The sequence below is a fragment of the Pseudomonas sp. AS2.8 genome, from assembly GCF_014190935.1.
Classification (GTDB): Bacteria; Pseudomonadota; Gammaproteobacteria; order Pseudomonadales; family Pseudomonadaceae; genus Chryseomonas.
On record NZ_JACHVV010000002.1, the window covers coordinates 1 to 55,465 of the forward strand.

53 protein-coding genes, 1 tRNA gene and 1 pseudogene (1 of these 55 cut by a window edge) are annotated in these 55,465 nt (G+C 65.5%); 31 read left to right on the forward strand and 24 right to left on the reverse strand.

Annotation, left to right across the window (positions count from 1 at the left end; translation table 11 throughout):
* Window positions 1–488 precede the first annotated feature (488 nt).
* On the forward strand, window positions 489–2,429 hold the full coding sequence (locus tag FHR73_RS06925) for a UvrD-helicase domain-containing protein (RefSeq protein ID WP_183630216.1): 1,941 nt from the start codon (window positions 489–491) through the stop codon (window positions 2,427–2,429).
* An 86-nt stretch (window positions 2,430–2,515) separates the two neighbouring features.
* On the opposite strand, the gene FHR73_RS06930 is transcribed toward FHR73_RS06925, so the two are convergent.
* Window positions 2,516–3,400: a LysR family transcriptional regulator gene (locus FHR73_RS06930; protein WP_183630217.1), complete on the reverse strand. Its 885-nt coding sequence runs from the start codon at window positions 3,398–3,400 to the stop codon at window positions 2,516–2,518.
* Window positions 3,401–3,500: 100 nt separating this feature from the next.
* Here FHR73_RS06930 and FHR73_RS06935 point away from each other — a divergent pair, with 100 nt between their 5' ends.
* A complete protein-coding gene (locus FHR73_RS06935) occupies window positions 3,501–3,899 on the forward strand; it encodes a tautomerase family protein (protein WP_183630218.1) in 399 nt (132 codons plus the stop codon).
* A gap of 49 nt (window positions 3,900–3,948) precedes the next feature.
* On the opposite strand, the gene FHR73_RS06940 is transcribed toward FHR73_RS06935, so the two are convergent.
* The 4 genes from FHR73_RS06940 to FHR73_RS06955 form a co-directional block, all read right to left on the reverse strand.
* Window positions 3,949–5,124, reverse strand: a complete 1,176-nt coding sequence (locus tag FHR73_RS06940; RefSeq protein WP_183630219.1) for an L-rhamnonate dehydratase — start codon at window positions 5,122–5,124, stop codon at window positions 3,949–3,951.
* 92 nt (window positions 5,125–5,216) lie between these two features.
* The gene (locus FHR73_RS06945; RefSeq protein ID WP_183630220.1) at window positions 5,217–6,230 is read right to left on the reverse strand and encodes a 4-hydroxythreonine-4-phosphate dehydrogenase PdxA; all 1,014 of its coding nucleotides are present in this window, start codon (window positions 6,228–6,230) and stop codon (window positions 5,217–5,219) included.
* On the reverse strand, window positions 6,227–7,177 hold the full coding sequence (locus tag FHR73_RS06950; protein ID WP_183630221.1) for an amidohydrolase: 951 nt from the start codon (window positions 7,175–7,177) through the stop codon (window positions 6,227–6,229). The genes FHR73_RS06945 and FHR73_RS06950 overlap by 4 nt, the downstream gene beginning before the upstream one ends.
* A complete protein-coding gene (locus FHR73_RS06955) occupies window positions 7,170–8,489 on the reverse strand; it encodes an MFS transporter (RefSeq protein ID WP_183630222.1) in 1,320 nt (439 codons plus the stop codon). The genes FHR73_RS06950 and FHR73_RS06955 overlap by 8 nt, the downstream gene beginning before the upstream one ends.
* 292 nt (window positions 8,490–8,781) lie before the next feature.
* Here FHR73_RS06955 and FHR73_RS06960 point away from each other — a divergent pair, with 292 nt between their 5' ends.
* The 11 genes from FHR73_RS06960 to FHR73_RS07010 all read left to right on the forward strand — a co-directional run bounded on the left by FHR73_RS06960 (window position 8,782) and on the right by FHR73_RS07010 (window position 18,322).
* Window positions 8,782–9,780 (forward strand): tripartite tricarboxylate transporter substrate binding protein, encoded by a 999-nt coding sequence (locus tag FHR73_RS06960; protein ID WP_183630223.1) that lies wholly within the window; start codon window positions 8,782–8,784, stop codon window positions 9,778–9,780.
* A 28-nt stretch (window positions 9,781–9,808) separates the two neighbouring features.
* Entirely contained in the window at window positions 9,809–10,327 is a 519-nt protein-coding gene (locus FHR73_RS06965; RefSeq protein ID WP_027597824.1) for a tripartite tricarboxylate transporter TctB family protein, read from the forward strand.
* Window positions 10,324–11,844, forward strand: coding sequence for a tripartite tricarboxylate transporter permease (locus FHR73_RS06970; protein WP_183630224.1), 1,521 nt, complete (start codon window positions 10,324–10,326; stop codon window positions 11,842–11,844). The genes FHR73_RS06965 and FHR73_RS06970 overlap by 4 nt, the downstream gene beginning before the upstream one ends.
* A 92-nt stretch (window positions 11,845–11,936) precedes the next feature.
* Complete coding sequence (locus FHR73_RS06975) at window positions 11,937–12,908, forward strand: LysR family transcriptional regulator (protein ID WP_183630225.1); 972 nt, start codon at window positions 11,937–11,939, stop codon at window positions 12,906–12,908.
* Window positions 12,909–13,035: 127 nt separating this feature from the next.
* The gene (locus FHR73_RS06980; protein WP_183630226.1) at window positions 13,036–13,770 is read left to right on the forward strand and encodes an SDR family NAD(P)-dependent oxidoreductase; all 735 of its coding nucleotides are present in this window, start codon (window positions 13,036–13,038) and stop codon (window positions 13,768–13,770) included.
* 198 nt (window positions 13,771–13,968) lie between these two features.
* Entirely contained in the window at window positions 13,969–15,204 is a 1,236-nt protein-coding gene (gene zigA / locus FHR73_RS06985; protein ID WP_183631516.1) for a zinc metallochaperone GTPase ZigA, read from the forward strand.
* Between the two features lie 14 nt (window positions 15,205–15,218).
* Window positions 15,219–16,124: a GTP cyclohydrolase FolE2 gene (folE2, locus tag FHR73_RS06990; protein ID WP_183630227.1), complete on the forward strand. Its 906-nt coding sequence runs from the start codon at window positions 15,219–15,221 to the stop codon at window positions 16,122–16,124.
* A gap of 113 nt (window positions 16,125–16,237) precedes the next feature.
* The gene (locus FHR73_RS06995) at window positions 16,238–16,501 is read left to right on the forward strand and encodes a hypothetical protein (RefSeq protein ID WP_183630228.1); all 264 of its coding nucleotides are present in this window, start codon (window positions 16,238–16,240) and stop codon (window positions 16,499–16,501) included.
* A gap of 255 nt (window positions 16,502–16,756) precedes the next feature.
* Complete coding sequence (locus tag FHR73_RS07000) at window positions 16,757–17,338, forward strand: hypothetical protein (protein WP_183630229.1); 582 nt, start codon at window positions 16,757–16,759, stop codon at window positions 17,336–17,338.
* Between the two features lie 310 nt (window positions 17,339–17,648).
* The gene (locus FHR73_RS07005) at window positions 17,649–17,798 is read left to right on the forward strand and encodes a hypothetical protein (protein WP_183630230.1); all 150 of its coding nucleotides are present in this window, start codon (window positions 17,649–17,651) and stop codon (window positions 17,796–17,798) included.
* Window positions 17,799–18,100: 302 nt separating this feature from the next.
* Window positions 18,101–18,322, forward strand: a complete 222-nt coding sequence (locus FHR73_RS07010) for a hypothetical protein (protein WP_183630231.1) — start codon at window positions 18,101–18,103, stop codon at window positions 18,320–18,322.
* A gap of 446 nt (window positions 18,323–18,768) precedes the next feature.
* Here FHR73_RS07010 and FHR73_RS07015 read toward each other — a convergent pair.
* Window positions 18,769–18,856, reverse strand: a tRNA-Ser gene (locus FHR73_RS07015).
* Window positions 18,857–18,983: 127 nt separating this feature from the next.
* On the opposite strand from FHR73_RS07015, the gene FHR73_RS07020 reads away from it, so the two are divergent.
* The 7 genes from FHR73_RS07020 (at window position 18,984) to FHR73_RS07050 (ending at window position 23,115) form a co-directional block, all read left to right on the forward strand.
* Window positions 18,984–19,652 carry a Bax inhibitor-1/YccA family protein gene (locus FHR73_RS07020; RefSeq protein WP_183630232.1) on the forward strand — a complete coding sequence of 223 codons (669 nt, stop codon included), beginning with the start codon at window positions 18,984–18,986 and terminating at the stop codon, window positions 19,650–19,652.
* A 49-nt stretch (window positions 19,653–19,701) separates the two neighbouring features.
* The gene (tusD, locus tag FHR73_RS07025) at window positions 19,702–20,097 is read left to right on the forward strand and encodes a sulfurtransferase complex subunit TusD (protein ID WP_183630233.1); all 396 of its coding nucleotides are present in this window, start codon (window positions 19,702–19,704) and stop codon (window positions 20,095–20,097) included.
* Between the two features lies 1 nt (window position 20,098).
* Window positions 20,099–20,455: a DsrE family protein gene (locus FHR73_RS07030; RefSeq protein ID WP_183630234.1), complete on the forward strand. Its 357-nt coding sequence runs from the start codon at window positions 20,099–20,101 to the stop codon at window positions 20,453–20,455.
* Window positions 20,452–20,751: a sulfurtransferase complex subunit TusB gene (tusB, locus tag FHR73_RS07035; RefSeq protein WP_183630235.1), complete on the forward strand. Its 300-nt coding sequence runs from the start codon at window positions 20,452–20,454 to the stop codon at window positions 20,749–20,751. Before FHR73_RS07030 ends, tusB begins: the two co-directional genes overlap by 4 nt.
* 2 nt (window positions 20,752–20,753) lie before the next feature.
* Window positions 20,754–21,068 (forward strand): TusE/DsrC/DsvC family sulfur relay protein, encoded by a 315-nt coding sequence (locus FHR73_RS07040; protein ID WP_183630236.1) that lies wholly within the window; start codon window positions 20,754–20,756, stop codon window positions 21,066–21,068.
* A complete protein-coding gene (locus FHR73_RS07045; protein WP_183630237.1) occupies window positions 21,065–22,048 on the forward strand; it encodes a glycosyl transferase family protein in 984 nt (327 codons plus the stop codon). The genes FHR73_RS07040 and FHR73_RS07045 overlap by 4 nt, the downstream gene beginning before the upstream one ends.
* Before the next feature lie 65 nt (window positions 22,049–22,113).
* Complete coding sequence (locus FHR73_RS07050; RefSeq protein ID WP_183630238.1) at window positions 22,114–23,115, forward strand: glutathione S-transferase family protein; 1,002 nt, start codon at window positions 22,114–22,116, stop codon at window positions 23,113–23,115.
* Between the two features lie 2 nt (window positions 23,116–23,117).
* Here FHR73_RS07050 and cysG read toward each other — a convergent pair whose 3' ends face one another.
* The 5 genes from cysG to FHR73_RS07075 are packed head-to-tail and all read right to left on the reverse strand — an operon-like array spanning window position 23,118 to window position 30,300.
* The gene (gene cysG, locus FHR73_RS07055) at window positions 23,118–24,512 is read right to left on the reverse strand and encodes a siroheme synthase CysG (RefSeq protein ID WP_183630239.1); all 1,395 of its coding nucleotides are present in this window, start codon (window positions 24,510–24,512) and stop codon (window positions 23,118–23,120) included.
* Window positions 24,512–25,789, reverse strand: coding sequence for a serine--tRNA ligase (gene serS / locus FHR73_RS07060; RefSeq protein WP_183630240.1), 1,278 nt, complete (start codon window positions 25,787–25,789; stop codon window positions 24,512–24,514). Before serS ends, cysG begins: the two co-directional genes overlap by 1 nt.
* Window positions 25,790–25,834: 45 nt before the next feature.
* Window positions 25,835–27,163, reverse strand: coding sequence for a replication-associated recombination protein A (locus FHR73_RS07065; RefSeq protein WP_183630241.1), 1,329 nt, complete (start codon window positions 27,161–27,163; stop codon window positions 25,835–25,837).
* A gap of 9 nt (window positions 27,164–27,172) precedes the next feature.
* Window positions 27,173–27,796, reverse strand: a complete 624-nt coding sequence (gene lolA, locus FHR73_RS07070; protein ID WP_007162303.1) for an outer membrane lipoprotein chaperone LolA — start codon at window positions 27,794–27,796, stop codon at window positions 27,173–27,175.
* Between the two features lie 17 nt (window positions 27,797–27,813).
* Window positions 27,814–30,300, reverse strand: a complete 2,487-nt coding sequence (locus FHR73_RS07075; protein WP_183630242.1) for a DNA translocase FtsK — start codon at window positions 30,298–30,300, stop codon at window positions 27,814–27,816.
* Between the two features lie 256 nt (window positions 30,301–30,556).
* Here FHR73_RS07075 and aat point away from each other — a divergent pair, with 256 nt between their 5' ends.
* The 3 genes from aat (at window position 30,557) to infA (ending at window position 32,302) form a co-directional block, all read left to right on the forward strand.
* Window positions 30,557–31,246 (forward strand): leucyl/phenylalanyl-tRNA--protein transferase, encoded by a 690-nt coding sequence (gene aat, locus FHR73_RS07080; RefSeq protein ID WP_183630243.1) that lies wholly within the window; start codon window positions 30,557–30,559, stop codon window positions 31,244–31,246.
* Window positions 31,247–31,281: 35 nt separating this feature from the next.
* The gene (locus tag FHR73_RS07085; RefSeq protein WP_183630244.1) at window positions 31,282–31,989 is read left to right on the forward strand and encodes an arginyltransferase; all 708 of its coding nucleotides are present in this window, start codon (window positions 31,282–31,284) and stop codon (window positions 31,987–31,989) included.
* Window positions 31,990–32,083: 94 nt separating this feature from the next.
* Window positions 32,084–32,302, forward strand: a complete 219-nt coding sequence (gene infA, locus FHR73_RS07090) for a translation initiation factor IF-1 (protein WP_002553999.1) — start codon at window positions 32,084–32,086, stop codon at window positions 32,300–32,302.
* Between the two features lie 71 nt (window positions 32,303–32,373).
* Here the strand turns inward: infA and clpA are convergent, their stop codons facing one another.
* Entirely contained in the window at window positions 32,374–34,644 is a 2,271-nt protein-coding gene (gene clpA, locus FHR73_RS07095) for an ATP-dependent Clp protease ATP-binding subunit ClpA (RefSeq protein ID WP_133859226.1), read from the reverse strand.
* Between the two features lie 48 nt (window positions 34,645–34,692).
* A complete protein-coding gene (gene clpS / locus FHR73_RS07100) occupies window positions 34,693–35,049 on the reverse strand; it encodes an ATP-dependent Clp protease adapter ClpS (protein ID WP_183630245.1) in 357 nt (118 codons plus the stop codon).
* Between the two features lie 222 nt (window positions 35,050–35,271).
* Here clpS and cspD point away from each other — a divergent pair, with 222 nt between their 5' ends.
* Window positions 35,272–35,547 (forward strand): cold shock domain-containing protein CspD, encoded by a 276-nt coding sequence (gene cspD / locus FHR73_RS07105; RefSeq protein WP_183630246.1) that lies wholly within the window; start codon window positions 35,272–35,274, stop codon window positions 35,545–35,547.
* A gap of 2 nt (window positions 35,548–35,549) precedes the next feature.
* On the opposite strand, the gene FHR73_RS07110 is transcribed toward cspD, so the two are convergent.
* Window positions 35,550–35,870 carry a SelT/SelW/SelH family protein gene (locus tag FHR73_RS07110; RefSeq protein WP_183630247.1) on the reverse strand — a complete coding sequence of 107 codons (321 nt, stop codon included), beginning with the start codon at window positions 35,868–35,870 and terminating at the stop codon, window positions 35,550–35,552.
* A 71-nt stretch (window positions 35,871–35,941) separates the two neighbouring features.
* Between FHR73_RS07110 and FHR73_RS07115 the strand changes: the two genes are divergently transcribed.
* Window positions 35,942–38,140 (forward strand): patatin-like phospholipase family protein, encoded by a 2,199-nt coding sequence (locus FHR73_RS07115; protein ID WP_183630248.1) that lies wholly within the window; start codon window positions 35,942–35,944, stop codon window positions 38,138–38,140.
* On the opposite strand, the gene FHR73_RS07120 is transcribed toward FHR73_RS07115, so the two are convergent.
* From FHR73_RS07120 to recQ, 3 genes are all read right to left on the reverse strand, one after another.
* Window positions 38,141–40,342, reverse strand: a complete 2,202-nt coding sequence (locus tag FHR73_RS07120; RefSeq protein WP_183630249.1) for a FimV/HubP family polar landmark protein — start codon at window positions 40,340–40,342, stop codon at window positions 38,141–38,143.
* Between the two features lie 239 nt (window positions 40,343–40,581).
* Window positions 40,582–41,019: a MarR family transcriptional regulator gene (locus FHR73_RS07125; protein WP_007162293.1), complete on the reverse strand. Its 438-nt coding sequence runs from the start codon at window positions 41,017–41,019 to the stop codon at window positions 40,582–40,584.
* A gap of 73 nt (window positions 41,020–41,092) precedes the next feature.
* Entirely contained in the window at window positions 41,093–43,231 is a 2,139-nt protein-coding gene (gene recQ, locus FHR73_RS07130; protein WP_183630250.1) for a DNA helicase RecQ, read from the reverse strand.
* Window positions 43,232–43,393: 162 nt separating this feature from the next.
* Between recQ and FHR73_RS07135 the strand changes: the two genes are divergently transcribed.
* The gene (locus FHR73_RS07135) at window positions 43,394–43,978 is read left to right on the forward strand and encodes a YecA family protein (RefSeq protein WP_183630251.1); all 585 of its coding nucleotides are present in this window, start codon (window positions 43,394–43,396) and stop codon (window positions 43,976–43,978) included.
* 3 nt (window positions 43,979–43,981) lie between these two features.
* A complete protein-coding gene (locus tag FHR73_RS07140) occupies window positions 43,982–44,380 on the forward strand; it encodes a YbaN family protein (RefSeq protein WP_183630252.1) in 399 nt (132 codons plus the stop codon).
* A 66-nt stretch (window positions 44,381–44,446) separates the two neighbouring features.
* On the opposite strand, the gene FHR73_RS07145 is transcribed toward FHR73_RS07140, so the two are convergent.
* The 5 genes and pseudogenes from FHR73_RS07145 to FHR73_RS07160 form a co-directional block, all read right to left on the reverse strand.
* On the reverse strand, window positions 44,447–44,623 hold the full coding sequence (locus FHR73_RS07145) for a hypothetical protein (protein ID WP_183630253.1): 177 nt from the start codon (window positions 44,621–44,623) through the stop codon (window positions 44,447–44,449).
* A 57-nt stretch (window positions 44,624–44,680) separates the two neighbouring features.
* Window positions 44,681–45,292, reverse strand: a complete 612-nt coding sequence (locus FHR73_RS07150; RefSeq protein ID WP_183630254.1) for a tRNA-uridine aminocarboxypropyltransferase — start codon at window positions 45,290–45,292, stop codon at window positions 44,681–44,683.
* 61 nt (window positions 45,293–45,353) lie between these two features.
* Window positions 45,354–46,496 (reverse strand): methyl-accepting chemotaxis protein, encoded by a 1,143-nt coding sequence (locus tag FHR73_RS07155; protein WP_409258677.1) that lies wholly within the window; start codon window positions 46,494–46,496, stop codon window positions 45,354–45,356.
* 93 nt (window positions 46,497–46,589) lie between these two features.
* Window positions 46,590–46,919: pseudogene (locus tag FHR73_RS22745) on the reverse strand (PAS domain-containing protein); the annotation flags it as partial.
* A 107-nt stretch (window positions 46,920–47,026) separates the two neighbouring features.
* Window positions 47,027–47,926: a LysR family transcriptional regulator gene (locus FHR73_RS07160; RefSeq protein ID WP_183630256.1), complete on the reverse strand. Its 900-nt coding sequence runs from the start codon at window positions 47,924–47,926 to the stop codon at window positions 47,027–47,029.
* Between the two features lie 135 nt (window positions 47,927–48,061).
* Here FHR73_RS07160 and speB point away from each other — a divergent pair, with 135 nt between their 5' ends.
* The 3 genes from speB to FHR73_RS07175 all read left to right on the forward strand — a co-directional run bounded on the left by speB (window position 48,062) and on the right by FHR73_RS07175 (window position 52,098).
* Window positions 48,062–49,012: an agmatinase gene (speB, locus tag FHR73_RS07165; protein WP_183630257.1), complete on the forward strand. Its 951-nt coding sequence runs from the start codon at window positions 48,062–48,064 to the stop codon at window positions 49,010–49,012.
* 137 nt (window positions 49,013–49,149) lie between these two features.
* Complete coding sequence (locus FHR73_RS07170; protein ID WP_183630258.1) at window positions 49,150–50,655, forward strand: cytosine permease; 1,506 nt, start codon at window positions 49,150–49,152, stop codon at window positions 50,653–50,655.
* Window positions 50,656–50,718: 63 nt separating this feature from the next.
* Window positions 50,719–52,098 (forward strand): sodium:solute symporter, encoded by a 1,380-nt coding sequence (locus FHR73_RS07175; RefSeq protein ID WP_183630259.1) that lies wholly within the window; start codon window positions 50,719–50,721, stop codon window positions 52,096–52,098.
* Here FHR73_RS07175 and FHR73_RS07180 read toward each other — a convergent pair.
* Window positions 52,095–53,357, reverse strand: a complete 1,263-nt coding sequence (locus FHR73_RS07180; RefSeq protein ID WP_183630260.1) for a cytochrome P450 — start codon at window positions 53,355–53,357, stop codon at window positions 52,095–52,097. The genes FHR73_RS07175 and FHR73_RS07180 overlap by 4 nt on opposite strands.
* A 201-nt stretch (window positions 53,358–53,558) precedes the next feature.
* Between FHR73_RS07180 and FHR73_RS07185 the strand changes: the two genes are divergently transcribed.
* On the forward strand, window positions 53,559–54,212 hold the full coding sequence (locus FHR73_RS07185) for a DUF2238 domain-containing protein (protein WP_183630261.1): 654 nt from the start codon (window positions 53,559–53,561) through the stop codon (window positions 54,210–54,212).
* On the opposite strand, the gene FHR73_RS07190 is transcribed toward FHR73_RS07185, so the two are convergent.
* On the reverse strand, window positions 54,209–55,465 hold the 3' portion of the coding sequence (locus tag FHR73_RS07190) for a dihydroxyacetone kinase family protein (protein WP_183630262.1). It continues 441 nt past the right edge of the window; 1,257 of the gene's 1,698 nt are visible here — the last part of the coding sequence; its start codon lies off the right edge, out of view; its stop codon occupies window positions 54,209–54,211. The two genes, FHR73_RS07185 and FHR73_RS07190, sit on opposite strands and share 4 nt — an antisense overlap.

Genomic DNA, 55,465 nt, shown 5'->3' on the forward strand with positions numbered 1-55,465 from the left:
TTATCTCACAAGCACCCACACGAATTGCTTGATTCAACTTGTTAAAGAGCAGTTGGTTGCGACCGTGTCGCTAACCGAGGCGCGCATTCTACGCTGCCCTCACATCCTGTCAAGCGTTGATTTGAACTTTTTCGTTTCAACTCAACCACTTGCGCTTGCCTGACTGGTCTAACCAATCTCGGCAGCGGGAGGCGAATCCTACAGCATCCTAGGACGCTGTCAACCCCCTCCGCTTCATCTCGTCATCACCCGGAGGTGAAGACCACATGGCGAGGAATCCGTGGACCCCTCGCCCGACTCAGACCTAAGTGCTTGATTTTCAAGCCCCTTCAGCATCTGCGCCGGAAGTGGGGCGCATTATAGGGGAGTTTCAGGACAGGTCAACAGGTTATTTCAAGAAACTTTCGCCAACGTCCAAAAAGGCCAGCAGAGGGCGAGCTGTCACCTGTGCAAGGTAAGATGCGGGCAGACGATGTTTCGAGGATTGCATGACTTCCATCCTGGCGCGCTACCGACAACAGCTGAGAAATACCCTTGGCGACTGGTTTCCCCGCACCACGCTCTTCCTTAAAGGAGAGCCACCTATAAAGGGAGAAACCAAGCCAGGCAGCCGCAAGAAGGCAGAGCCGGCCCAGGCCCGCAAGCGCCAGGCCGAGCCGAAGGCCACCGGCAAGGGGGCCGAGAGGGAGCAATCTACCGTCCAGCCCTCCGCGGCTACCCCCTCCCCCACCGCCCTTTATGGTCCCGCCTTCACAGTCAAGCGCTCGCAGGAGCAGCGGATGAAGATGCGCGTCGAGCAGGCCGTTGCCCAGGGCATCATCCAGCCACCGTCGGCGGAACAATGGAAGATGATCCTGGCTCGCGCCCCGGCGACGCGAATCTTCGCGGGTGCCGGCTCGGGCAAGACCACCACACTGGTACTGCGAGTGGTGTTCATGCTGTGCCACCTCGAGCTCCCGCGCGAGCAACTGACCGTCATCTCCTTTACCAAGGCTTCCTGCGAAGAGTTGCGCGCGCAGCTCAAACGCGTCCTGGCCTTCTGGGAGGCTCCGCTGGATGACGAGGCGGCACGCGAGCTGGTAAGAACCTTTCACTCGGCCCTGGCACAACTGGCGCGCGCAGAGCTGAGAGTGACGCAGTGGTTCGAGCAGTTGTCCACCCAATCCAGAAGTGAGGATGAACCGGACAACGGCATGCTGGCTGGCGCCACCCTGAACGAGGGTCAACGGCAGTTCCTGATACAGGCCTATGAGAATTGCTACCGCGAAGACGCCGGCTTTCGTCGTCGGGTCCATCTGTTGCTGGAACTGGCGGCGCCCAACGAGGAAGAGCCACCCGGGGTACCGCCCTTGCAGCCCTTCGTCCTCAATGGCGAACGTCAACCGCAACCTCTGCCAGACCTCTTCTATGGCCAGGCCTCCTTCGCCGAGACCCTGGGGCTGCGGATCGGCTTTATAAAGAGCAGCCAGCTGGAATGCTCGACGCGGGACCGAATCTTCTTGGAGGCCATGCAGCAGTTCTGGCGACACTTCGGCAAGTTGTTGAAGGAACAACGGCTGATCACCTTCAATAGCGCCTTTGCCGTGCTGACGGATCGCCTGGAAAAGAAGCCCAGTCGCGCCCTGATTGCCCGCCTGCAACCCTTCACCCATCTGCTGATCGATGAATTCCAGGACATCTCGCCGCAGATCGCCCTCTGGCTGCAGCAGGTACAGCGCCGGCTCACCGAGGAGAAAGCCACGCCTTCCCTGATGGCCATCGGTGACGACTGGCAATCCATCTATGGCTGGCGGGGCAGCTCGCCGGAGCTGTTCATTCACTTCGATCGCTGGTTTCCAGGCCAGACGCCCAGCCAGACGCTGATGCTGGGAACCAACTACCGTTCTTCACCGGACATCGTGGCTGATGGTGAACGCATCCTGACCCAGGTGCGCCACAAACAGCCCAAGAAAACCCAGGCCTTCCGCGTGGCGGATGACCAGGGGCACGGGGTCAAGGTCGTGCCGCAATTCGATATCGCTCGCCAGTTGGCCTCTCTGTTAGGTGAAATCGAAGCACAGCGAAGCTATGCAGCAGAACGCGAGCGACCGGAGCGGTGCGCGGTCATGGTGATGAGTCGTCTGAACGCGCCCTTGAAAGCCATCAACGAGCAGCTGGGCCGTCAGCCCGGGGTGCGGACCTGCACCATTCACCGAGCCAAGGGCCTGCAGGCCGAGGTGGCGATCGTGCTGGACGACGGCCAGCCTCAGCAGCCCCATCCGCTGCGCAACGCCCTCTATGCCGCCAGCGGGCATTTTCAGCAGAGCTACGACGCTGCCATGGCCGACGAAGCGCTGCGCCTGAGCTATGTGGCGGTGACCCGTGGGGTCAGCCGGGTGCTGTGGTACACCCGGCAGCCACGGGGTGCGGCGGCGATATTGGCAGGCTGATCAAGCTATCGGTAAGGGGTGCGTCGTCTCGTACCACAAATGAGTGGACGTGCCACCATAACGATAGGAGAGTCGCCACCCTGTTCTTAGCCGCGCAGACTCGAAGCAATCGTCTCGCTCAATCCCTGCAGACGTCGCGACTGCACGGACTGGTCCTCGTATCGAGAATGCAAGAGCAGAAAACGTGCCGAGGGCAACGCCGGGAGGGCGTCTTGGTCGAGCATCCGCAGCCCCTGTCCGGCAACTGCGGAAGCATTCAGGCAGGCAATGCCGAGTCCGGCCGTTAGCGCTGCCTGCAGACCTGCTACGCCAGAAGCGATATGGCTGACGACATAGGGGATGCCTGCGGCCTGCAGACGGCTGCACGCCAATCGATGCAGGGAGCAACCCTCAGGCAACAGGGCCAGGGACAGAGGTCGCCCTCGCTGCAACGTATCTGCATCCAAGGCGCCTACCCAGATCAGTGGCTCCTGGTGCAGGGGACTGATTTTCACCCTGGGTGCAGTCTTCCGCTCGGCCTCAAGGCTCATAACGATGGCAAGATCCAGCTCGCCCTGGCGCTGAGCCATTTCGAGCTCATCGCTCCTGCCGATGCGGGTACGCAGACGGAGCCCGGGCAGTTGTTGATGCAGGCGTGCCAGCAGCCGCGCCAGATCAGCTGGACGAAAATAGTCGGTCACGCCGAGGCAGGCTTCTCCTTCAAGAGGAATCTGGTGGAGATCGCGCCAGGCCGCATCGGCCATCGCCAATAGCGGTCTGGCATGAGCCAGCAACCGCTCCCCTGCGGCCGTTGGTCTTACTCCGGTTTTGCTGCGAGTCAACAGGGTATGGCCAGCGCGCTCTTCCAGCTTGCGCAGTTGTTCGCTGAGCGCTGACTGCGATAGACAGCGCAGCGGTACTGCTGCGGATAGGCTGCCGGCGTCAACGGCCGTAACCAGGGTACGGAGCTGTTCAAGATCGAAGCCAGCCATAAGTATCCATTCCAAAATACGATGGATGCCATCTTAACTTCCTGCTTTTCCGTTGCAAGGAAGAACTGCACAGTGGCTCCTCCAACCCAGGAGAACTGCCATGCCCCACATTACACTTCAGCTATCTGGTGAGCGCGATGAGACCCTCGGTCAACGAGCGGTACTGCTGATCAATGACCTGATCAAAGAGTGCCTGGGCAAACGCCCGGAAGACATGGCCACTACCCTTCACTATGTTCCTGACTCGGACTGGTTTCTTGGTGGGCAGTCGCTGGCGACGCTTGGCGGCAGCGCCTTTCACCTCGACATCAGCATCACCGACGAGACGAATACCAAGGGCGAAAAGGCGCGTTTCCTCCATGAAGTCCAGGCGGCCATGGCGACGCTCAGGCCCGACCTTCACGGCCTCTGCTATGTACATCTGATCGACGCGCGCGCGGCGGCCTATGGGTTCGGCGGCCGGAGTCAGGAATGGCGACACCAGCAAGCGGGAGTCTGATTCCGCAGCTGGCTGCCGCCCCCAACTAGAGCGGCAGCCAATCCGGTTGCTACTCGATCACATCGAAATCCTTGAGGTGCTCTTCGGACAGCTCCAGGCCCAGGCCGGGCTTGTCGTCGTCCAGTTGCAGGTAGCCACCAACCGGCTGGGGTTCGCCCTTGAAGACGTAGTAGAAGAGTTCGTTGCCCACCTCCACGTCGAACACCGGGAAGAACTCGGCCATGGGCGAGGCGGTGCTGGCCATGGTCAGGTGGTAGTTGTGCATCTGGCCGGCGTGGGGGATGACCGGCACCGACCAGGCTTCGGCCAGGGCGTTGATCTTGCGCGCGGCGGTAATGCCGCCCACACGGTTGGTGTCGTACTGGATGACGTCCACGGCGCGGCGTTCGAGCAGGTCCTTGAAGCCGTAGGAGGTGAATTCGTGCTCGCCGCCGGAGATGGGCATGATGCCCATCTTCTTGAGTTCGACGTAGCCTTCGATGTCATCGGCGATGACCGGCTCCTCCAGCCAGCGCGGTTCGAATTCGGCCAGCTTGGGCAGCATGCGGCGGGCGTATTCCAGGGTCCAGCCCATATAGCACTCCAGCATGATGTCGACGTCGGGGCCGGCTAGTTCGCGCAGCGCGCGCACCTGCTCGAGGTTGCGTCTCATGCCGGCGGGGCCGTCCTTGGGCCCGTAGCCGAATCTCATCTTGAGGGCGTCGAAGCCCTGGTTGAGATAGCCCTTGGCCTCTTCCAGGAACAGGTCGAGGTTGTCGTTGGCGTAGAGCTTGGAGGCGTAGCAGGGGATCTTTTCCTTGGTACGACCACCCAGCAGCTTGAACACCGGCTTGTCTACCGCCTTGCCCATCAGGTCCCAGAGCGCCAGGTCGACGGCGGAGATGGCGGCCATGCCGATGCCCTTGCGACCCCAGGCGTGGGTGCGGCGATACATCTTCTGCCAGAGGTATTCGTTGTCGAACGGATCCTGGCCCATGACGATGGGGGTCAGGTAGAGGTCGATGATCTCCTTGGCCACCCGCGGCGCCAGGGCGCAGTTGCCGAGCCCGACCAGGCCGCTGTCGGTTTCGATCTCCACCACCAGCCAGCCGTGGAAGCGGAAGGAGCCCATGGCGTCGCCGCGCTCATAGAGGATGTCGGTGGCATTGGTGCAGAAGTGCGCCTGGGGCGGGACGACCTTGCCTTTCCATTCGAAGACGCGGGTACGGACGCTGGTGATTTTCATCGGACTTTCCTTTTTTCGAGCATGAGTCAGGCCGACCGGCTCGACGAGCCGGTTCGGCGGATTCGGGAGACGCCTCGGCGCCTCGGCAGCTATCAGTGGCGGGACGCGCCCAGGCGACAGGCGATTTCGAAGGCCTGGCGGGTCGCGCCGACATTAGCGCGGCCCTGGCCGGCGATGTCGAAGGCGGTGCCGTGGGCAGGCGTGGCGATGGGAATGGGCAAGCCGCCCTGCACCGTGACGCCGCGGGAGAAGCCCATCAGCTTGATCGCGATCTGCCCCTGGTCGTGGTACATGGTCACCACGGCATCGAAGGCGCGGTCATCGCCCTGCACCTTGAGAAAGATGGTGTCCGCCGGATAGGGGCCGTCGGCGGCGATGCCCAGCGTCCTGGCGCGCTCTACAGCTGGACCGATGAGGTCGATCTCCTCGCGGCCGAAGCTGCCGTTGTCGCCATTGTGCGGATTGAGCCCGCAGACGCCGATACGCGGTCGGGCCAGGCCGCTGCGCCTGAGTTCATTGTCGATCAGCTGGATGGCTTCGATCACCCGCTCCTGGCTGAGCAGGCCGGGGACGTCCTTGAGCGCGACGTGGGAGGTCACCCGCGAGGTCCAGAGATCGTCGAGTACGTTGAATTCGCAGAATGGCCCCTGGTAGCCCAGGTGCTCGGCGAACCAGTGCAGCTCGTCGTTATGGCCCATGCCCGCCAGGTGCAGGGAGGTCTTGTTGAGCGGACCGAAGAGGATGGCGTCGGTGTGGCCGGCCCGGGTCAGGTCGAGGGCGACGGCCAGGGTGTCCAGGCTGTAGCGACCACCGATGACGCTGGCCTCGCTGCGGGGGAAGGCGCCTTCGGCAGCGCCACGGTAGGGATACAGCAGGGGTATGTCGTCCTGGAAAGCGAGGGCATCCAGGCTGTCGATGCGGCGATAGGGGTATTCGCAACCGGCGATGCGCATGCCGGTGCGCGCCTCGTCCTCGTCGGCGATCAGCACCAGGCGGGCGCGGCTGCGTACCTCGGGATCGGCCAGCAAGCGGGCGATCAGTTCCGGACCGATGCCGGCCGGGTCACCCAGCACCAGGGCCAGGCGGGGAAGCGGAGAAGTGCTCATGCGGAAGTCCTCAGGTAGGTGTCCAGGCGGATGGCGTCGGCCACCGGGCGATACAGGCGCTGGGCGGTGTCGTGGAAGAGCTGGCGCTGCGCCGCAGCAGGCAGGTCGGCCACCAGGCGCTTGAAGCCGCCGATGATGGTGTCGTAGCTGCCGCACAGGCGGTCGACGGGAAAGTTGCTGGCGAACATGGCCCGCTCGGGACCGAAGACGGCAATGGCCTCGCGGACGATCCAGGCGTTGTCGTCGGCGCGCCAGGGCTGGCCGGCGAGGCCCAGGCCGGAGATCTTTAGCGCCACGTTGGGCCATTCGGCGAGTCGGGCCAGGGCCGCGCGCCAGGCGGCCAGACCTTCGGCGCTGCGATCGGACGGCAGCCCCGTGTGGTTGAGGATCAGCTGGGTGGCCGGGAAATCCCGCGCCAGGCGACAGGCTTCGTCGAGGTTCCACCAGGGGGTCTGCAGATCGAAGTGCAGGCCGTGGCGCTGCAACTCGGCATAGCCCTGGCGCCAGCGGTCGTCGCTCATCAGGGTGTGCCGGCTACCCACCTCTTCGGGACGGGCCGGGCCAGCGGGCTTGTGTCTGACGCTGCGCACCCGCTCGAAGGCGGCCTGGGCGGCGAGCAGCTCGGCGGCGTCTTCGGCATCCAGCCAGGCCTGGGCGACCACCGCATTGGGCACGCCATGGCGGCGCGCCAGGTCGTGAATGTAGCGGGTCTCGCCCAGGGGATCGCGAGGATCCCACTCGGTCTCGACATAGACGGTCTGGACCACGTCGTGGCCCTGGGCATCGGCGAAATAGTCCGCCGGCAGGTAGTCACCCTTGATGGCGCGATAGTCGCCATAGCGGAAGGGAATGGACTCGTCGCCGGACAGCCAGGGGTGGAAGTTGCGCCCGGGCTCCCAGAAGTGGTGATGGGCATCGACGATGGGGCCGCTGTAGAGCTCAGCCATGGGTCACCTCCTGGGTATCGAGGGCGATCAGCAGGGTGCCGAGGATGAACAGGCCGGAGCAGAGGGCGAAGAAGCCCAGCACCGCCGGGTAGCCACCCAGGTGCTGCAGCAGCAGGCCGACCAGGATGGGCACGGCGATGCCGCCGAGGCTGCCGGCCAGGTTCATCACCCCACCGATCAGGCCGACGCGTGCCGGCGCCGCCAGCAGCGCCGGGAAGCTCCAGTAGAGGCTGCCCCACATGAGGAAGAAGGCGGTGAGCGATAGCAGCGCCACGGCGGCATAGGGATCGGTCAGCCGCGGCAGCAGCAGGAAGGCCGCCAGGGCCACCAGACCGGAGCAGGACAGCAGTCCCTTGGCGGCGAGGCCACGACGCACGCCCTTGCGCACCAGCAGGTCGCAGAGGAAGCCACCGACCAGGGAGCCGGCCGCCCCGCAGAGGAAGATGACGAAGGTGGCGGCGCCTATGCCCTTGATGTCGAAGCCGCGGGCCTGGGCCAGGTAGCTGGGCCCCCAGGTCAGCAGGCCGAAGAAGACCATGGCCCAACTGGCGCGACCGATGAGGATGCCGGCCAGGGAGCGGCGGGCGATGCCCAGGCCCCGGGCGCCAGCCTTGGCGGCCTGGGCCATCGAGGTGGTGCGACCTTCGTTGATGCGCGCGAGCTCGGCGGCATTGACCCCGGGGTGGGCGGCCGGGTCGTCCCTGAGATAGCGCCAGGCGAGCCAGGCCATGGCCAGGGTGGCGATACCGGCGATGAAGAAGGCGGTGCGCCAGGAACCGAAGACGGCGATCAGGTAGGCGATGAGCAGACCGCCCAGGGCCACGCCCAGTGGTCCGCCGCAATCCATCAGTACCGCGCCCCGCCCGCGTTCGCTGGAGGCCAGCCAGAGGGAATTGAGCTTGCCACCGGCCGGGAACAGCGGGGCCTCGGCAGCGCCCAGGGCGACCCGGGCGAAGATCAGCGACAGCCCGCCGGTGGCGAAGGCGGCGAGGGTCTGGAAGACGCCCCAGAGGCCGGTGGACCAGCCGATGACGCGGCGCGGGCCGTAGCGGTCGATCAGCCAGCCGCCGGGAATCTGCAGGAGCGCATAGGCCCAGAAGAAGCTGCTGAGGATCAGCCCCTGGATGGCCGGCGTCAGCTGGAATTCGCGGGCGATGGTGGGCATGGCGATGGACAGCGACACGCGGTCCACCAGGTTGATGACGGTCAGGCCGAAGATGATGGCGAAGATGCGCCAGCGGACGCGGGAGGCCTGGAGCACCGTGGGTACGGCGGCTTCGCCGAGGCGTGAGGAACGGGACGTCGAGAGCATGGCGTGGACCCCTGGGATTCTTGTTATGGGTGTTCAGCTGCCGGCTGGCGAGGTCGACTATCGGATGCGGGTCGATAACCGTCTAATCAAATCTGCGCATAGGTGTATAGCCTCAGGATATAGGTCAGCCGAGTGCGGTTGCTGCAGCCCTTCTGCCATGCGGCCAAGGACGATGTGACGTGCAAGACATAACCTGAGGCTATCGGTGCATGCCTTATTTTGAGTGGTCAGGTTTGCCCGGGGCCGCGCACACTCGGCCCACCCAAAACAACGACAAGAAAGAGGTAGTCCCATGCGCAGCACTCTCCTGCTCGCCGCCCTCCCCCTGTGCCTGGCCGCCGTGGGGGCTCCCATTGCCCAGGCTGCCTGGCAACCCGAGGGCAAGGTGGAGATCGTCGTCGCCGGCGGCCCCGGTGGCGGCACCGACCAGCTCGGCCGGCTGATCCAGTCGATCATCACCCAGCACAAGCTGCTTGATGCCAGCACCGTGGTGATGAACAAGGGCGGCGGCAATGGTGCCGAGGCCTTCCTGGAGATGAAGCTGGCCAAAGACGAGGCGGACAAGCTGGTCATCGCCACCAACAACGTCTATCTGCTGCCGCTGACCGCCAAGCTCGGCTACCAGCTCGCCGATCTCACCCCGGTGGCGGCCATCGCCGAGGATGACTTCATCCTCTGGAGCTACGCCGACGCGCCTTGGAAGGACGCCCGTGGCTACATCGATGCCATCAAGCAGGATCCGGCCGGCAAGCGCATGGGTGGCAGCCAGTCCAAGGACGTCGACCAGACGCTGACCCTGCTGCTCAATCGCACCGAGGGCACCAAGCTCACCTACATCCCCTTCAAGAGCGGCAGCGAGGCGGCGACCCAGCTGGCCGGCAAGCACATCACCTCCAACGTCAACAACCCCAGCGAAAGCCTGAGCCAGTGGCGTGGTGGGCAGGTGGTGCCGCTGTGCGTGTTCAGCCAGGCGCGCATGGCCTACACCGCCAAGGTCACAGAGACCCTGGCCTGGTCGGACGTGCCCACCTGCAAGGAGCAGGGCCTGGGCATCGACCAGTACCGCTTCCCGCGCACCGTGCTGCTACCGGGCGGCGTCAGCGACGAACAGCGCATCTTCTATGTGGAGCTGTTGCGCAAGGTCAGCCAGACGCCGGAGTTCAAGGCCTACATCGAGCGCAATGCCCTGGTGCCGACCTTCCTCGAAGGCCAGGCGCTGCAGGACTACATCGCCCAGGACACCGCCCGGGTCACCCCGGTGTTCGAGGCCGCGGGCTGGCTCAAGCGCTGATCGGCGCATCGACACAGGAGAGACGGCCATGGCCGGAGATTCCCTGATCACCACCCGCTGGGTGGAGTTGGGCCTGGCGGCCTTTACCGCCGGACTCGGAGGCATCGTGATGGTGGGCAGTCTGGAGCAGGGTATCGGCTGGGGCGATGCCGGCCCCGAGCCGGGCTACTTCCCCTTCTACATCGGCCTGCTGCTGACCCTGGCCAGCCTGGCCACGGCGCTGCAGACGCTGTGGCGCTGGCAGGCGCTGCGCACCAGCTTCGTCGAGCGCGCCGCCTTCGGCCAGGTGCTGCGGGTCTTCCTGCCGATGCTGGCCTTCGTCGTCGCCCTGCCCCTGCTGGGCCTCTATCTGACGGCCTTCCTGTTCATCGCCTGGTTCATGGCACGGGATCGCCAGCGACAAAGGCGCTATGGCGTCTGGCAGATCCTTGCCACCGCCGGCGGCGTGAGCCTGGCCAGCTATCTGATCTTCGCCCTCTGGTTCAAGGTGCCGCTGGATGCCGGGCCCCTGGCCGACCTCGCCCGCCTGTTGAGGAGCCTGTCATGAGCGAATTCGATTCCCTGATGCACGGGATGAGCCTGATCCTGTCCTTCCATCACGTCGCCCTGATGGTGATCGGCGTGCTGCTCGGCATCTTGGTCGGGGTGCTGCCCGGCCTGGGCGCGCCCAATGGCGTCGCCCTGCTGCTGCCGCTGACCTTCACCATGAGTCCGACCTCGGCCATCATCCTGCTCTCCTGCATGTACTGGGGCGCACTGTTCGGCGGCTCCATCACCTCGATCCTATTCAACATCCCGGGCGAACCCTCGTCGGTGGCCACCACCTTCGACGGCTATCCGCTGGCGCGCCAGGGCCGCGCTGGCGAAGCCCTGACCGCGGCCTTCACCTCGGCACTGCTGGGCGCCCTGGTCGGGGTGCTGCTGCTGACCTTCCTCTCCAGCCGTATCGCCGCCTTCGCCATGGAATTCAGCTCGCCGGAATTCTTCGCCGTCTACCTGCTGGCCTTCTGTACCTTCATCGGCATGAGCAAGAATCCGCCGCTGAAGACGGTGGCGGCCATGATGATCGGCTTCGCCATGGCGGCGGTGGGCATGGATACGGTGTCCGGCAATCTGCGCCTGACCTTCGACCAGCCGGCACTGCTCTCGGGCATCAGCTTCGAGGTGGCGGTGATCGGCCTGTTCGGCATCGGCGAGATCCTCTGCACCGTGGAGGAAGGCCTGGTCTTTCGTGGCGAGCAGGCGCGCATCACCCTGCGCACCGTGCTCGGTACCTGGAAACAGCTGCCTCGCTACTGGCTGACCTGGCTGCGCAGTGCCCTGGTCGGTTGCTGGATGGGCGTGACGCCAGGTGGCCCTACCGCCGCTTCCTTCATGAGCTACAGCCTGGCGCGGCGCTTTTCGAAGAACCGCGAGGGCTTCGGCAAGGGCGAGCTGGAAGGGGTGATCGCGCCGGAGACCGCCGATCACAGCGCCGGTACCAGCGCCCTGCTGCCGATGCTGACCCTGGGCATTCCCGGCTCGGCCACCGCCGCGGTGATGCTCGGCGGCCTGATGATCTGGGGCCTGCACCCCGGCCCGACGCTGTTCGCCGAACAGCACGACTTCGTCTGGAGCCTGATCGCCAGCATGTACCTGGGCAACGTGGTCAGCCTGATCGTGGTGCTGGCGACGGTGCCGCTGTTCGCCGCGATCCTGCGGATCCCCTTCTGCATCATCGCGCCGATCATCTTTACCGTCTGCGTGATCGGCGCCTACTCGGTGCACAACAGCCTGTTCGACGTCTGGCTGATGCTCGGCTTCGGCGTTCTCGGCTACGCCTTCAAGAAGCTCGGCTACCCCATCGCTCCGCTGGTGCTGGCGGCGGTGCTGGGTGACAAGGCCGAGGACGCCTTCCGCCAGTCGATGCTGTTCTCCGATGGCCAACTGGGCATCTTCTGGTCCAACCCGCTGGTGGGCAGTCTGACCACCGCGGCGCTGCTGATGCTCTGCTGGCCGTTGCTGGCGCGGGGCCTGCAGGCGCTACGCCAGGGCCAGCCGCGGGCCAAGGTACGGCCGTCGTGAACGCCCCGGCCTGGCGCGGACGCATCCCACCGACGCCAGGCCCGGGCTCATGCGCTACCCTAGCCGGCTCCCCTGCCCCAAGGTCCGCCAGCATGACGCGCATTCCCGATGCCCACACCATCCACAGCCGTCTGCGCCTGCGCCAGTTGCGGCTGGTGCTGGCGCTCGCGGAATTCGGCTCGCTGCGCCGCGCCGCCGACGACATCGGCATGACCCAGCCGGCGGCCACCAAGATGCTGCACGAGATCGAGAGCTTGCTGGGCGTGGGGCTGTTCGAGCGGCTGCCGCGCGGCATGCGCGCCACGGCCTTTGGCGAGACGGTGATCTACTACGCGCGGATGGTGTTCGCCGAACTCTCGGGCATGCGCGAAGAACTGGTCGCGTTGGAATCGGGCAATCTCGGCCGTGTCGCGGTGGGCGCCATCCCGGCGCTGGCCTCGGGGCTGCTGACGCGCACCATCGCCACCCTCAAGCAGAGCCATCCGCGGCTGTCCATGTCCATCCAGGTGGATACCAGCGACGTGCTGGTCCAGGCGCTGCTGCAGGACCAGCTGGACGTGGTCCTGGGGCGCATCCCAACCGGAGCCCGCGCAGAGGAATTGCTGTTCGACAGCCTCGGCGAAGAGGTGCTCTGCGTGATCGCCGGCGCCCAGAATCCCCTGGCCCAGGCCACCCACCTGACCTGGGGCGAATTGCAGGAACACACCTGGGTGCTGCAGCAGCATCCTAGTCCGATGAGGGCCATCATCAACCAGGCCTTCCACGATGCCCGGGTCGATATCCCCGGCAGCATCGTCGAGACCACCTCCATCATGACCCTGCTGGCGCTGGTACAACAGACCGACATGCTCGGCGTGACCCCGCTGTCGGTGGTCAACGACTACCCCGGTCGGCACCTGCTGGCGGTGCTGCCGATCGCCTTCGAGCCGCGGCTGCCGCCCTATGGATTGATCCGTCGCCGGCACCGGGTGCAGTCCTCGGCCATGCAGACCTTCATGGTGGCGGTGCGCAGCGAGCATGGGCGGCTAAGGCACGACGACGGTTCTGCGGCCAATTCCGGCTGACCGGCAGACCATCGATTGCCCCACCCAACCGGCTTGGGCATAGTGAACCGGCTTGCCAGACACCGGAGTCACCCGCCATGCCCGTCCTGTCGTCCCTCGCCCGCCCCGCTGCCTGTCGGGGTCGCCCATGACCCAGCGCACCATGCTGCTCACCGGCGCCAGCCGCGGAATCGGTCACGCCACCGTCAAGCTGTTCCGCAGCCTGGGCTGGCGTCTGCTCACCGTATCCCGCCAGCCGTTTTCCGAGGAGTGCGCCTGGCCGGAAGCCCGCGACGCGCACATCCAGGCCGATCTTGCCGATCTTTCGCAGATCGATCGCCTGGTCGCCACCGTTCGCGAACGCCTGCCCAGCGGCAAGCTGCACGCCCTGGTCAACAACGCAGGGATCTCGCCCAAGGGAACCGACGGCAGTCGCCTCGGCGTGCTGGCTTCGGATGCCGAGACCTGGACCCAGGTGCTCAACGTCAACCTGGTCTCCACCGCCCTGCTGGCCCGTGGCCTGCTGCCTGAGCTGGAAGCGGCCCAGGGCAGCATCGTCAACGTCACCTCCATCGCCGGTTCCCGGGTGCATCCCTTCGCTGGCGTGGCCTATGCCGCCTCCAAGGCGGGCCTGGCCGCTCTTACCCGCGAACTGGCCCATGAACTGGGCCCCCGTGGCATCCGCGCCAACGCCATAGCACCCGGCGAGATCGCCACCTCCATCCTCTCGCCCGGTACCGACGGTCTGGTGGAAGCCGAGGTCCCGCTCAAGCGCCTGGGCACCCCCGACGAAGTGGCCGAGACCATCTACTTCCTGTGCAGCGAACGCTCCTGCTACATCAACGGCGCCGAGATCCATATCAACGGCGGTCAGCACGTCTAGGTAGCGCCTAGGGTTGAGGGCAGCTCATCTGGATTCCTGATGCGCCGCCTGCGCCGACCTATCGGTCAGCGGAAGAGGATGCAGTGCAGGGCAGCGGCACGTCCTTAACTCAGCTAAAATGTTATGTTATAACGTGATAGCTAATCGCAGAGCTTCTCCTACAGAGATGCCCTTGCCCTAGGACCTACCCTAGCCGTGATGACCATGACGAACCAAGCCAGCCTCACCAGCAAGAAACTCCCTGTCACCGTGCTGTCCGGCTTTCTCGGCGCCGGCAAGACCACCCTGCTCAACCACATCCTCAACAACCGCGAAGGCCGGCGGGTGGCGGTCATCGTCAACGACATGTCCAAGGTCAACATCGACGCCGCCCTGGTCCGCGACGGGGGCGCCGAGCTGTCGCGCACCGAGGAGAAGCTGGTGGAGATGAGCAACGGCTGCATCTGCTGCACCCTGCGCGAAGACCTGTTGCTGGAAGTCGAACGCCTTGCCCGCGATGGCCGCTTCGATCAGCTGGTCATCGAATCCACCGGCATCTCCGAGCCGCTCCCCGTGGCCGAAACCTTCACCTTCGCCGGCGAAGACGGGCGCTGCCTCGGCGATGTCGCCCAGCTCGACACCCTGGTCACCGTGGTGGATGCCTTCAATTTCCTGTGTGACTACGCCTCCAGCGATCTGCTGGAGTCCCGCGGCGAATCCCTGGGCGAGGAAGACGAACGCACCGTGGTCGACCTGCTGATCGAGCAGATCGAATTCTGCGACGTCCTGGTGGTGAACAAGCTGGACCTCATCGAGCCGGCGGAACGCGATCGCCTGCTGGCCATCCTGCGCAGCCTCAATCCCCGCGCGCGGGTGGAGCTGGCCAGCTTTGGCGCCGTCCCCCTGGAACAGGTGCTGCAGACTGGCCTGTTCGACTTCGACGCCGCCGCCCAGGCGCCGGGCTGGTTGCAGGAACTGCGCGGCGAGCACAGCCCCGAGACCGAGGAATACGGCATCTCGAGCTTTGTCTACCAGGCGCGCCGCCCCTTCCATCCCGAGCGCTTCTTTGCCCTGGTCGAGGGAGAATGGCCCGGCGTGATCCGCTCCAAGGGCTACTTCTGGCTGGCCAGCCATCCCGCCCATGCCGGTACCTGGTCCCAGGCCGGCGCCGTGGCCCGCCATGGCGTGGCGGGGCGCTGGTGGGCCGCGGTACCCCCCGAGCAGTGGCCGGAGGATGAAGAAACCGTCGCGCTCATCAAGGAGAAATGGCACGCCGATGTCGGCGATGCCCGCCAGGAACTGGTGCTCATCGGCATGGACATGGACGAAGCCGATCTGCGCGCCCGCCTGGATGCCTGCTTGCTGACCGACGAGGAGCTCGCCGCCGGCCCCGCGGCCTGGACGCGCCTGCACAACCCCTTTAGCGACTGGCCCCAGGCCACCGATCCCCACTGAGTCGAACCCTGCCCATGAATGCCATCCTGCCCGATGTCTCCCTCAGCGAGACCGCTACCCTCCCCGCCGCCCTCGACTGGGTCGGCATGCAGGGCATCGACCTGCCGATCCGCCTCGGCCAGGGCGAACTCGACGGCCTGCTGCCAGCCAGCGCCGACGTCCAGGTCGACCTGCCCGCGGCCACCGCCAAAGGCATCCATATGTCCCGGCTCTATCAACTGCTGGATCGCCTGGGCGGCGAAGCCCTCCTGACGCCCGAGCGTCTGCGTCTGCTGCTGAGCGACATGGTCGCCAGCCACCGCAGCTGCGATTCCCGCGCCGCCCGCCTGTGGCTGGACTTCGCCCTGCTGATCCGCCGCCCCGCCCTGGTGACCGCCGAGCTAAGTGGCTGGAAACGCTATCCCGTACGCCTGGAGGCCAGCTGGGTAGCCGGCGCTTTCAAGCTCAGCGCGCGCGTCGAGATCCTCTACGCCTCCACCTGTCCCTGCTCCGCCGCCCTGTCCCGGCAACTGATCGAACGGGCCTTTCTGGCCGAACACGGGACCACCACGCAGCTCGATCCCGCCACCGTCGCCCACTGGCTGAAACGTCACGCCTCCCTGGCCACCCCGCACAGCCAGCGCAGCCTGGCCCGGGTACGGATCAGCCTGCCGGCCGGGGCAGCCGACTTCGGCTTGCTGCCCCTGATCGACCAGTGCGAACAGGCCCTGGGCACGCCGGTGCAGACCGCCGTCAAGCGCGCCGACGAACAGGCCTTCGCCGCGCTAAATGGCAGCAACCTGATGTTCGTCGAGGACGCCGCCCGCCGCCTGCTGGTCGCCCTGCGTGACAGCTACCGGGACGTGAGCCTCCAGGTGCGCCATCTGGAGAGTCTGCATCCGCACGATGCGTCCGCCTGGGCCTCCAGCTCGCGCGCTTGAACAGGGCGTCTCTGCAGCTTTCCTTTCAAAACGGCCGCTTTACCGCTTTACTGCAAACGAAGCGGTCGCTCTGGACGGCCACTCCCTCTCTCTCGATTCAGGAGCGCTTCTCGATGAAATCACGCCTTACCGCAGCAGCCATGACCGTTCTGCTGAGCGTCCTCGGCACGGGCGTCGCGCTGGCCGAAAGCCCGGTGGAAAAGAGCATCCGCCAGGACGGTCGTGACGTGAGCAAGAACGCCCGCCACGACCGCAAGGAAGTCGACAAGGGCGCGGCCCATGCCGCCGACGAAGCCGACCGCACCGATACCCACCTGGACAAGGAACGCCACCGCGAAGACAAGAAGGCGGACAAGGAATACAAGAAGACGCTGTAGCCCGGCCGGGCCGGGACAGAGCCAAGGATTGGCTTGTCCTCGAACGCTGTTCGCTCCTTTGAGGCACCGCCAGGTCGCTTGAATCTCGACCATTGGAAGGCAGGGACTGCATACCCAACTGGTGAACGCGCCAGGCGCATCTATAGCCATGTACCGAATCTCGACTACCCGCGCATTTAGTGAATTGCGTCACAATATTTTGGCATGACGGACTTGATGGCTTAGACTGCGCGCCTCTCGAAAAAGGAGTTTCGCATGAAGCCGTCTCATCTCTTGTTCATCACCTTCGCTGCGCTGCAACTGGCCGGTTGCGCCATCGGCCAGAAGATCGACTACCGCCAGACCGCCCCGCAACTCAGCGTCAAGGCCGACAAGCCGGTCGCCGTCGCGGTACTCGACGAGCGCCCCTATGTAGTCGCCCAGAACAAGGATGCCACCTACGTCGGCAACATCCGCGGTCTCTACTACAACCCCTGGAGCGTCCGCACCTACAGCGGCAGCCCCCTCTCCGTCGATCTGCAGGACGCCGTGCAAAAGGCGCTGGCTCGCGCCGCCATCACCGCCATGCCCAGCCAGGCCAGCGACCGCGCACCCCAGGGCCAGAAGCTGCTGGTGCTCAAACTGCGGGAATGGAAATCCGACGCCTACATGCGCGTCCGCTTCGACTATGACGTCATCACCCAGGTCCTCGACGACCAGGGCAAGGTCCTTGCCAGCGACGAGATCAAAGGCAGCGGCCCGACCAACAACGTCATCCTCTCGGGTACCCAGGTGCTGACCAACGCCATCGACGCACCGGCCATCGCTGCCGCCCTGGCCAAGGGCAACACGCCCTGATTGGACGCTGCCCTTTGCTATCAAAAAAGCCCGCCTCGCGCGGGCTTTTTAATGTCCACAGATGCTGGAGCAGTATCCACGGCAGACAGCCGCGTACAGCCATCGATATGAATGCCGAGGAGCCTGAGATGTTTCGGCTAAGCTGCAGGGATTCAGTGGCAAAGGCGGATCTCGGGCGAGATCGGTATCCAGCTGACTCAGCCTTATCGGCAGTCAATCAGCCCCTGTCGGCACAGAGCTCGAAAACTGCCGCCAGCTTCCAGCGCTTCAGAATCGTGGAGACCCCGTGAAATACATGACGTTAGTGGGAATGACCGTAGTACTCCTGGGCTGCAGCCACTATTCCAACAGAAGCACCCTATGCGAGCCGAATCCCCTGGCCGGCGTCGAGTGCCAGCAGCCCAAGGCGCTGAACCAGATCATCGGCGAGAAATATCGCGAGTGGCGGAAATATCAGTGAAGACCTTGGTCGCTGTCCCGGGACAGGCGTAGGGGTCGGCTGCCGCCCCGAATCCATAAACGGCACTAGTCAAAAGCTCAGCAGGAAGTGAAACGGCGATGCCGAGCGTGACCTGGCAGTGTGCCGGTCACCATGACAGTCCGGCCAGAGCATGCGGTCTGCGGCATCCCGCTGATTGGCGACGCCTTCCCGCAGCGGTGAGTGCGGTGGTTGGCTGTCTGCACTCAACAACCATCTGCACTTCTGTCACTTTCGGTTGTCAGACGTCCTCACTCGACGTCGACCCGTGCTAGGCAATCAACATGAATGCGCCTGTGAAAGAACAGAAGGTGATCAATGCGATTGCCATAGGAACCTGCGTCTCAGCAATTGTCTTGCTGTTGAGCTTCGCCGAAGCCACAATCGCGGCCAATAGCTGGGGCCCGCAGCCCGGCACCGAAACTGAAAAGGATATTTCAGTTGCGCTATCAGTTAACAAGGACAGTGACGCTCTTCGAGTCCAGGCCCCACAGCCGGATAAATAGCGTCCCGCTGAAATCCGCACTCATTCGTCCAGGGTCGCTAGCCAGCGATCAGGCCTTATTGGCGCTCACCCTGGGTGCCATGTGTATCGGGCTGGCGACCATCTTCGTGGTGGCCATGGTGGCCTGCTGACGATCGCGCATGATCAGGACCGGTAGCTTCAGCGGGTGACCGATCGGTTGCCGGTGTTCTGCACACCCAGATCTGACCGTCCTGCCTGCTGATCTCAAAAACGCATATTCCCTCGCCTCTACCAGGCTCAGCCTTCGTTCCCATGTAGGGCCAGGTTTACCGCGATGACCAGTTTCATCGGATCGAGTGCTATAGAAGGTAAGCCATCGGAGCTGTCCCGAAAGGGTTTCGGAACTCCTTTGGTTTATTTGCCAACGGCCCTTGAAATCCCACCCCGCAGACAGCAAAAAGCCCCGTAAGAACGGGGCTTCGAAGGTGGCGGAAGCGCAGAGATTCGAACTCTGGGACCCTTGCGAGTCGGCGGTTTTCAAGACCGCTGCCTTAAACCACTCGGCCACACTTCCGTAAGAGGGGCGCATAGTACCTGATGGCAACACACTGTCAAACAGTCGCAAGCGATCCTTAAGCAACATTTGCTATCTTCGGGGTCGTACGGTACATCACACCGTTAATCTAGCTTTGGAGTACACCATGAACGAGCGTCAATACGCCTACAACCCTGCTATCGCGCAACCGCGGGACGTCAGCCGTGTATTGCGCAACACCTATGCCCTGCTGGCCATGACTCTGGCGTTCAGCGGCCTGGTCGCCTTCGTCTCGCAGCAGATGCGGCTGCCCTACCCCAACATCTTCGTGGTCCTGATCGGCTTCTATGGCCTGTTCTTCCTGACCGTGAAGACCCGCGACAGCGGCTGGGGTCTGGTCAGTACCTTCGCCCTGACCGGCTTCATGGGCTACACCCTGGGCCCGATCCTGAACATGTACCTGGGCCTGCCCAACGGTGGCAGCGTGATCGCCTCCGCCGCCGGCATGACCGCCCTGGCCTTCTTCGGACTGTCGGCCTATGCGCTGATCAGCCGCAAGGACATGAGCTTCCTCAGTGGCTTCCTGATGGCGGGCTTCTGGATCCTGCTGGGCGCCGTGGTGCTGTCCTTCTTCGTCCACATCAGCGGCCTGCAACTCGCCATCAGCGCGGGCTTCGTGCTGTTCGCCGCCGCGGCCATCCTGCTGCAGACCAGTGCCATCGTGCACGGGGGTGAAGACAACTACATCATGGCTACCATCACCCTGTACGTCTCGATCTACAATATGTTCATCAGCTTGCTGCAGATCTTCGGATTCGCCAGCAACAACGATTGATCATCAGCGGTAGCCCGAGAGGCCCGCTTCGGCGGGCCTTTTTACATCCATGAAATTTGCCATCGTTGTCCTTTCTCCACCCCAGGCGCCTTCGGCGCGTCGAGCCCTGCGCTTTTGCGAGGCGCTGCTGGCCAGGGGTCACGAGCTGTCGCGGCTCTTTCTCTATCGCGACGGCGTCCACAACGCCTCTCACGCCCTGGTCAGTGGCCAGGACGAATCCGATCTGCCCGCGCGCTGGCGCGAGCTGATCGAACGCCACCAGATCGATGCCGTGGCCTGCATTGCCGCCGCCCTCAAGCGGGGGCTGCTAGACGAGAACGAGGCACGGCGCTACGAACGTGAGGGCGCGGTGAACGTGCGTGCGCCCTGGCAGCTGTCCGGCCTGGGCCAGCTGCATGAAGCGGTGCAGGACGCCGATCGCCTGCTCTGCTTTGGAGGTGACTAGCATGGCCAGGAGTACCCTCGTCATCTCCCGCCAACCGGCACTGATCGGCCCCGGTCCGCGCGAGGCGCTGGATATCGTGCTGGCCGGTGGTGCCTTCGAATTGCCCCTGGCGCTGCTGTTCGCCGGTCCTGGCGTGACCCAGTTGCTGGCGGTCGACAGTGCTGCCCTGGAGCAGAAGGACCTGAGTGCCAATCTCTCCGCGCTGCCGCTGTTCGGTGTCGAAGCCATCTACGCGGAAGCCGCCGCCCTTTGCCGCCTGGGCATCACGCCCGAGAGGTTGCCCGCCTGGGTGACGCCCCTGGAGCCTGAAGCCCTGATGGCGCTGATCCACGACCATGACCAGGTGATTTCCATTTGACTACCCTGCACCTGTTTTCCCGCTCGCCGCTGCTGGACGCCGGCGCCCTGGATGGCCTGAGCTGGGTCCGCGGCGAAGACGCCGTTCTACTCACCGGCGCTGCCGTCGAGGCCCTGCGCCCTGGCAGCGCTGCGGCCGAGCTGCTGGCGCAACTCCCGGCCGAGGCGACCCTCTATGCCCTGGCGGAAGATGTCCAGGCCCGTCGCCTGCACCCCGAACGGGCCGTGACCCTGATCGATTACCCCACTTTCGTCGACCTGAGCGTGAGCTGCGCCAAGGTCATCAGCTGGACCTGAGCATGCCTCCTCTCGACCTCGACCCCGAAGGCTATCTGCGCGACCTCTCCCAGTGGAGTCCGGAAGTGGCTCAGCAACTGGCGCTCAAGGAAGGCATCGCGCTGACCGAGCGCCACTGGCAGGTGCTGCAGGCGTTGCGTGACTTCTACGCACAATTCCAGCTTTCGCCGGCCAATCGGCCGCTGATCAAGTACATTGCCCAGACGCTGGGCCCGGAACTGGGTACCAGCCTGCAGCTCAATCTGCTGTTCAAGGGGGCGCCAGCCAAGCTCGGCGCCAAACTGGCTGGCCTGCCGAAACCGGATAATTGCCTATGACCTTCACTACGCCCGAAGAACATCCCTTCGCCGTCTATGTCCGGGCCCTGGGCAAGGGCAAGCGCGGCGCCCGCAGCCTGACCGAGGCCGAGGCGGAAATGGCCATGGGTCTGATCCTCGACGGCCAGGTGACCGACGCCCAGCTCGGCGCCTTTCTCATGCTGCTCAGGCACAAGGAAGAGAGCGCCGAGGAGCTGGCCGGCTTTACCCGCGCCGTCCGGGCGCGGCTGCAGTCGCCAGGTTTCGCCGTCGACCTCGACTGGCCCTCCTACGCTGGCAAGAAGCGTCACCTGCCCTGGTACCTGCTGGCGGTGAAATGCCTGGCCGGTAGCGGCGTGCGGATGGTCATGCATGGCGGTGGTACCCACACCGCGGGCCGGCTCTATACCGAACAGTGCCTGGCCGATCTGGGGATGCCGACCGCCACTGACTGGCAGGACGTCGGCGCCCTGCTCGATCGCGGTCAGCCGGCCTTCCTGCCGCTGGCTGCCTGGATGCCGGCCCTGCAGCGGATGATCGATCTCAAGGCCGAGCTCGGCCTGCGTTCGCCGATCCACTCCCTGGTACGGCTGCTCAACCCCAGCCAGGCACGCTGCATCCTACAGAGCATCTTCCATCCGGGTTACCAGGAGGTGCATCGCGAGGCGAGTCGCCTGCTGGGTGATGACAGCATCGTCATCAAGGGCGAAGGCGGCGAGGTCGAGCGCAACCCGGATGTCATCGCCCAGCTTTATGGCACCCGTGGCGGCGAAGCCTGGGACGAAAGCTGGCCGGCGCTGACCGAGCGTCGCCAGGTAAAGCCGGAGCGCCTCGATCCGGCCCTGCTGGCCGCCACCTGGCGGGGTGAAGCGGAAGATCCCTATGGGCGCCTGGCGGTCATCGCCACCCTGGCCGTGGCCCTGCGCGCCCTGGGTCAGGACCAGGCCAGCGCCCAGCGCGATGCCGAGCGACGCTGGGAAACGCGTGATCGGACGCTCTGACGTCACCTCAGGAACCTGGAGCGACTCCCCGGGTTCCTAACCGCAACGCAGCGGAGGATGACGATATGGGCTTGTTGGTCGATGGACAGTGGCAGGACCGCTGGTATGACAATGGCAAGGATGGCCATTTCAAACGGGAAGAAGCCCAGCGTCGGGACTGGATCGCCCGCCCCGAGCAGGCCATTCCGCAAGGCGCCTCGCGCTATGTCCCGGAGGCCGGTCGCTACCATCTCTATGTGTCCCTGGCCTGTCCCTGGGCGCACCGCACCCTGATCTATCGCCAGCTCAAGGGCCTCGAAGACCTGATCGGCGTCTCGGTGGTCAGCTGGCTGATGCGTGAGGAAGGCTGGACCTTCGACCTGACCAGGGGCTCCAGCGGTGACGACCTCTATCACCTCGAGCGCCTCTACCAGCTCTATCAGCGCGACCAGGCCGACTACACCGGGCGGGTCACGGTGCCGGTGCTCTGGGATCGCCAGGAGGAGCGCATCGTCAGCAACGAATCCGCCGAGATCATCCGCATGTTCAACGGCGCCTTCGACGAGCTGACCGGCAATCGCCTGGATCTCTACCCGGAGGCCCTGCGCACTCGCATCGATGCCCTCAACGACCGTATCTATCCAACGGTCAACAACGGCGTCTACCGGGCTGGCTTCGCCACCACCCAGGAGGCCTACGAAGAGGCTTTCGACGAGGTCTTCGCCACCCTCGACGACCTGGAAAAGCTGCTGCAGACCCAGCGCTATCTCACCGGCGAATGGCTGACCGAAGCCGATTGGCGGCTGTTCACCACCCTGATTCGCTTCGACGCCGTCTATCACGGCCACTTCAAGTGCAACCTGCGGCGCATCCGGGACTATCCGGCGCTACAGGGCTGGCTGCGAGAGCTGTATCAGTGGCCGGGGATCGCCGAGACCGTGGACTTCCAGCACATCAAGCACCACTACTACGGCAGCCATGCGCAGATCAATCCGACCGGTATCGTGCCCAAGGGACCGGCCCTGGAGCTGGATCTGCCCCATGGCCGAGAGGCGCTGAGCGGTTCCGGGATCCAGGGCGCGGTCTGAGATCAGACCGTCGTCTGGGCGCCTTCGAACCAGGCCAGCTTCTCGCGTAGTGCCACCACTTCGCCGACGATCACCAGCGTCGGCGCGTGGACCTCGTGCTCGGCCACCAGTTGCGGTAGGTCCTGCAGGGTACCGGTGAACACCCGCTGATTGAGCGTGGTGCCCTGTTGCACCAGCGCAGCCGGCGTTGCCGGGTCCTTGCCATGGGCAATGAGTTGCGCGCAGATGGTCGGCAGCCCCACCAGGCCCATGTAGAACACCAGGGTCTGCCCCGGCGCCACGAGATCGGTCCAGGGCAGATCGGCCGAGCCATCCTTCAGGTGGCCGGTGACGAAGCGCACCGACTGGGCATGGTCCCTGTGGGTCAGGGGAATGCCGGCATAGGCCGCACAGCCACTGGCCGCGGTGATGCCCGGCACTACCTGGAAGGGAATGCCTTCGGCCGCCAGCTCTTCGATCTCCTCGCCACCGCGACCGAAGATGAAGGGATCGCCTCCCTTCAGCCGCAGGACCCGCTTGCCCTCCCGGGCCAGCTTGACCAGCAGGCGATTGAGATCGTCCTGGGGCACCGCATGCTCGGCGCGACGCTTGCCGACATAGATGCGATCGGCATCGCGCCGGCACATGTCGAGGATGGTCGGCGCCACCAGCCGGTCGTAGAGCACCACATCGGCCTGCTGCATCAGCCGCAAGGCGCGGAAGGTCAGCAGATCCGGATCACCGGGACCGGCGCCGACCAGGTAGACCTCCCCGCGAAAGGTGGCCGTCTCGCTGCTCAGCTTGGCTTCCAGCAATTGCTCGGCAGCCTGGGGCTGGCCGGAAAAGACCTTTTCCGCGACCTCGCCTTGGAACACCTCTTCCCAGAAAATCCGCCGTGCCTGCAGATCGGCGAAGCGCGTCTTCACCCGGGCGCGAAAGCGCTGGGCGAGTTGCGCCAGTTGGCCATAGGTCGCCGGAATCCAGCTCTCCAGCTTGGCGCGCACCAGACGCGCCAGCACCGGGGCGTCACCGCCGCTGGAAATGGCGATCACCAGAGGCGAGCGATCGACGATGGCCGGGAAGATCACGGTGCACAGCTTCGGCGCATCCACCGCATTGACCGGCAGGCCCAGGGCCTGGGCGTCGTGGGACACCGTCTCGTTGACCTCGTCATCGTCGGTTGCCGCGATCACCAGGCAATGCCCGGCGAGATGGCCAGCCGCATAGCGCTCGACCCGGCAACTGCCGCCCCGCGCCTCGACGAAGGCGCGTACCTCCGGCTCGATCTCCGGCGCCACCAGGGTGATGCGGGCGCCGGCTTCGGCCAGCAGCACGCTCTTGCGCAGGGCGATATCGCCTCCGCCGATCACCAGTACCGGACGGCCATCGAGCTTGTGGAAGAGCGGCAGGTAATCCATCAGCCGATGACCTCGAGGCCACCCATGTAGGGCTTGAGCACTTCGGGGACGCGGATGCTGCCGTCGGCCTGCTGGTAATTCTCCAGTACGGCGACCAGGGTCCGACCCACGGCCAGGCCGGAGCCGTTGAGGGTGTGCACCAGCTCGGGCTTGCCCTCGGCGTTGCGGTAGCGGGCCTGCATGCGGCGCGCCTGGAAGTCACCGCAGTTGGAGCAGGACGAGATTTCGCGATACTTGCCCTGGCTCGGCACCCAGACTTCCAGGTCGTAGGTCTTGGTAGCGCCGAAGCCCATGTCGCCGGTGCACAGCGACAGCACCCGGTAGGGCAGCTCCAGGCGCTGCAGGACGGTCTCGGCGTGGCCGGTCAGTTCTTCCAGGGCCTGGAAGGAGGTGCTCGGCTCGACGATATGGACCATCTCCACCTTGTCGAACTGGTGCTGACGGATCATGCCGCGGGTGTCGCGACCCGAGGCCCCGGCTTCGCTGCGGAAGCAGGGGGTATGGGCGGTGAACTTCAGCGGCAGGCGCTTGGCGTCGAGAATCTGGCCGGCGACCAGATTGGTCAGGGTCACCTCGGCGGTGGGGATCAGGTAGAGATCGCTCTCCCCTTCGCGGCCGATCTTGAACAGGTCTTCCTCGAACTTGGGCAGCTGACCGGTGCCCTGCAGGGTCTCGGCCTGCACCAGGTAGGGGGTGTAAGTCTCTTCGTAGCCGTGCTCGCCGGTGTGCAGGTTGAGCATGAACTGCGCCAGGGCGCGGTGCAGGCGCGCAATGGGGCCACGCATCACGGCGAAGCGGGCACCGGAGAAGCGTGCGGCGGTCTCGAAGTCCAGCCAGCCATGGGTCTCGCCCAGGGCGACGTGGTCCCTGATCTCGAAATCGAAGTCACGCGGCGTGCCCCAGCGACGAACCTCGACATTGTCGTCTTCGTCCTTGCCGACCGGCACCGAGGCGTCGGGCAGGTTGGGCAGGCCCAGCAGCAGGGCATCCAGCTCGCCCTGGACCAGATCCAGCTCGCGCTTGGCTTCTTCCAGTTCACTGCCCATGCGATCGACCTCGGCCAGCAGCGGTGCGATGTCCTCACCACGCGCCTTGGCCTGACCGATGCCCTTGGAGCGGGCATTGCGCTCGGCCTGCAGGGTCTCGGTGCGGGTCTGCATGGCCTTGCGACGAGCTTCCAGCGACTCCACCAGGCTGACGTCGAGGACGTAGCCACGGGTCGCCAGACGTGCGGCCACCTCCTCGGTTTGGGTGCGAACCAGTTTCGAATCAAGCATGTCCGTGTCTCTTGCTTAGGAATGGGGGCAGCCGCGCGGGCGGCGTCAGGAACGCCGCCGGCGCTGACGCGGGCTGGACCGGTCGAGGTCCGCCAGGTGCTGCAGTTTATCGCGGATCTTCAGCTCCAGCCCACGGGGAACCGGCTCATAGTAGCGGCGCGGCTCGAGTTCTTCGGGAAAGTAGTCCTCGCCTGCGGCATAGGCTTCCGGTTCATCGTGGGCATAGCGGTATTCGTCGCCGTAGCCGAGGTTCTTCATCAGCTTGGTCGGCGCGTTGCGCAGGTGCAGCGGCACCTCGCGCGAGCCGTTCTGGCGCACGTCGGCCAGGGCGGCCTTGTAGCCCATGTAGACGGCATTGCTCTTGGGCGCGCAGGCCAGATAGACGATCGCCTGGGCAATGGCCAGCTCGCCCTCCGGACTGCCCAGGCGCTCCTGGACATCCCAGGCGTCCAGGCACAGGCTCAGGGCGCGCGGATCGGCGTTGCCGATGTCTTCGCTGGCCATGCGCACCACCCGCCGGGCGATGTACAGCGCATCGCAGCCGCCGTCGATCATCCGCGCGAACCAGTAGAGGGCGCCATCGGGATTCGAGCCGCGCACCGACTTGTGCAGCGCCGAGATCTGGTCATAGAAGGCTTCGCCACCCTTGTCGAAGCGGCGGCGCTGATCACCCAGCAGACTCTGGAACAGCTCGGCGTCCAGGACACCACCGTCCTCGGCCAGGTCCGCGGCATTCTCCAGCAGATTGAGCAATCGCCGGCCATCGCCGTCGGCGGCAGCCAGCAGCAGCGCCAGCGCATCGTCGGGCAGGCTCAGCCGTCGCTCGCCGAGGCCCTTGGCGCTGGTCAGGGCGCGGCGTGCCAGGCCGCCAAGGGCCTCGTCGTCCAGACTCTTGAGCACATAGACCCGCGCCCGCGAGAGCAGCGCGTTGTTGAGCTCGAAGGAGGGATTCTCGGTGGTCGCCCCGATGAAGATCAGGGTGCCGTCTTCGACATAGGGCAGGAAGGCATCCTGCTGCGACTTGTTGAAGCGATGCACCTCGTCGACGAAGAGGATGGTGCGACGGCGATACTGGGCAGCCTGCTGCTTGGCCACCTCCACCGCATGGCGGATCTCCTTGACCCCGGAAAGCACCGCCGACAGCGTTTCGAAATGGGCATCGGAAACCTGGGCGAGCAGCCGCGCCAGGGTGGTCTTGCCCACCCCTGGCGGCCCCCAGAAGATCATCGAATGCAGCGCGCCTTGCTCCAGCGCCTCGCGCAGGGGCTTGCCCCGCGCCAGCAGGTGTTGCTGACCCGCGTATTCATCGAGGGTCTCGGGACGCATGCGGGCAGCCAAGGGCTGCCCGACGGGTGCGGCGCTGAAGAGATCCATGGGGTGCGATCACTCCTGGATGACGTCGGCTCCCTTGGGCACCTGGAAGGTGAACTGGGACGCGGCCACCGGCTCGTTGAGCTTGACGTTGAAGAAGAGGATGTTGGTTCTCTGACCGGCACCGTCGATCAACTGCATGTCGTTGATCACGCCGTTGCGGAACGACAGCCGCAGGCTGTCGAACAGGGTGTCCTTGGTCTTGGGCTTGAGCACGAAGTCGACGACGTTGCCGGCATCCTTGCTGGTCACATCGAAACTGCTTTCGATCTTGGAAATATCACCCGACAAGAGCAGCGCCGGCGTCTGGGTCAGCCGCAGGTCCAGCTTGCGGATGGTGACCTGCTCCAGGTCCGGGTCGTACAGCCAGACCTGCTTGCCGTCGGACACCAGCAGTTGCTCCTGGGGCGCATCGGAATGCCAGCGGAATAGCCCGGGACGCTTGAGGCTCATGTTGCCGGCGGTTTCCTGCAGGCGGGTACCCGAGCCATCAAGGGTCAGCTGCGAAAAGCGTGCGGTCAGGGTCTGGGCCTTGTCCAGCAGTTGCGACAGGCGACCCACGGACGCCTGATCGGCATGGGCGGAAAAGCTTACGGCAGCCAGGGCGGCCAGGGCGAAGCAACGCAGCTTGTGCATCGAGGTCCTCATGGATGTCAGTCTCTCACCGGAGCAGGCGCTGTGACCTCGCGCGAGCCGTTGGTGTTCATGGGCGATACGACACCGGCCATTTCCATGGTTTCGATCATCCGTGCCGCCCGGTTGTAACCGATCTTGAGCTTGCGCTGGACCGCGGAGATGGAGGCCCGACGACTCTCGGTGACGAAGCGCACGGCCTCGTCATAGAGCGGATCGTCCTCGTCGCTGTCGCCACCTTCGCCGCTGCCACCGTCGAAGCCCGCACCACCGCCCTCGTCCGGACTGCTGAGGATGTCTTCGATGTAGTCGGGGGCGCCGCGCTCCTTCCAGGCCTCGACGACGCGATGGACCTCGTCGTCGGACACGAAGGCGCCATGGACGCGGATCGGCAGGCCGGTGCCCGGCGGTAGATAGAGCATGTCACCGTGTCCGAGCAGCTGTTCGGCGCCGCCCTGGTCGAGAATGGTCCGGGAGTCGATCTTGCTCGATACCTGGAAGGCCATCCGCGTGGGGATGTTGGCCTTGATCAGACCGGTAATGACGTCCACGGAGGGACGCTGGGTAGCCAGGATCAGATGGATGCCTGCCGCCCGCGCCTTCTGCGCGATCCGCGCGATCAGCTCTTCGACCTTCTTGCCGACGATCATCATCATGTCGGCGAATTCGTCCACCACCACCACGATGGTCGGCAGCGTCTTCAGCAGCGGTGCCTCGTCGTCCATGCTCTCGCGACGATAGAGCGGATCGGTCAGCGGCGTACCCGCCTCCTCGGCATCCTTCACCTTGCGGTTGAAGCCGGCCAGGTTACGCACGCCCATGGCCGCCATCAGCTTGTAGCGCCGCTCCATCTCCGCCACGCTCCAGCGCAGGGCGTTGGCGGCTTCCTTCATGTCGGTGACCACCGGGCAGAGCAGGTGCGGAATGCCCTCGTAGATCGAGAGCTCCAGCATCTTGGGATCGATCATGATCAGGCGAGCGTCTTCCGGGCTCGACTTGAACAGGATCGACAAGAGCATGGCGTTCACGCCCACCGACTTACCGGAACCCGTGGTACCGGCCACCAGCAGGTGCGGCATCTTGGCCAGGTCGGTGATGACCGGCTTGCCACCGATGTCGTGACCCAGGGCTAGGGTGACGGGCGACTTGGCCGCCGCGTACTCGGGCGACTCGAGGACCTCGGAGAAGCGCACCATCTGGCGATCCTCGTTGGGAATCTCGATACCCACGGTAGTCTTGCCGGGAATGACTTCCACCACCCGGACGCTGAACACGGCGAGCGAACGCGCCAGGTCCTTGGCCAGGTTGGAAATGCGGCTGACCTTGACGCCCGCCGCCGGCTGAATCTCGAAGCGGGTGATCACCGGACCGGGATGAACGCTCTCCACGATCACCTCGACGCCGAACTCCTTGAGCTTGACCTCGAGCAGGCGCGACATGTTTTCGAGGAATTCCGGCGAATAGCTCTGCTGCTTCTTCTCGGCGCGATCCAGGATCGACAGCGGCGGCAGCGTACCTTCCAGATCCGCATCGACCCGGACCACCGCAGCCGCCGGCGAATAGGGCGCGGGGGCAGGGGCTGGCGCTGCCTTGCGCGGCGGCGGCGCGGACACCACGGCGACACTGGCCGGCGCTGCGACAGGCGCAGCGGCCACCGGCGCGGACTCGGGCGCTTCGGCGACGAAGCGACTGGGCGCGGGCATCTCGATGCGCGGCGCCGCACGTTCCACCCGTGGTGGGGGCGCGATGTCGAGCAGGTCGTCGAGGTCTTCGTCGGCGACCGGAATCGGTACCTCGCGGGCCTTGCTCTTGCGCGCAACCGGCGGCGACACCGGCTCGTCGAAGACGTCCAGTTCCGGAGCCTGACGGCGCCCGCCGGCCAGGCGACTGAAGCCACCCTGCACCAGGTCCAGCAGGTCGAGTACGACCTTGCCGGTGAAATCCATCACCTTGAACCAGGACAGGTCGGTGAAGACGGTCAATCCCAGCAGGAAGAGCGCGAGGAACAGCAGCGTGCTGCCCTGGACATTGAGGGCGGCGACCGACAGCTGCCCCAGGCTCTCGCCCAGCGCGCCGCCAGCGGACGCCGGCAGCGCCGAGACGGCATGGAAATGGATATAGGCCAGTACCGAGCCCGAGATCACCAGCAGGACCAGGCCGGTCAGCCGCCAGGAAAACAGCCAGCCGCTCCATTCCCAGGGCAGGTGCCGCTTGCGGAAGATCTGCCAGGTCTTGACGGCGAGCAGGACGGGGAACACGAAGGCGAAATAACCGAGCGCCATGAACAGCACGTCAGCCAGCCAGGCGCCGGCGCGGCCCGCGGTGTTATGGACCTGATCGATGCGGCTGGTGTGGGTCCAGCCCGGATCGGAGGGGTCGTAGCTCAGCAGAGCCATGAGCAGATACAGGCACAAGGCGGCCAGTGCGATGAGCACCACCTCCTTGAGACGATAATGCAGATGCTCACGCCATTGGTTGACGTGGCTGACAGAACTGGATTGCTTCAAGCGCGCTTTTCCCGCACACGGAACGTGTGACCGTGAATCAAAAACAGTGCGCCATTCTAGATCGCCCGGGCCCTGCTTCTACAGTCCCGCGGCGAAACATGGCACGATAGCGGACGGCCGTACCGGAACCGCCTTCAGGCACAACATTGGAGCATTCTTTCGTTGTCCTGACAAAGAGTTATGACGATTTCTTGAGCTTGTTACGCACAAGCCGCACCCCTTCGGCTCCACCCATCAGAAGGCGCCCTCCCCTACCATGGTGAAATGGCTGACCCGCGAAAGCCCTGACTTCCCGCCCCTGCAGCAGGCGCTGCGCGAACCCAACGGCCTCCTGGCCATCGGCGGCGACCTGAGCGCGGCACGCCTGATCGGCGCCTATCGTCACGGCTGCTTTCCCTGGTACCAGGCCGGCCAGCCATTGCTCTGGTGGTCGCCGGATCCCCGTACGGTGCTTTTCCCGCCGGACCTGCACGTCTCCCGCAGCCTGGCGAAGACCCTGCGCAAGACGCCGCTGCGCGTCACCTACGATCAGGCCTTCGCCAGGGTGATCCAGGCCTGCGCCGGTCCGCGACGCGATGCCGACGGCACCTGGATCACCCTGGAGATGCGCCAGGCCTACCAGGAACTGCACGCCCAGGGCTGGGCTCATTCCGTGGAAGTCTGGGACGGCGACCAGCTCGTCGGCGGTCTCTACGGCATCGCCATGGGCAAGCTGTTCTTTGGCGAGTCGATGTTCAGCCATGCCGACAACGCGTCCAAGATCGGCTTCGTGACCCTGGTGCGGGACCTGGCCGCCTGGGGTTTCGTGATGATCGACTGCCAGATGCAAACCGCGCATCTGGAGAGTCTTGGCGCGAGCAGTCTGTCCCGGGAACGCTTTGCCGAATACCTGGCCAAATACCTGGATCAGGCCAGAATGGCCGCCTGGCCTACCTTCCGCGGGTGACTTACACTCAAGCCAGGCTTATGTAGAGATTCGACATGACCGAGCTGGCGAGACTCAAGTTTTACGCAACCCAGCCTCACGCTTGCAGTTACCTGCCCAACGAGCAGGCGACCACGCTGTTTCTCGACCCCTCGCAACCCATGAACGGCCAGATCTACGCCGAGCTGTCCGAACTGGGCTTCCGCCGCAGCGGCGATCACCTCTACCGCCCCCACTGCCAGCTCTGCAAAGCCTGCGTTCCCGCCCGCATCCCCGTCACCCGCTTTCGTCCCAGCCGCAAACAGACGCGCGTGCTCAAGCGCAATCTCGACATCAAGGTCACGCGTTGCGACCCGGGCTTCACCGAAGAGCGCTATCAGCTCTACGCACGCTACATCAGCGAACGCCATGCCGATGGCGACATGTTCCCGCCGAGCCGAGGCCAGTTCTCCACCTTCCTGGTCAGCCACCTGCCCTACGCCTTCTTCTACGAGATGCGCGTCGAGGACCGCCTGATCGGCATCGCGGTGACCGATGTGCTGCCCAATGGCATGTCGGCGGTCTACACCTTCTACGACCCCAGCGAAGAAAAGCGCAGCCTGGGCGTATTCGGCATCCTCTGGCAGATCGCCGAAACCCGCCGCCTCGGCCTCGATGCGGTTTATCTCGGTTACTGGATCAAAGGGTGTCGCAAGATGTCCTATAAGACCGAGTATCGCCCCATCGAGCTCTTCGTCAATCAGCGCTGGGTCGCCCTGGCCTGATGAAATAGCGCTTTTTCTGAATTTCTGTCAGAATATGGGCCTTTTTCGCCCGGACTGCTCTGGGCCTATCTTGTCACCGAGGGCTTTTCTATATATGTCGAAAGAAGACAGCTTCGAAATGGAAGGTACTGTCGTCGACACCCTGCCCAACACCATGTTTCGCGTGGAGTTGGAAAATGGGCACGTCGTCACCGCGCACATCTCCGGAAAGATGCGTAAGAATTACATCCGCATCCTGACGGGCGACAAGGTTCGCGTGGAGCTGACGCCTTACGATCTGAGCAAGGGCCGGATCACTTACCGCGCGCGTTAAGCGAATCCTTTCATGAAAAAGCCCGGCAATGCCGGGCTTTTTCATGAGCGATTGTAAGTCGCGACCTGCCCTCAGGCAGGTTCGGCCGTGGTCTCGAACTCGAATTCCAGTTCGTCGTTCACCGCATCGATGTGGACGATACCGCCATGGTCGGCCAGGTCACCGAACAGGATCTGCTCGGCCAGCGGCCGCTTGATCTTGTCCTGGATGAGCCGCGCCATGGGACGAGCCCCCATCTGTACGTCATAGCCACGCTCTGCCAGCCAGCTGCGGGCCGCGTCCGTGACTTCGAGCTGGACACGCTTGTCTTCGAGCTGTGCCTGCAGTTCGGTGAGGAACTTGTCGACGATGCTCTTGATGACTTCCGTGCTCAGGCGGCCGAACTGGATGATGGTATCCAGACGGTTGCGGAACTCGGGCGTGAAGCTCTTCTTGATGACTTCCATGGCATCCGTGGTGTGATCCTGCAGCGTGAAGCCGATGGAGGCACGGGATGCGGTTTCCGCGCCGGCGTTGGTGGTCAGGATCAGGATCACGTTGCGGAAGTCGGCCTTGCGACCGTTGTTGTCCGTCAGGGTGCCATGGTCCATGACCTGCAGCAGCAGGTTGAACACCTCGGGGTGCGCCTTCTCGATCTCATCGAGCAGCAGCACGCAGTGCGGCGTCTTGGTGATGGCTTCGGTCAGCAGGCCGCCCTGGTCGAAACCGACATAGCCGGGAGGCGCACCGATCAGGCGGGACACGGTATGCCGCTCCATGTACTCGGACATGTCGAAGCGCACCAGCTCGACGCCCATGGCCTTGGCCAGCTGCCGGGCCACCTCGGTCTTGCCCACCCCGGTAGGACCAGCGAAGAGGAAGGAGCCAACCGGCTTGTCCGGTGATTTCAAACCGGCACGGGACAGCTTGATGGCGGTGGACAGGGATTCGATGGCCAGGTCCTGACCGAAGACGGTCAGCTTGAGGTCGCGCTCCAGGTTGCGCAGCAGCTCCTTGTCGGAACTGTTGACGGTCTTGGGGGGGATCCGCGCGATCTTGGCGACGATGTCTTCGACCTGCTGCACGTCGATGCGCTCGGCACGCCGATCTTCGGGCTGCAGGCGCTGATAGGCGCCGGCTTCGTCGATGACGTCGATGGCCTTGTCGGGCATGTGCCGGTCGTTGATGTAGCGAGCGGCCAGCTCGGCTGCTGCACGCAGCGCCTCGTCGGTGTATTCGATGTGGTGATGCTGTTCGAAGCGCCCCTTGAGGCCACGCAGGATGCCGTAGGTATCATCGACCGAAGGCTCGACGACATCGACCTTCTGGAAGCGCCGAGCCAGTGCCCGGTCCTTTTCGAAGATGCCGCGGAATTCCTGGAAGGTGGTCGAGCCGATGCAGCGGATTTCACCCGAGGACAGCAGCGGCTTGAGCAGGTTGGAAGCATCCATTACCCCGCCCGAGGCGGCACCGGCACCGATGATGGTGTGGATCTCGTCGATGAAGAGCACGGCATGGGGCCGCTTCTTCAGCTCGGCCAGTAGGGCCTTGAATCTCTTTTCGAAATCGCCGCGGTACTTCGTACCGGCCAGCAGCGCGCCGAGATCGAGGGAATAGACCACGCTGTCGGCCAGCAGGTCGGGGACCTGACCGTCGACGATGCGTTTGGCCAGGCCTTCGGCGATGGCGGTCTTGCCGACGCCGGCCTCGCCCACCAGCAGCGGGTTGTTCTTGCGGCGCCGGGCGAGGATCTGGGCGACGCGCTCGACTTCCGATTCACGTCCCACCAGCGGATCGATACGACCCTGACGAGCCTGCTCGTTGAGGTTGCTGGCGTAGGCTTCGAGCGGGTTGTTGGAAGAGCTGGGTTCGGCACCCTCCTCCTCGGCAGCGTCCTGATCCTGTTCGGCTTCGGGTGCTGCCCCTGGCACCTTGGAGATGCCATGCGCGATGAAATTGACAACGTCGATCCGCGCCACGCTCTGCTGCTTGAGCAGGAACACCGCCTGGCTTTCCTGCTCGCTGAAGATGGCGACCAGGACGTTGGCCCCGGTCACTTCGCGCTTGCCCGAGCTCTGCACGTGGAAGACCGCACGCTGGAGGACACGCTGGAAACCCAGCGTCGGCTGGGTTTCGCGCTCGTCGTCCTGCTGTGGGATCAGAGGCGTGGTGGAATCTATGAATTCCAACAGATCGCGCCGCAGGCGATCGATGTTGGCGCCGCAGGCTCTCAACACGGTGGCCGCCGCTTCATTGTCCAGCAGCGCCAGCAGGAGGTGCTCAACGGTCATGAATTCATGACGCTTCGTCCTCGCCTCCTTGAAGGCGAGATTCAGGGTGACTTCGAGCTCACGATTCAACATAGCTTCACCTCATAGCCCAAGCAGCACAGTAGCCCAAGCAGCACAGATCTAACTTTCGATTTCGATTTCACACAGCAGCGGGTGGTTGCACTCCCTGGCATATTGATTGACTTGCATGGCCTTGGTTTCAGCGACATCGCGAGTAAATGTTCCGCAGACTGCCTTTCCCTGAGTATGCACAGTGAGCATCACCTGGGTAGCCGCTTCGCGGTTCATGCTGAAGTAGCGTTCCAGCACCTCGACGACGAACTCCATCGGGGTGTAGTCATCGTTATACATCAGAACTCGGTATCTGGCTGGCCGTTTTAGTGCAGGTTTTGCCTCCTGCACCGCCAGGCCGCCGTTGTCGCCGTCCTGATGTTCGCTGTCGTCCGCCGCCAGTCGGATGGGGTCGATTACACGCATTCTGATCGATTCCGAATTACGGGATGAATAGCAGGAAAAAAAGAGCTTGATCCACGTCTCAGCCGCCTATTGCCTTGCCTTGACTAAGGCTGAAAGGGTGTTACAAACATCCTGTACCCGACGAGGTACCAAGGGTTCCGTTGTAGTGGCGTCTGTGTGGATTCACTGGAACTGTAGTCGAATGATACTCCAGGCTTGGAGTCCTTTGCAGAGGGAGCCGGTATGCTCAGTGGCAAGGTCAAATGGTTCAACAACGCCAAAGGATATGGCTTCATCGTTGCAGATAACAGTGATGAAGACCTATTCGCTCATTACTCGGCCATTCAGATGGACGGTTACCGCACGCTGAAGGCGGGCCAGGCGGTCAACTTCAATATCGTTCAGGGTCCCAAGGGCCTGCACGCGGTCGAGATTCGCGCGGCCGAAGTGAGCGCACCCGTCGCTGCGCCGGCCACCAATACCCTTGATGTGCGGGATACGGTCAGTACGGAAGCCTGATCTCACGCCCCTTCGGGGGCGCCATCTCCCCCTTCGCGCCGCCGTCCTTCGCTGTGCCCCAGATCGCGTTCCGGAAACAGCAGGTTCCTGACCCGGTTCTTCAGCGCCCGGGCATCGGGAAAGCCGCCATCCCTCTTCCGCTCCCAGAGCACCTCTTCGCCACAGGCGATCTCGAACACGCCGCCGGTTCCCGGTAGCAACGTCACCCCGCCCAGATCGGTACCAAAGGTGCTGAGCAGTTCCTGGGCCAGCCAGCCCGAGCGCAGCAGCCACTGGCACTGGGTGCAATAGTGGATCGTGATGATAGGTCTGGCGTCCGCCACGGTACACCTCGCAAGGCCTGGGCTCCCTATAATACGCAGCCCCCGATCCCGTCCGCCATGTGGTCCGTCCTATGCGCCTGTTGCTACTGGTAGCCTGCCTTCTCCTGTCCGCCCTGGCCTGGAGTGCACCGCCGCCCAAGGTCGGCCTGGTGCTGTCCGGTGGAGCTGCCCGGGGGCTGGCGCATATCGGCGTGCTGAAGGCCCTGGAAGAACAGGGCATCCAAGTCGACGCCATCGCCGGCACCAGCATGGGCGCGGTGATCGGCGGTCTCTATGCCGCCGGCTACAGTGCCGAGGAACTGGGACGCATCGCCTTGGACATGGACTGGGGGCAGGTGCTGTCCGACCAGCCGCCACGCAAGGACGTGCCCTTTCGGCGCAAGCAGGACGACCGGGATTTCCTGGTCAAGCAGAAGCTCAGCTTTCGGGATGACGGCACCCTGGGCCTGCCCATCGGGGTGATCCAGGGCCAGAACCTGGGGATGATGCTGGAAAAGCTGTTCGTGCATACCAGCGATACCCGAAACTTCAACCAGTTGGCCATCCCCTTTCGCGCCGTGGCCACGGACATCACCACCGGCGAGAAGGTGGTCTTCGATCATGGCCACCTGCCCCGGGCCATTCGCGCCAGCATGTCGATTCCGGCGGTGTTCGCTCCGGTGGAGATCGACGGCCGGCTGCTGGTGGATGGCGGCATGGTCGACAACATCCCCATCGACGTGGCGCGGGACATGGGCGCGCAACGGGTGGTGGTGGTGGACATCGGTACCCCGCTGCTCAAGCGCAGGGACCTGACTACGGTGCTGGACGTGCTCAATCAGTCCACCACCCTGATGACCCGCAACAACTCCCAGGCGCAGCTGGCGACCCTGGGCAAGCAGGACCTGCTGATCCAGCCGCCGCTGGCCAGCTACACCAGCGCCGACTTCAGCGAGGTCAGGGCGCTGATCGATGCCGGCTATCGGGCGACCATGGCCATGGCAAGCGAATTGGCAGTGTTGCGCAAGGACGCGAAAAGCGAGCGCTCCACAGCCGTAGCAGCTGCCCGTGCCCCCAGCAGCCGGACGCCGGTCATCGACGCCATTCGCATCGAGAACGACTCCAAGGTCGAAGACGAAGTCATTCGTCACTACATCCGCCAGCGCCTGGGCGAACCCCTCAATGTCGAGCGCCTACAGGACGACATGAGCACCCTCTACGGGCTGGATTACTTCGACCAGGTGGAATACCGCATCCGCCGGGACGGCCCTGGCGACAACGTGCTGGTGATCTATGCCCGCGGCAAGCGCAGCGGTACGGACTTCCTGCGACTGGGCCTGAACCTGTCGGACGACCTGCGGGGCGACAGCGCCTTCAACTTCGGTGCCAGCTATCGCATCAACGGCCTCAACCGCCTGGGCGGCGAGTGGCTGACCCGGATGCAGATCGGCGATCACCAAGAGCTCTATAGCGAGTTCTATCAGCCACTGGATGTCGGCTCACGCTACTTCATCGCCCCCTACGTCGGCGGCGAGGCACGCAACATCGAACAACTGGAGCGCAACGATCCCATCGCCGAATACCGGCGCGAGCGCTATGGCTTCGGTCTCAACGTGGGCCGGCAGATCGGCAACAAGGCGGAGGTGCGCCTGGGCATCGGCCATGACTGGGGCAGTACCAAGGTGCATGTCGGACCGCGCGACACGCCGGAGGAATCCTTTACCGAAGGCTTCTACGAATTGCGCTATTCGCTGGACGACCTGGACGACGTGAACTTCCCGCGGGAGGGCCAGGACCTGGCGTTGACGCTCAAGCAGTTCGATCCGAGCCTGGGTTCGGACTCGCGCTACCGTCAGCTGGACCTGCACCTGAACAAGGCGCTCAGCTATGGCTACAACACCTTCGTGCTGGGGGGCGGCCTGGGGCGCACTCTGTCGACGGACAACGACACCAACGTGGTGACCAGCAGCTTTCTGCTGGGAGGCGCCTGGCAGCTTTCGGGCTATCGTCAGGATGCCCTGTCCGGCCAGAACTACGGCCTGGCGCGGCTGATCTACTACCACCAGCTCACCCAGCGCTCCCTCTTCCCGCTGGACACCCCGGTCTATCTGGGCGGCAGCCTGGAACAGGGACGCATCTGGAATCGGGATGACGACTACGACAGCGGCAACATCAGTGCGGCCAGCCTGTTCCTCGGGCTGGACACGCCACTGGGACCGCTCAGATTCACCTATGGCCTGAGCGACCAGGGCGAGCACGCCTTCTACATCAACCTGGGCAACAGCTTCTGATCAGGCGATGCGGGACAGCAGGATCTCGGCCCGCTCGCGCTGACTGTCGCTGCCTTCGCTGACGATTTCCTGCAGCAGCGAGGTGGCGTGCTGGACGTCGCCCTGGTCGAGACAGGCCTCGGCCTCGGCAAACCGCCGGGCGATGGCATCGGCCATGAAGTGCTCGTCGAGACTCAGGTCCAGCTCCATGACCGCCGGCAACTCGCCCAGACCTTCGGGGAAGTCGTCTTCCAGGGTGACTTCCAGGGCATCGACCTGCTTCCACCCGGAATCGGCGTCCAGCTCTTCGGTCAAGGCGATGGCTTCATCCAGACTCAGATCCGCCAGATCCAGATCGTAGTGCTCTTCGGTGACCGGCGCGGGTACCGCCGGCTCGGCGAATTGCAACTCCGCCGACCATTCACTGGCCGGCGCATCGAAGGCTGGCAGGTCGAGATCCAGATCATCCTCCAGCAGGGGCTCCACCGGATCGGCGGACATCCCGGGAAACTGGGCATGCAGCACCGCCAGACTCGCCGCTACGCCTCCCAGCGCCAGAAAACGCTGCTCGTGCTCCCTGAATGCCGGAGCTTCGCCGAGAGTGGCCAGCACCCGGAGCAGCAGCAGCCGCAGATCCTGACGCCGATCATCTTCGGCCAGACCGCTTTCCAGCACTTCCCGCGCCTGGCCATAGCGACCATAGGCGATGTAGATTTCCGCGCGACCGGCATGATCGTCGACCGGCGCCGGACTGGCGGCGACGGCCGCGGGCTTGGCCCTGGTCTTGGCCACCACCGGCTGGGTCGCGGCCAGCACAGGCTCGGGCAAGGGCTCGACCATCTCGACGCGCTCGACTTCATCCGCGTCGTCGAAGGCGACGTCTTCCGCCTGCCGCCGGCGCCACCAGAGCACACCGGCCAGGGCCAGCAGGGCCGCGCCACCCGCCAACAACAGCGAGCGCAGCGACAAAAGACCCTCGTCGGCGCCGCCCGCGGCAGGACTGGAGGCGACGGGCGCCGCCTGAACGGCAGGGCTCTCCGGTGCCGGCGTCACGGGGGCGGGCGCCGGCGTGGCCAGGGCCACCGAGCGCGCCTGCTTCAATTGCTGCTGCAGACCTTCACGATCCTGCTGGAGCTGCTCGATCATCACCTCTTTCTGCGCCAGCAGCGCGTCGTAACGCTCCTGCAGCTGGGTGAGCTGGCCCTCCAGATCGCCGACCTGACGCCCGAGATCCTGGGTCACCAGCAGGGGCTTGGTGTCTTCGGCGGCGCTTCCGGCAGGCTGCGGCGCCGCTACGGGGGGCGCCACCGACTCGGTTGCCGGTGCCGGCGCAGCGACGGGCGCCGCGGCAGGCGCGGGCGCAACAGGCGCAGGTGCCAGGGCGGGCGCCATCGCCACCGGTGCGGCAGGTACCGGGCTGGGCGCGGGCGGCGTGGTCTTGGCCACCACCGGCTGCCGCGGCGCAGGCTCGCTGACACCTACGGGCAGGCGCAGGCGCTGACCGGCCTTGAGCCGGCCGGGATCATTGTTGGCGAAGGACGCCGGATTGAGGGCGAACAGATCGGCCATGAGCTGCTCGGCCGATCGATTGGCCATGGGCCCCAGGCGCTTGGCGATGCTCCAGAGGGTGTCCCTGGGACGCGTCTGGTAGACGCCCTCCCCGGCGGCCAGGTCTGGCGAGGGTGCCAGCCCCTGGCGCGCTGCAGGCACGGTTTGGCGGACCCCCGGCTCGGAGGCCGGGACGGCGGCGCGCGCGGGTGCAGCCTGGCCGCGCGCCGGTGCGGTACTGGCGACGCTGGTCGGCGCGCCCCCGCTGCGCGGCGGATCCACCAGCAGGGTGAACTCGCGCAGCTGCTTGCCGCCCGGCTGTTCCAGCTGAACGATGAAGCCCAGATAGGGCTCGACCAGTGAGCGGCGCGAGGTCACCTCGACATAGCTGCCCGCCGCCGTGCGCAGGTGCGGAGTGAACTTCAGATCGTCAAGGAACTGGGTGCGATCCACTCCGGCCTGGGCAAAGGCCTCGTTCGCCGCCAGATGAATGCGGAAATCCTCGGCGTCGGCATCGCCGATGTTGACCAACTCGATCCGCGCGCGCAGAGGTTCGTTGAGCGAAGACTGCAGGGTGATGCCCCCCAGGCCGAGCGCGAACGCCGCTTGAGGAAGAGAGGTCAGCGCGGCGGCCGACAGAATGACAAAGGCAAGGGGACGGCGTTTCGCGACCATGGATACCGCTGCGTCAGGTATTCGAGGAAACCGGTGTTTTAGCGTGGTGGCTCACAAAAATCGCCTCCGCTACGCTGGAACGTAGCATCGATACCGACAGACGGCAAACCGATGGCCGTGCGCGCGAAAAAGCGGCCGTGGATGGCGTGGAGCGCCAGCAGCGATGCCAGACGCTCCGGCCAGATCCAGCCCTGGGACTGGATGGAGGAAGCCGGGCGACCCCACCCGCCGGACGGCGGTCAGCCGCGCTCCAGATTGGCCAGGACGCGCTGATGCACCTGCTGGCAGATGGCGATCTCTTCATCGTCGAGGCCGCTGAGCAGCTCCTTGCGCAGGGCCTCGGCGATGGTCTCGATCTTCTCGATCAGCGGACCGGCTTCCTGGGTCAGCATGATGCGCTTGGCGCGACGGTCCTCGGTGACCGCCAGACGCTTGACCAGACCCTGCTTTTCCAGGCCGTCCAGCAACCGTGCCAGGGTCGGACCCTCGATGCTGATGCTCTGGGCGAGTTCACGCTGGGTAGGCTGGACACCCTTCATCCGGGCCAGGTTCAGCAATACCTGCCAACGCGCCTGAGACAGCCCCAGATGACTCAGGCGCCGGTCGAGTTCGGCGCGCCAGGCACGGGAGACGTGGAAGATCTGGCGGCCAAACAGGTGTGGATCGGTAGGGGTCATTCAGGCTAAACCTTGTACTTGGATTTTCTCATTATTCTGGTTACAGGCATGGCGGGGCAACCGCCGCGCCTCGCTAGTCCGCCAATTCCGCCTGCAGGGCTGCCCGTACACAGTACAGCGCACCACTGGCCACCCGCCCTTCGAAGCGCGCGGCGATATGGGCTACCGGTGGCAATTCGCCCTCGTCTTCGAGGAAGGCATCCTGGATTTCCGCCAGCAGATCCTCCGGCAGGTCCAGGGCCTGTTCCAGGGCGATCTGCTGTCCGGCGATGGCTTCGGCCAATAGTGCATAGACATTCTTTTCCGAGCAATTGAGCTGGCGCGCAGCCTGCTCGGGCGTCATGCCGGCACGCACCAGGGTCAGCACCTCGTGGCGCACGTCGGCCACCGATGGTGGTGCGGCGTCGCCGTCATTGAGGGCATCGAGAAAGGCCTGGCCATAGCGCTCCAGCTTGCGTGCGCCCACGCCACTGACCCGGCTCATCTCGTCCAGCGAGCGTGGCTGGCTGCGCAGCATCTCCAGCAGGGTGGCGTCGGGGAAGATCACATAGGGCGGCACCGAGTGCTCCTCGGCCAGCTTGCGTCTCAGGGTGCGCAGGACCTCCCAGAGCTCGCGCTCGTCGGCGCGCACCAGCTGGCTGGCGGCACTGGCCGAGCCGCTGCCGCTGCTGCCACGGCCACGCTGGGGCTTGGGATCACGGCGCAATTCGATACGGACCTCGCCCCGCAGCAGCGGCCGGCAGCTCTCGGTCAGGCGCAGGCCGCCATAGCCGTCGACGTCCACCTCGGCCAGGCCGCGGGCCACCAGCTGGCGGAACAGGGTGCGCCACTCGTCTTCGCCACGGGCCTTGCCCAGGCCGAACACGGCCAGCCGCTGGTGGCCGAGACTGGTGATCTTTTCCGTCTCGCGACCGAGCAGGATGTCGACCAAGTGCCCTACCCCATAGCGCTGACCGCTGCGGTAGATGGCCGACAGCGCCTGACGCGCCGGCTCGGTGGCGTCCCAGGTCTCGACGTTGTCGATGCAGTTGTCGCAATGGCCACAGGGCTGGGCCAGGTGCTCGTCGAAATAGGCCAGCAGCACCTGCCGCCGGCAGCGGGTTTCCTCGCACAGCGCCAGCATGGCCTCGAGCTTGTGCCGCTCGATGCGCTTGTGGCGTTCGTCGCCCTCGGAGTTCTGCATCATCTGCCGCAGCAGCAGCACGTCCTGCAGGCCGTAGGCCATCCAGGCGTCGGCGGGCAGCCCATCGCGGCCGGCGCGTCCGGTTTCCTGGTAGTAGGCCTCCAGGCTCTTGGGCAGGTCGAGGTGGGCGACGAAGCGCACGTTGGGCTTGTCGATGCCCATGCCGAAGGCGATGGTGGCGACCATGATCAGCCCTTCCTCGTTGAGGAAACGCTTCTGGTTGGCGGCGCGCACGTCGTTGGGCAGGCCGGCGTGATAGGGCAAGGCGGGGAAGCCCTGGTTGCTGAGCTGCTCGGCCACCTCCTCCACCTTCTTGCGCGACATGCAGTAGACGATGCCGGCGTCGCCGCGACGCTCGGCCAGAAAGGCCAGCAGCTGCTTGCGCGGCGCTTCCTTGGGCACGATGCGGTAGAAGATGTTGGGCCGGTCGAAACTGGAGAGAAAGCGCTCGGCCTCTTCCAGATGCAGGCGGCTGGCCATCTCTTCGCGGGTGCGGGAGTCCGCGGTGGCGGTGAGCGCCAGGCGCGGCACGCCGGGGAAGTGTTCGGCCAGCTGACCGAGCTGCATGTATTCCGGACGGAAATCATGCCCCCATTGGGACACGCAGTGGGCTTCGTCGATGGCGAACAGGGCGATCGGCAGGCGCTTGAGGAAGTCCAGCATGCGCGGCTGGACCAGGCGCTCGGGCGCGAGATAGAGCAGCTTGATCTCGCCGCGCTCCAGCTGCGCGGCGACGGATCGCTGCTGTTCGCCGGTCATGGTGGAATTGAGCGCGGTCGCTGACACGCCCAGTTCGAGCAGGGTGGCGACCTGGTCGTCCATCAGCGCGATCAGCGGCGAGACCACCACGGCCACGCCGGGGCGCAGCAGGGCCGGCACCTGGTAGCACAGGGACTTGCCACCGCCCGTGGGCATCAGCACCAGCGCATCGCCACCGCTGGCCACACGCTCGATGATCCGGGCCTGGTTGCCACGGAACGCGTCGTAGCCAAAGACGTCTTTAAGGATGCGCAGCGCAGGTTCTGACATGAAGCCTCCTCGAATGGAAAGGCCATTATACGGATGCCGAGGTCGCTGCGGCGGTGCTTTTCCGTCGACCGGCCCCAGGCCGTCGGGTTCGACGTGACCCGGGCGCTCGTCTACAATTCCGGCCGTTCTGCCCTTTCGAATCCTTTCCGAGGTAAGTAGCCGATGTCCTTCGCCGAACAATTGACCCGTCTGCGCGATTTTCTCGATGCAGACGATCTGCACGAAGAAGCGCTCGACTACGTAGCCGCCCACGGCTACCTGACCGCCCTGTCCATCTGCCCGGAAGAGGTTCCCGAACGCGAGTGGATCGATGCGCTCTTCGCCGAGCCGCCGCAGTATCGCGACGCCGCCCAGCAGGAAGAGATCGAGCGCTCCCTGGTGCAGCTCAAGGCGCATATTCTGCGTGTGCTGGGCAGTGACGAAGAGCTGGACCTGCCCTGCGACCTGGAGCTCGGTCCGGAGCCGGACGACTCCGAGCTGCGCGGCTGGTGCATCGGCTTCATGGAAGGGGTCTTCCTGCGCGAAGCCGTGTGGTTCGAAGACGCCGAAGACGAAGTCAGCGAGCTGCTGCTGCCGATCATGGTCGGTTCGGGCCTGTTCGATGAACAGCCGGAGTTCTCCGAGATCGCCCAGGACCGCCGCCTGGTCGCCGACATGATGGTGCAGATTCCGGAATTGCTGACCCAGCTGTTCCTGCTCTGCCATTCCCCCGAAGAAAAGCCGGCGCTGCTCAAGCCGCGTCACTGAGCGATGGACGAGGCCACTCCCAGACCCCGCCAGCGCAAGGGCTGGGTCCGCTACCTGCTGCTGGGCCTGGGCTGGCTCAGCGTGGCCCTGGGCATCATCGGCGCCTTTCTGCCGCTGCTGCCCACGACGCCCTTCCTGCTGCTGGCCGCGGCCTGCTTCATGCGCAGTTCGGAGCGGTTCTACCTGTGGCTGATCAACCACAGGTGGCTGGGGCCCTGGGTCAAACCCTATCTGGAAGGCGATGGCATCCCGCTCAAGGGCAAGGTCTACGCCATCGTCGCCATGTGGATCAGCGTGGGGTTTTCCTGCTGGCTGGTGCCCTATGTCTGGGCGCGGGTGGCGGCGTTCACCAGTTGCGCGGCGGTAACGATCTACCTGCTCAGGCAGAAGACCCGGCGCTAGCCACCGTCAGGCATGAAAAAGGGCGATCAGCGATGATCGCCCTTTTTTGTGGGTGACGCCGCAGCGTCAGGCGGCTCTAGCCATGGGAGTCGGCGGCGCCTGGTCGGGGATGGTGGGCTCGCCTGGCTCACCGGGCTGGATGGGCGCGGGATCGGGCTGATCGGGCTCACCGCCCGCCCGAGGCTGGGCAAGGGCGGCGAGGCTGGCGAATTCGTCATGCTGGCGGATCGGGAAGCGGGACATGGGGTGACTCCTCTGCTGACTCCCTAGGTAGAGTCGTCCGGCCGCCGGGTAATTCCCTCAATCGCCTGGCGCTGGCCCGCCATGATTGCGAGCAAAGGTTTCCGGCCCCATGGCCGCGATCTGGCCATCGATCAGTGCCTCGAAGGGTGCCAGCAGGGCCTCGAAACGGGCGGGTGCCTCCAGCGCGTTCAACGCCCCCACCACGGCCTCCACGGTCGACAGCGCATCCGCCGCCGGTGCCTTGCGTACCCGGTAACGTGACGGCGCCCCGGGTGGCAGGGTGAGCCTGGGCAAGGCCGCCAACAGCGGGTTGGCATGCAGCAGCAGGCGTGCCTTGCGCCAGGTGCCATCGGGAATCACCAGCAGTCGTCGCGACCCAGTCGCAGCGGCGGGTGGCACCAGGTCCACCGGGATCGCCTCGGGGCCGGGAAACAGCAGCCAGGCCTCGTGGCCGGCGAGCCAGAGCGGCAATTCGGCGAAGGTCTCGCCGATTTCGAGTTGTGCGTTGCTGAGTCCCAGCGCGGCCAGACGTGCCGTGTTGAGCGGGTGACGGCGTTCGCTGGGATGCTGCAGCAGCAGGACCCGGGTGCGACTGGCCAGCGAGGGAATCAGCGCGCACAGGCACAACGGCAAGGGCCGCTGGCAACGCGCGCAGGCGGGACGGGACATCGGGGCTTCCGGAGCGGGAGAGGACGGCGATCATACCGGATCGCCGCCGCCCTACCCCGCCTCAGCGATTGAAGCGGGCGGTGAGGTCGTGCAGGTAGTCGGCCATGCCTTCCAGCTCGCGACTCAGTTCCGAGCCGCGACGGGCCTGGGCCGAGCTGTGGTCGGAAAGGTCGGCGATGCGGCTGATCTGCCGGTTGATGTCTTCGGAGACGTGGCTCTGCTCTTCCACCGCGGTGGCCATCTGCTGGCTCATGGCGGTGATGAGGCTGACCGATTCGCTGATGCCTTCGAGGGATTCGCGCACCGCCGCCGAATGGCGCTCGCTCTGGCGCGAGGTCTCTTCGCCGCGACTGGCGGTGGCCACGGCGCGGTCGGCATTGGCCTGGAGGTTGGCGATGATCTGGTGGATCTGCTCGGTGGATTCCCGGGTGCGGGAGGCCAGCGAGCGGACCTCGTCGGCCACCACGGCGAAGCCGCGACCGGCCTCACCGGCGCGGGCGGCCTCGATGGCGGCGTTGAGGGCCAGCAGGTTGGTCTGCTCGGCGATGGCGGTGATGACGTCGGCGACGCTGCCGATGCTCTGGGTCGAACTGGCCAGTTCGCCCACGGCCTGGCCGATGTCGCTGACCGCCGCGCCGAGTTCACGCATGGAGGTCAGGCTCTCTTCGGCCTTGTCGCGCCCGGAGTGCACCAGGCTCTCGGCGTTGGCCGCCGCCTGGGCGGTCTCCTGGACGTTTTGCGAGACCTCGTGGATGGTGGAGGTCATCTGGGTGATGGCGGCGGCGGACTGGTCGGTCTCGTGGCGCTGCTGATCCAGCAATTCGGCCTCGGACTGGGCCAGCTGGGAGGATTCGCGCGCCTTGACGCGTACGCTGTCGCCAACGTCGGCCAGCCGGGTCAGGGCCGTCTGCAGGCGCGCGGCTTCGCTGTGGAGCGCCAGATCCAGGCGCGCCGGGGCGCCGCACTGGTCGCTGTAGGTCGGGGCCACAACGGCGCTGGAAAACATCTTCGGATGATCGGCGAGGATGCGCTCGATGCTGGCGCGCTGACGATAGAGCTGGTGCGCGCTGATGCCCAGCAGCGCCGCGACGATGAGGACCGCCTGAGTTGTGTCATCGAGCATGAAGTGGCCGCTCAGGATCACCCCGGTGGCCGCCACCGTCGACCAGCAGGCGGCAATGGCGCTGCCCAGGCGGCGCGTCATGGGCACGGGGGCCTTGCCGGCATTGATGCGGGCATAGAGTTCGCCGGCGCGCCGGACTTCGCTGGTGCTGGGCAGCGAACGCACGGATTCGTAGCCGATCACCCGGCCCTGTTCGAGGATCGGGGTGACATAGGCGCTCACCCAGTAGAAATCGCCGTTCTTGCAACGATTCTTGACGATGCCCATCCACGGCTTGCCCTCCTTGAGGGTCGCCCACATGTGGCCGAACACCGGCGGCGGCATGTCGGGATGACGCACCAGGTTGTGCGGACTGCCGATCAGCTCCTCCCGGGTATAGCCACTGATGGCGATGAAGGCCTCGTTGCAGTAGGTGATGTTCCCCTGCAGGTCAGTGGTGGAGATGAGTCGTTCTTCTTCCTTGAAGGTACGGCCTTGCTGAGTGACCGGCAAATTCGTGCGCATGCGGGTGCCTTATCTAGCGGGTTATCTACTCCGTGCGACATCAACCAGTTCAATGGTGGCCAACTGCCTGCACAGGCGCCAACGGTAACCATTTGGTTATCGTCATACTAACTATCGGCATGTTGCATCTGGGCTTTAAGGATGCGCTGAAAACTCTGGATAAGCGGCTCTCTTCCACGCCCTCGACGGCTGATGAGGGAGAATGGCGCCTGATAGCCGAAGGTGGCCGGTTGCAGCGCCTTGAGCCGGCCCTGGTCGACCCAGGCGTGGACATAGTGCTCCGGGAGATAGCCGATATAGGCGCCGGAGAGGATCAGGATCAGCTGTGCCTCCATGCTTTCCACGGTGGCGGCGCTTTCCTTGAACCCATGGCGAGCGAGTTCGGCCTGACTCCAGTAGCCGCGCCGCACCATCCGCTGGCGGGTGATCACCTCGGCGGGAATGCGCCGCTCCTGGAACAGCGGATGGCGATCGCTGCAATAGAGCCAGTGTTGCTCGCGATACAGCGGCTGATAGACCACTCCGTTCATCCGTGCGGAAAAGGCACCCACGGCGAGGTCCAGCCGTCCTTCCAGGACGCCGAGCTGCAATTCATAGGGGCTGGTCACGGCCAGGTGCAGGTGCACGCCGGGATAGTCATGGGTATAGCGGCCGATCACCTCGGCCAGCGGCAGCGCCGGTTCGCTGGACAGCGAATCCAGCACGCCGAGGTTGAGGGTGCCGCTCAACTCGCCCCTGAGTGTGGTGGCGTAGCGTTCGAAGCCCTCGATCTCGCCCAGGATGCGCAGGGTTTCCTGATGAAAGAGTTCACCCTTGCTGGTCAGGGCGAAGCCACCCCGGCCGCGATGACAGAGGGTCACGCCGAGCTGGCCTTCCAGCTGGCTCATGTAGGTGCTGATGGCCGAGGTGGACAGGTTCAGTTCCTGCTGCGCCGCGGCGAATCCCTGGTGGCGTACCACGCAGGCGAACAGCTTGAGCAGGCGGATGTCGTGGAGGGCATTGGCCATGGCGGACTCCGGTGGACGCGGCCCGGCAGTCTAGCCATTAGTTCAGAAATCTCTGAAGTGATTTTTTGCCCGGGCCGATTCTTCGGCCGACGGCGGCTTTGCACAATCGGGTCATCAGCACAACGAGGATGACCCGTGGAAAAGATCCTGCACCAGCCGCTGGGCGGCAACGAGATGCCCCGTTTCGGCGGCATCGCCAGCATGCTGCGACTGCCTCACCTCACCGCCCCCCACGGTCTCGACGCCGCCTTCATCGGTATCCCGCTGGACATCGGTACCTCGCTGCGTTCCGGCACCCGCTTCGGTCCGCGGCAGCTGCGCAGCGAATCGGTGATGATCCGGCCGTACAACATGGCCACCGGCGCCGCGCCCTTCGATTCCCTCAGCGTCGCCGACCTGGGCGACGTCGCCATCAACACCTTCAACCTGCTCGATACCGTGCGGCTGATCGAGGAGCATTACGACCGGGTGCTGGAGCACGATGTCATCCCCCTCACCCTGGGCGGCGATCACACCCTGACCCTGCCGATCCTGCGCGCCATGAAGAAGAAGTACGGCAAGATCGGCCTGGTGCACGTGGATGCCCACGCCGACGTCAACGAGCACATGTTCGGCGAGAAGATCGCCCATGGCACAACCTTCCGCCGCGCGGTGGAGGAAGGCCTGCTCGATTGCGACCGGGTGGTGCAGATCGGCCTGCGCGCCCAGGGCTACGCCGCCGACGATTTCGACTGGTGCCGCGAGCAGGGTTTTCGGGTGGTCCAGGCCGAGGAATGCTGGCACAGATCGCTGACACCGCTGATGGCCGAGGTGCGCGAGCGGGTCGGGGGCGGCCCGGTGTATCTGTCCTATGACATCGACAGCATCGACCCGGCCTGGGCGCCGGGGACCGGCACGCCGGAGATCGGCGGCCTGACCACCATCCAGGCACTGGAGATCATCCGCGGCTGCCAGGGCCTCGAGCTGGTGGGCTGCGACCTGGTCGAGGTCTCGCCGCCCTACGACACCACCGGCAACACCGCGCTGCTTGGCGCCAACCTGCTGTACGAAATGCTCTGCGTGCTGCCGGGGGTGGCCTACCGCTGACCCTTACTGGTGCGGCGACCCGCCATGACGGTCGCCCACCCGCTGTCTTTTCGCTGCCGAACACCGGCGGACCGCCTGGTCCGCCGACAACAAGAACGCGGGTCCAGCCTGCGTATAACCGTGTCGAGGCGTCATCCATGGATCATCATGACGGCATCACCCGTATCGAAACCTTTGGCGTCGAGCAGATTCCCGACGACGAACGCCATGCCACCCCCTTCGACCTGTTCCGCCTGATCTTCGGCGGGGCCAACACTTTCGCCACCGCCGTGCTCGGCAGCTTTCCGATCCTGTTCGGCTTGTCCTTCCAGGCCGGGGTGCTGGCCATCGCGAGCGGGGTCCTGTGCGGCGCCCTGATCCTGGCGCCCATGGGGCTGTTCGGCGCGCTCAACGGCACCAACAACGCCGTCTCCTCCGGTGCCCACTTTGGCGTCCGCGGCCGTATCGTCGGTTCCTTTCTCTCGCTGCTGACCGCCATCGCCTTCTTTTCGCTGTCGGTCTGGAGTTCCGGCGATGCCCTGGTGGGCGGCGCCCAGCGCCTGGTCGGACTGCCGGAGAACGCCCTCAGCCTGGGGCTGGCCTACGGGCTGTTCGCCGTGCTGGTGCTGACGGTGTGCCTCTATGGCTTTCGCTTCATGCTGTGGGTTAACAAGATCGCCGTGGTCAGTGCCAGCCTGCTGTTCCTGCTCGGTATCCCGGCCTTCGCCGGCAGCTTCGAAGCCGGTTACGCCGGCACCCTGCAAGCGGGTCAGCCGGGCTTCTGGGCGGCTTTCGTCGGCGCGGCCCTGGTGGCCATGAGCAACCCGGTGTCCTTTGGCGCCTTTCTCGGCGACTGGTCGCGCTACATTCCCCGGCAGACGCCGCGCTGGCGCATCCTGCTGGCGGTGATCGCGGCCCAGGCCGCCACCCTGATCCCCTTCCTGTTCGGCCTGGCCACCGCGTCGCTGGTGGCGACCAGGGCGCCCGACTACATCACGCAAAACAACTATGTGGGCGGCCTGCTGGCCATCGCGCCCACCTGGTACTTCCTGCCGGTGTGCCTGCTGGCGATCATCGGCGGCCTGTCCACCGGCACCACGGCGCTCTATGGCACCGGCCTGGATCTCTCCAGCGTGCTGCCCCGGCTGTTGACCCGGGTGCGCGCGACCCTGCTGATCGGCCTGGCGGCCATTGCCTTCATCTTCATCGGGCGCTTCAGCTTCAACCTGGTGCAGAGCGTATCGACCTTTGCCGTGCTGATCGTGACCTGCACCAGCCCCTGGATGGTGATCATGATCCTCGGGCTGGTGGTCCGCCGTGGCTTCTATTGCCCGGACGACCTGCAGGTGTTCACCCGCGGCGAGCAGGGTGGCCGCTACTGGTTCCAGCATGGCTGGAACTGGCGCGGCATGGGCGCCTGGATTCCCAGCGCCCTGCTCGGCCTCGCCTTCGTCAATCTGCCCGGTCAGTTCGTCGGGCCCCTGGGCGAGCTGGCGGGCGGCATCGACCTGAGCCTGCCGCTGGCCCTAGGCAGCGCCGCCCTGCTCTATCTGCTGCTGCTCCTGCTGTTCCCGGAACCGGCTGCCGTCTATGGCCCGGCCGGTCCGCGGCGCCCCAGACGCAGTCGTGCCCGCACCGCGCTTTCCGGCATCAGCGCCGCCTGATCCCTGAACCCTGTCACGGGGTCGGTGCGCCCGGCCCTGTCCAGTCCTGCAAGAGACTCCGTCATGCTCCTGGATATTTCCGTCGTCCTGGCCTACGCCCTGGCCATGCTGCTGCTCGGCTGGTACGGCATGCGCCGCGCCCGCAATCAGGAAGAATTCCTCGTCGCCGGTCGCAACCTCGGTCCGGCCTGCTACCTGGGCACCATGGCCGCCACGGTGCTGGGTGGCGCCGCCACCGTGGGCACGGTGCGCCTGGGCTACGTCCACGGGCTGTCCGGCTTCTGGCTGTGCGCCATGCTGGGCGGCGGCATCCTGGTGCTCAATCTGTTTCTCGCCAAACCCCTGTTGAAGTTGCGCATCTACACCGTGACCCAGGTGCTGGAACGGCGCTATACGCCCCTGGCCCGCCAGGCCAGCGCCGCCATCATGCTGGTCTATGCGCTGATGCTGAGCGTGGTCTCGGTGCTGGCCATGGGCACGGTGATCCAGGTGCTGTTCGAACTGCCCTTCTGGAGCGCCATCCTGCTCGGCGGGAGCGTGGTGGTGATCTATTCCAGCATCGGCGGCATGTGGTCGCTGACGCTGACCGACATCGTCCAGTTCGTCATCAAGACCGCAGGCCTGATGTTCGTGCTGCTGCCGATCTGCCTGACCCGGATCGGCGGCTGGGACGCCCTGGTGGCCAAGCTGCCGGCCAGCGCCTTCGCCCTGACCACTCTCGGCTACGACACCATCTTCACCTACTTCCTGATCTACTTCTTCGGCATCCTCATCGGCCAGGACATCTGGCAGCGGGTCTTCACCGCCCGCAGCGAAGGCGTGGCGCGGGTGGCAGGCAGCCTGGCCGGCGTCTATTGCGTGATCTATGGCCTGGTGGGCGCGCTCATCGGCATGTGCGCCCGGGTGCTGCTGCCGGATCTCGCCGACGCCAACAACGCCTTCGCCGCCATCGTCCGCAGTGCCTTGCCGGACGGCATCCGCGGCCTGGTGATCGCCGCGGCCCTGGCCGCCATGATGTCCACCGCCAGTGCCGGCCTGCTGGCGGCCTCCACCACCCTGACCGAGGACCTCCTGCCGCGACTGCGCGGCGGCCGGGCCTCGACCCTGGGCATGGCCCGGTTGTTTACCCTGCTCACCGGTCTCGCCGTGCTCGCCATCGCCCTGCTGGTCAATGACGTCATCGGCGCCCTGACCCTGGCCTACAACCTGCTGGTGGGCGGCATCCTGGTGCCGCTGCTGGGGGCCATCCTCTGGCCGCGCGCCACCACGGCGGGTGCCCTGGCGAGCATGCTGCTGGGCTCCGCAGCGGCCGTCGTCTTCATGCTCAAGGACGGCCTGGAGGCCAATACGCCGATCTATTTCAGCCTCGGCCTGAGCCTGGTCAGCTTCATGGTGGTGAGTCTGCTCACGGCGCGCCCTCAGGTGGCGGCGCGGGCTGCCTAACCGCCCGACCGGCGGGTCCGCTGCACCGCCTGGACTTCGCTCAGGAGCAGGCCGCTGGCCGGGCGCATCGGCATCCGCGCCAGGTCGATGCGCAGGTCCTGGGTAGGCACCTGGTAGGTCATGTCCTGCAGCAGCAGGCGCAGGGCGGAGGTCATGAGTTCCAGGGCGATGCCTTCGCCTGGACAGCGGTGCTGGTGGGCCACCTCACCGCCGCCCTGGGGTACGAAGGCGACCCCTGGAGGCTGTTCCGCGAGAAAGCGCGTGGGATCGAAAACCTCGGGACGCTCCCAGCTGCGCGGATCGCGATTGGTGCCATAGAGATCCAGCAGGACGCGGGTGCCGCGGGGGAAGGCGATGCCGTGCCAGTCGAAGGTCTCCCTGACCCGCGCCACGGTGAAGGGAAAGAAGGCATAGAAGCGTCGCACCTCCTGGGCGAAGGGTACCCGGGCGGCGGGATCGGCCCTCAGCCGCTCGCGCCAGGCCGGTTGCTTGTACAGGGCCAGGGCGGCGAAGGTGGAAAAGCGCGCCACGGCCACCGTCGGCCGCAGCACATTGAGCAGCTCCACCGCCGCCACCCGTGGCGACAACGGTTGGCCGTCCGCCTCCCGGTGCTGCGCGATCAGTGCCAGGGCGCTGCCGGCGGGGGCGTGCTGCTGGCGAGCTTGCTCGATCTGGCGGCCGAGCCAGAGTTCCAGCCGGCGTCGCGCGCGGCGGGCACCCAGGTTGGCCGGGCCCACGCTTGCGCCCCCTTCGATCAGGGCGACCAGCTCGGCGCAGCGCTGCCCTTCCTCGTCCATAGCCAGGGCGACTCCGGCCCAGTCGCAGACCGCGCGCGTATAGAGAAGATGCAATTCGTCCAGCAACACGATCTCGCCGCGGCGCTCCCAGGCGGGCAATCTGGCGCGCCACTCCTGCTCCACCCGGGCGATCAAGGCTTCCACCCGCGTCGCTCGGGTGATCTCGAGGAACACCGCCTTGCGCTGGCGATGGGCCGCGCCATCCAGCCCCTGGACGCCGCCTTCGCCGAACAGCGTCTTGCGCAGCTGGCGCGGCGCGGCATCCATCCGGGTGAAGCGCTCTTCGCGATAAAACAGCTCCACCGCAGCCGGGCCGCGCAGGCAGAGGGTGGGCTGCAGGAGCAGGCGCGTGGCGAAGACGTCGCTATCCAGGCGTTCACAGCGATTGCTGATGAAGGCATAGCCCTCGCGTAGCAGTGCCAGGCTCGAATCGAAGGCCGGGAGCTTGGGCAGGATGGACATCGAGGGCTCCTGGGTTAAAGAAAGGACCTGCCCGTGGGACCGCCGGCAAGCGGCGCCGGTGCCTCCGTCGCGCTTGCGGTTTTTGCCAGCGAAGCCGCGCCGGCACGGGACCGCTGCGCTCGAACGGCAGCGCCCGAATCCCGGTCCATGCTGCTGGGATCGCCGTCGCGATGCTCCGCTTTCCGCACAAGGCGCCTGTGTTTGAACACCACCCGCTGCTCTCGTCTGCAACTCACCCTGCTGCTGATGCTGGCGCTACTGACCCTGACGCTCGGCTGGGCACCCCTCGACCGTCTGACCTGGATGATCGAGCAGTTGCTGGTGATCGTTGCGCTGTTGGGTGTCGCCCTGGTGCAGCGGCGCTTCTTGCTGTCGGCCGGCGCCAGCCTGCAACTCTGCGGCTTTCTGGTGCTGCACCAGGTCGGCGCCCACTACACCTACTCCCAGGTACCCTACGACGAGGCCTGGCAGGCGCTGACCGGTGTTCGCCTGGACGAGGCGCTGGGCCTGAAGCGCAATCACTACGACCGGCTGGTGCATTTCGCCTATGGCCTGCTGCTGGCGCGGCCCGTTCGCGAGGTGGTCCAGGGCCTGAGCGGACTGCGCGGCTGGCGGAGCGCCTATGTGGCCCTGGAATTCGTGCTGGCCTCCTCGGCCGGCTACGAGCTGATGGAATGGCTGGGCGCCGACCTGCTGGCGGGCGCTGCCGCCGAAGCCTTCGTCGGCGCCCAGGGCGATCCCTGGGATGCGCAAAAGGACATGGCCCTGGCCTTTCTGGGCGCCCTGCTCTCGCTGGTCTGCCGCCATGGCTGGCCCGAGCGCCGCGGGCCCCGCCCGGGCGTTGGCTCGGCTTAGCCAGTGATCACGGGGTCCAGGGCCTCCAGCCAGAAGACCACCGCCACGGCGCCGCCATCGGGAATGCCGCGGGCGCGCTCCCCCAGGTAGCTGGCACGGCCCTGGGCCGGCAGCATTTCGGCGGTGGCCTCGGCGCCCTGCCGGGCAGCGGCGAGGGCTGCGGCAAAGGCCTGCCTCGGGCTGGCGCCCGCCTGGGCACCGTCCCGCAGGGCATCCGCGGCCGGGCGCAAGGCATCGAGCATGGTGCGCTGGCCCGGCTGGGCGCCACCCAGTTCGGCCAGGGCCTGGACGCCGCCATCCAGGGCCTGGGCCCATTGGGCCAGTGTGGGTCGCTCCACCCCGTCCAGCAATTGAGCGGCGCGGACCAGGGCGCAGGCGTAGAAGGGGCCGGAGCTGCCGCCAATGGCCCGGCGCAGTGCCTGACCGGTGGCGGCCAGGGCGCTGGCCGGACTGTACCAGGCACTGGCGGGCAAGGCGCGCATGGCTTCGGCGCCCCGGGCCAGGCTGGTGCCCAGATCGCCATCGCCAGCGCGGCTGTCCAGGTCGGTGAGGCGGTCTTCGTTGGCCAACAGACTGGCGATGACGGCATCTGCCGCCGCCTGCAGCCGCGCGGCCAGCGGACCTGGGGTGCGAGGGGTCGATTCGGCTGCCGCCGCGGGTGCGGGCAACAAGGTGGGCGCCGCCGGGACCCGGCCGTCACCCGGCCAGGCCCGCGCCTGGGTCGGCGCATCGAGCAGCGCCAGGCGCGCCTCGTCCACCGGCAGCAGCGACAGCGAACAGCCGGGCATGTCCAGGGCGCTGAGGAAGGTACCGATCCAGGCGCGTTCCACCACCAGTCCCCGCTGGCGCAACTGGCTCAGTGCGGCCCGCGCCATCAGGGCGAGTTCCAGCGGTGGTGTCGCGCCCAGGCCATTGACCAGCAGCGCCAGGCGTGTGCCCGTTGGATAGCCGCCATCGTCGATGAGGGTATCCAGCAGCCGCGCCACGGTGGCGTCGGCGCCCAGCCGGGGGCCGCGCTCGACGCCCTGCTCGCAATGGATGCCGAGCCCCCATTCCACCTCATCGTCCGCCAACTGGAAACCGGGATGTCCCACCGCCGGCACCGTGCAGGCGCCCAGGGCAACCCCCATGCTGCGCAAGTCGGCGCTCGCGGCGCGGGCCAGGGCGGCCACCTCGGCCAGGGGTCGTCCGGCGGCGGCCGCAGCGCCCGCGAGCTTGTGGATCAGCACGGTACCCGCGATGCCCCGGCGCTT

What these genes read in the sequence shown, in the direction of transcription:
- FHR73_RS07150 (WP_183630254.1), bottom strand. Translation starts at nt 45,292, where the DNA reads ATGTCCCGTCCCGCCTGCGCGCGTTGCCAGCGGCCCTTGCCGTTGTGC.
- cysG (WP_183630239.1), bottom strand. Translation starts at nt 24,512, where the DNA reads ATGGATTACCTGCCGCTCTTCCACAAGCTCGATGGCCGTCCGGTACTG.
- infA (WP_002553999.1), top strand. Translation starts at nt 32,084, where the DNA reads ATGTCGAAAGAAGACAGCTTCGAAATGGAAGGTACTGTCGTCGACACC.
- FHR73_RS07085 (WP_183630244.1), top strand. Translation starts at nt 31,282, where the DNA reads ATGACCGAGCTGGCGAGACTCAAGTTTTACGCAACCCAGCCTCACGCT.
- FHR73_RS06995 (WP_183630228.1), top strand. Translation starts at nt 16,238, where the DNA reads ATGAAATCACGCCTTACCGCAGCAGCCATGACCGTTCTGCTGAGCGTC.
- FHR73_RS06980 (WP_183630226.1), top strand. Translation starts at nt 13,036, where the DNA reads ATGACCCAGCGCACCATGCTGCTCACCGGCGCCAGCCGCGGAATCGGT.
- FHR73_RS07120 (WP_183630249.1), bottom strand. Translation starts at nt 40,342, where the DNA reads ATGGTCGCGAAACGCCGTCCCCTTGCCTTTGTCATTCTGTCGGCCGCC.
- FHR73_RS07145 (WP_183630253.1), bottom strand. Translation starts at nt 44,623, where the DNA reads ATGTCCCGCTTCCCGATCCGCCAGCATGACGAATTCGCCAGCCTCGCC.
- FHR73_RS07140 (WP_183630252.1), top strand. Translation starts at nt 43,982, where the DNA reads ATGGACGAGGCCACTCCCAGACCCCGCCAGCGCAAGGGCTGGGTCCGC.
- FHR73_RS06945 (WP_183630220.1), bottom strand. Translation starts at nt 6,230, where the DNA reads ATGAGCACTTCTCCGCTTCCCCGCCTGGCCCTGGTGCTGGGTGACCCG.
- lolA (WP_007162303.1), bottom strand. Translation starts at nt 27,796, where the DNA reads ATGCACAAGCTGCGTTGCTTCGCCCTGGCCGCCCTGGCTGCCGTAAGC.
- FHR73_RS07170 (WP_183630258.1), top strand. Translation starts at nt 49,150, where the DNA reads ATGGATCATCATGACGGCATCACCCGTATCGAAACCTTTGGCGTCGAG.
- FHR73_RS07005 (WP_183630230.1), top strand. Translation starts at nt 17,649, where the DNA reads ATGACCGTAGTACTCCTGGGCTGCAGCCACTATTCCAACAGAAGCACC.
- FHR73_RS06975 (WP_183630225.1), top strand. Translation starts at nt 11,937, where the DNA reads ATGACGCGCATTCCCGATGCCCACACCATCCACAGCCGTCTGCGCCTG.
- FHR73_RS07020 (WP_183630232.1), top strand. Translation starts at nt 18,984, where the DNA reads ATGAACGAGCGTCAATACGCCTACAACCCTGCTATCGCGCAACCGCGG.
- clpS (WP_183630245.1), bottom strand. Translation starts at nt 35,049, where the DNA reads ATGCGTGTAATCGACCCCATCCGACTGGCGGCGGACGACAGCGAACAT.
- serS (WP_183630240.1), bottom strand. Translation starts at nt 25,789, where the DNA reads ATGCTTGATTCGAAACTGGTTCGCACCCAAACCGAGGAGGTGGCCGCA.
- FHR73_RS07115 (WP_183630248.1), top strand. Translation starts at nt 35,942, where the DNA reads ATGCGCCTGTTGCTACTGGTAGCCTGCCTTCTCCTGTCCGCCCTGGCC.
- tusD (WP_183630233.1), top strand. Translation starts at nt 19,702, where the DNA reads ATGAAATTTGCCATCGTTGTCCTTTCTCCACCCCAGGCGCCTTCGGCG.
- FHR73_RS06925 (WP_183630216.1), top strand. Translation starts at nt 489, where the DNA reads ATGACTTCCATCCTGGCGCGCTACCGACAACAGCTGAGAAATACCCTT.
- FHR73_RS06970 (WP_183630224.1), top strand. Translation starts at nt 10,324, where the DNA reads ATGAGCGAATTCGATTCCCTGATGCACGGGATGAGCCTGATCCTGTCC.
- recQ (WP_183630250.1), bottom strand. Translation starts at nt 43,231, where the DNA reads ATGTCAGAACCTGCGCTGCGCATCCTTAAAGACGTCTTTGGCTACGAC.
- FHR73_RS07175 (WP_183630259.1), top strand. Translation starts at nt 50,719, where the DNA reads ATGCTCCTGGATATTTCCGTCGTCCTGGCCTACGCCCTGGCCATGCTG.
- FHR73_RS07050 (WP_183630238.1), top strand. Translation starts at nt 22,114, where the DNA reads ATGGGCTTGTTGGTCGATGGACAGTGGCAGGACCGCTGGTATGACAAT.
- FHR73_RS07125 (WP_007162293.1), bottom strand. Translation starts at nt 41,019, where the DNA reads ATGACCCCTACCGATCCACACCTGTTTGGCCGCCAGATCTTCCACGTC.
- FHR73_RS07155 (WP_409258677.1), bottom strand. Translation starts at nt 46,496, where the DNA reads ATGACGCGCCGCCTGGGCAGCGCCATTGCCGCCTGCTGGTCGACGGTG.
- FHR73_RS07040 (WP_183630236.1), top strand. Translation starts at nt 20,754, where the DNA reads ATGCCTCCTCTCGACCTCGACCCCGAAGGCTATCTGCGCGACCTCTCC.
- aat (WP_183630243.1), top strand. Translation starts at nt 30,557, where the DNA reads ATGGTGAAATGGCTGACCCGCGAAAGCCCTGACTTCCCGCCCCTGCAG.
- FHR73_RS07180 (WP_183630260.1), bottom strand. Translation starts at nt 53,357, where the DNA reads ATGTCCATCCTGCCCAAGCTCCCGGCCTTCGATTCGAGCCTGGCACTG.
- FHR73_RS07000 (WP_183630229.1), top strand. Translation starts at nt 16,757, where the DNA reads ATGAAGCCGTCTCATCTCTTGTTCATCACCTTCGCTGCGCTGCAACTG.
- FHR73_RS06935 (WP_183630218.1), top strand. Translation starts at nt 3,501, where the DNA reads ATGCCCCACATTACACTTCAGCTATCTGGTGAGCGCGATGAGACCCTC.
- FHR73_RS07010 (WP_183630231.1), top strand. Translation starts at nt 18,101, where the DNA reads ATGAATGCGCCTGTGAAAGAACAGAAGGTGATCAATGCGATTGCCATA.
- FHR73_RS07030 (WP_183630234.1), top strand. Translation starts at nt 20,099, where the DNA reads ATGGCCAGGAGTACCCTCGTCATCTCCCGCCAACCGGCACTGATCGGC.
- folE2 (WP_183630227.1), top strand. Translation starts at nt 15,219, where the DNA reads ATGAATGCCATCCTGCCCGATGTCTCCCTCAGCGAGACCGCTACCCTC.
- FHR73_RS07160 (WP_183630256.1), bottom strand. Translation starts at nt 47,926, where the DNA reads ATGGCCAATGCCCTCCACGACATCCGCCTGCTCAAGCTGTTCGCCTGC.
- FHR73_RS06940 (WP_183630219.1), bottom strand. Translation starts at nt 5,124, where the DNA reads ATGAAAATCACCAGCGTCCGTACCCGCGTCTTCGAATGGAAAGGCAAG.
- FHR73_RS06955 (WP_183630222.1), bottom strand. Translation starts at nt 8,489, where the DNA reads ATGCTCTCGACGTCCCGTTCCTCACGCCTCGGCGAAGCCGCCGTACCC.
- FHR73_RS07065 (WP_183630241.1), bottom strand. Translation starts at nt 27,163, where the DNA reads ATGGATCTCTTCAGCGCCGCACCCGTCGGGCAGCCCTTGGCTGCCCGC.
- FHR73_RS07045 (WP_183630237.1), top strand. Translation starts at nt 21,065, where the DNA reads ATGACCTTCACTACGCCCGAAGAACATCCCTTCGCCGTCTATGTCCGG.
- FHR73_RS06960 (WP_183630223.1), top strand. Translation starts at nt 8,782, where the DNA reads ATGCGCAGCACTCTCCTGCTCGCCGCCCTCCCCCTGTGCCTGGCCGCC.
- clpA (WP_133859226.1), bottom strand. Translation starts at nt 34,644, where the DNA reads ATGTTGAATCGTGAGCTCGAAGTCACCCTGAATCTCGCCTTCAAGGAG.
- FHR73_RS06930 (WP_183630217.1), bottom strand. Translation starts at nt 3,400, where the DNA reads ATGGCTGGCTTCGATCTTGAACAGCTCCGTACCCTGGTTACGGCCGTT.
- FHR73_RS06965 (WP_027597824.1), top strand. Translation starts at nt 9,809, where the DNA reads ATGGCCGGAGATTCCCTGATCACCACCCGCTGGGTGGAGTTGGGCCTG.
- zigA (WP_183631516.1), top strand. Translation starts at nt 13,969, where the DNA reads ATGACCATGACGAACCAAGCCAGCCTCACCAGCAAGAAACTCCCTGTC.
- FHR73_RS07135 (WP_183630251.1), top strand. Translation starts at nt 43,394, where the DNA reads ATGTCCTTCGCCGAACAATTGACCCGTCTGCGCGATTTTCTCGATGCA.
- FHR73_RS06950 (WP_183630221.1), bottom strand. Translation starts at nt 7,177, where the DNA reads ATGGCTGAGCTCTACAGCGGCCCCATCGTCGATGCCCATCACCACTTC.
- cspD (WP_183630246.1), top strand. Translation starts at nt 35,272, where the DNA reads ATGCTCAGTGGCAAGGTCAAATGGTTCAACAACGCCAAAGGATATGGC.